We start from the raw sequence: 55876 nt of genomic DNA, 5'->3' as shown, positions 1-55876 counted from the left end.
GGCTCGCTCGTCGACGACTTCCGCATCGGGCGCGTCGGCCCGGTCGTGACGGTCCGCAACGCCCCGTCCCCGGCGGCGACGTCCTCCCTCGCCATCGCCGAGCACGTGGTCGAGCGGCTCTAGTCCCAGAGCTTGCGGACGTCGCCGCGCGGGTCGGCGGCGGTCGCGTCGCCGGGCCCGTCGAACGTCCGCACCGGCCGCGCGGACGGGTCGAAGCGCTCCCAGCCGGGGTCGCCGGTGGCCGCGAAGTCCACCCAGTGGCGGTGCATCCGGTCGGCGAGGGCCTGCGGCGGGTTCGGCCCGGCGAGCCCCTCCGCCTCGGCGGTCAGGTTGTCGAACACGAAGCCCAGTTCGAGGGCGTGGCAGGCGCCGAGGCCGTGGTTCGGCGACCGCCACGCGAACTCGTACATCCAGGTGCGGCCGCCGGAGGCGGCGTGCCCGGCGGCGGCGCGGTTGGCCGGGATCCGGAACAGGTGGTCGGTGATGATCGTCGCCATCAGCTCACCGGCGGTCATCTCCGGGTACCGGTCCCGGTAGGCGCCGGGCAGCCCGGCCGGGACGCCCATCCCGGCGGTGACGAGGCCCACGACGTCGTCGGTGAGCTGGTCCGCGAGGCCGGTCGGCATCAGGAAGAAGCGGAACTCCTCGGAGGTGTAGCCGATGAGGAGGTCGACGTCGCGGCCGGCGCCGGCGGCGATGGCGTCCTCGGGCCGCCGGGCGAGCAGCGCGCCGTCCAGCACCGGGGTGAGGGACATGCCGCCCGCCGCCGTGGTGGCGCCCCACCGGCCGGGGTCGGGCACCATCGACACCTCGGCGGCGACGGACGACTGCGCGGGCAGGATCGCGGCCGGGTCGAGCGCGGCGAACGCCTCCGCGGTCGGCTCGATGCCGAGCCGGGCGGCCATCTCCTTCGTGACGAGCAGGGCGTCGTCCGGGTCCTGCGCGATGCTGCCGGCGCCGCTCTGCGCGATCGCGCGCCGGAACAGCCCGAGGTCGAGGGACAGCAGCGTGGTGACGCTCATCCCGCCCGCCGACTCGCCGAACACGGTGACGTTGCCCGGGTCGCCGCCGAAGGCCGCGATGTTGTCGCGGACCCACTCCAGCGCGGCGATCTGGTCGAGCAGCCCCCGGTTGAGCGGGGCGCCCGGCAGGTTCGCGAAGCCCTCGACGCCGAGCCGGTAGTTGACGGTCACGCAGACGACGCCGTCGCGGGCGAAGTTGCGCCCGTTGTAGACGGACACGGCGCCGGACCCGTTGCGGAACGCGCCGCCGTGGATCCACACCATGACGGGCAGCCGGGAGCCCCCCGGCTCGGGCGTCGTGTCATTCAGGGGGGTCGACCCCCTGTACCCCCCGAAGTACGGCGTCCAGACGTTCAGGTTGAGGCAGTCCTCCCCTGGGATGTCGGGGTCGGGCAGCAGCGCGTCGTACGGCTTGGGGTAGCCGGGCTTGGGCGCGGTCGGCCCGTACTCGAAGGCGTCGCGGACGCCGTCCCACGGCTCCGGCGGGCGCGGCTCCCGGAAGCGGTTCGGCCCGAACGGGGGCGCGGCGTAGGGGATGCCGAGGAAGGCGGTGACGCCGTCGCGCGTCCTGCCGCGCACCTTCCCGTGGGACGTCTGGACGACCGCCTCCATGCCGCGCCTCCGGTTCTAGAACGCAATTCGACAACCAGAGCGTACGGGACGGGCGGCGGCGGCGGAACGCCCCCTCGTCACCCGTTCCGGGGCGCGGGGCGGAGCATCCGGGTGAGGTAGTCGCGGGCGAACGCGCGGGTGGCGTCCTCGTCGTCCAGCCGCAGCCCGCCGCCCGGCACGAGCAGCAGCGACACCGCGAGCCGCAGCAGCACCTCGGCGACGGTGTCGTGGTCCTGCCCGTCGCCGGGGCGGGCGCGGCGCAGCCGGTCGGCGAGGATGTCGCGGGCGGCGAGCATGACCGCGCCGCCGTTCATGCTGAGCTGCGGCAGGAACGCCTCCGGCTCGCTCTCCAGGACCCGCCTCGTCAGCGGATGGGTGCGGGCGCTGCGCAGCCCGACCACGAACCCCTCCACCACGGCCTCCTCGGCGGACGCGAGGTCCTCGGTGGCCTCGGCGATCGCGGTGAGGAACCGGTGGCACTCGCGCAAGATCACCGCCTGAAGCAGTTGCTCCTTGTTGCTGAAGCGCCGGTAGATGGTGGTGCGCGCGACCCCGGCCCGCTTGGCGACGTCCTCCACGCTGACCCTGCGCAGCCCGTAGGTCTCGAACTCCGCGAGCGCGGCGTCCAGGATGCGGGTGTCGAGGTCGTCGGCCCCGGTGTCGGGCTCGGCCAGCCGCGCGAGCAGCGCGTCCGAGGTCGTCGCGTCCGTCGTCATAGCCGCACCCTAGCCGGATCGGGCACCCGGCCCGTGCCCGCCGGATGCTACACAGATACAATAATCGTCGTTCTGTACTTCTGTCTCCCACGCGCGGCGGTGCACATGACGGACCAGGCCGAGACGCAGCCCCCGGCCCCGCTCGGACCGGGCTCGCTGACCTGGCGCTACTTCGGCGACACCCGGATGGCCCTCGTCGGGCCCCGGGCGGCCGTCCTGCAGAACATGCTCCCTGCGCTGGGCCAGGGCGTCCTCGACCACTCGGTGTTCTTCAAGGAGACGTTCGCTCGGGTCAAACGGTCCGCCGGGCCGATCCTGGACACCGTGTACGGCGCGGAGCGGTCCGCCGAGACGGGCCGCAAGGTCCGCGACTACCACCGCGACATCAAGGGCACGATGCCGGACGGCGCCCGCTACCACGCCCTGGACCCCGAGACCTACTACTGGGCGCACGCGACCTTCCTCGACAACATGCTGTACGGGATCGAGACGTTCATCCGCCCCCTCACCGACGCCGAGAAGCGCCGCGTCTACGAGGAGTCGAAGACCTGGTTCCGGATGTACGGGGTCAGCGACCGGGCCATGCCGGCGGACTGGGAGGCGTTCCAGGCGTACTGGAAGCGGATGCTGGACGAGGAGATCGTCCCGCACAAGACCGCCCGGTACGGCGTCGGCTACGTCACCAAGGGCCTGCCGCGCCCGAAGCGGGTGCCCGCGCCGCTGTGGCGCGCGGTGTCGCCGCCGCTGAACTCCGTCGCCCGGTTCATCACGGTCGGCGGCCTGCACCCCCGCATGCGCGAACTGCTCGACCTGCCGTGGAGCGCCGCCGACGAGCGCCGCCACCGCCGCTTCGCGGCGGCCGTCCGCGCCGGTAACCGGCTGTGGCCGCTGCTGCCCGAGTCCGTCCGCTACCTCCCGCAGGCCCGCCGCGCCTTCCGGAAGGCACGGAAGACACGACGGGCCTGAGCGAGAAGAGGATCAGGAGTTCGACCGGATGCGCGCGTCGTACTCCTTGCGGGCGTCGGGATCGTACTCAAGGAAGATCTTGTCGAGGCCGAGCCGGCGGGAGGTCGCCTGGCGGAGCCGCTCGGGGAACAGCGCGCCGAGCCGGACCTGCGTGCCGAGCTTCTTCGGCACCGCCACCTGCGGGCGTGGCCTGCCGATCAGCTCGACGACGGCCGCGGCGATGTCCTCCGGCTCGCAGTTGCGCTGCCCCTTCGGGCTGCGCGTCCCGGCGACCAGTTCGGTGTTGGTGAACGTCGGCAGGACGGCGCTGACGTGCACGCCCCGGTCCCGCACCTCCAGCCGGGTCGCCTCGGTGAAGCCGACGACGGCGGCCTTGCTGGCGTTGTAGAGGGCGAGGCCGGGGGTGAACATCACGCCGGCGAGCGAGGCGATGTTGATGATGTGCCCGGACCCGCGCGGCAGCATCCGGCCGAGGGCGAGCTTGGTGCCGAGCATCACGCCGTGGACGTTGATGTCGATGCAGCGGCGGGCGTCGGCGTCGCTCTCGTCGGCGACCGGCCCGATCGGCATGATCCCGGCGTTGTTGATGAGGACGTCGAGGGTCCCCGCGGCCTCCTCCGCCGCGTCCAGGAACGCGGTGAACGACGCGCGGGACGTGACGTCCACGGTGAGGCCGGTGACGCCGAGCGACGCGGCGGCCTCCTGGACGGCGGACTCGTCGATGTCGCCGATGACGACGGTGGCGCCCTTGGCCTTGAGGGCGCGGGCGGTGGCGAGCCCGATCCCCCGCGCGGCCCCGGTGATGGCGATGACCTTGCTCATGCTTGCTCCAAGCGGTCGAGCCGGACGGGTAGCCCGTCCTTCGGCGAAGGGAGGGACGTGGTGTCCAGGGGCCATTCGTACCGCGCGGGGACGCTCCAGCGGTAGCGCTGGAGGACCTGGTGCAGGATCGTCTTGACCTGCATCCCGGCGAAGTACAGCCCGATGCACTTGTGCGCGCCGCCGCCGAACGGGGCCCAGGCGTACTTGTGGGCCTTGTCCTCGCGCCGCTCCGGCGCGAAGCGCTCGGGGTCGAACCGCTCCGGGTCCGGCCACCACTGCGGCATGTGGTGGTTGCTGAGCATCGGCACCACGACCATCGTCCCGGCGGGGACGTGGTAGCCGAGGATCGAGGTGTCCTTGACGACCTTGCGGGGCAGCGCCGGGACGGGCGGCAGCAGCCGCAGCGACTCCTTCATCACCATGTCGATGCCGGTGAGGGCGTCCAGGTCGGCGTAGGCCGGCTGCGCCTTGCCGAGGCCGAGCGACTCCTCGCGCAGCCGCTCCTGCCATTCGGGGAACTTGGCCAGGTAGTAGGACATCGTCGTCAGCGTGATGGTGGTGGTGTCGTGCGCCGCCATCAGCGCGAAGATCATGTGGTTGACGACGTCCTCGTCGGTGAACCGCTGCCCGTCGTCGGTCTCGGCCTGGCACAGCGCGGCGAACAGGTCGTCGCCGCCGTCGCGGCGCTTGGCGGGCAGGTGCCGGTAGAAGAACTCCTCCAGCACCTTGCGGGCCTGCAGCCCGCGGTGCCAGCGCAGCCCGGGGACGGGGAACCGGACGTAGGCCGTCCCCGCGCGGACGGCGTCGATGAACGCGCCGTTGACCCGCGCGCGCTCGGCGTCGTCCAGGTCGACGCCCATGAACACGTCCACGGCGAGGTCGAGCGTGAGCTTCTTGATGTGGTCGTACACCTTGAAGCCGGGTCCGGGCTCCCACGCCTCGACGCCCTTGACGATGCCGGGCGCCATCGCGTCCATGTAGGCGCGCAGCCGGGCGGGCGTGAACGCCTGCTGCATGATGCGGCGGTGGTGCAGGTGCTCCTCGAAGTCGAGGAGCATGATGCCGCGTTTGAAGAACGGCCCGATGTAGTAGCTCCACGCGGGCCCGCTCGCGAACGCCTTGTCCCGGTTGACCAGGACGACCTCGGCGGCCTCGGGCCCCTGGACAGTGCAGGTGCGCTGCCCGAGCAGCCAGCCCCACGCGACGGGCCCGTACTGGTCGTAGCGCTTGCGGGCCATCCCGATCGGGTCGCGCATCACGGCGAGCGTGCTGCCGATGTAGGGGACGCCGGGCACGCCCGGGACCGGTTTCAGGCCGCTGCCCTGCGGCGGCGGCGCGAGGACGCTCGTCATGGACCCTCCGGGACGCGTGCAACAAAAGACCGGATTCTGTTGCTTTGTTCTAACGTAGCGGACGCCCGTAAGTCCAGACTTATCACCCGTGACTTGCGCGCCGGCGCGCCTCGCGGGCCGTCAGCGCGCCTCGCGGGCCGTCAGCGCGCCTCGCGGGCCGTCAGCGCGCCTCCCGGGCCGACGGTGCCCGGAGCAGCCGCCGCCGCGCCGCGTCCGTCAGCGGCCGGTACGCGCCCGCCTTGTCCCGGTAGTAGGCGCGGCCGTCGCCGGCGGCGGGAACGCCCTCGTCCCGCAGCGGCGCCGTCCGCAGCCGCCGTCCCGCCGTGACGGGCACCTCGTCCACGACCCGCACCAGCGCGGGCCGCAGCCCCGGCTCGACCCGCAGCAGCGCCTCCGACAGATCGATCGCCTTCAGCTCACCGCCGCCCCGCAGGCTCACCGCCGCCGCGGCCAGCTCCGTGCCTCCCACGGGGATGCCGTAGACCGCGACGCTGTCGACGTACGGCAGGTCGCCGAGCGCGTCGCGGATGGGGCCGGGCGGGACGATGCCGTCGACGGTGCGGATCAGCTCGGTCTCCCGCCCGACGAGCCAGTAGTCGCCGTCGGCGTCCCGGCGGAACAGGTCGCCGGTGATCGTCCACGCGTCCTCGGGCCAGAACACGCCCCGCACCGGGCGGGCCGCGGCGCCGATCGCCGACAGCCGGACCCGGGCGAGCAGCATGCCGATCTCGCCGGGCTCGCTCTTGACCGCGAACCCGTCCGGCCCCTCGGCGAGCCGCCCCTTCTCCAGGTCGTACCGCGCGAGCCGGACCCGCGCGCTGCCCGGCAGCGGCCGGCCGAGCGAGCCGGGCTTCTTGCCGCTCATGTTGACCAGCACCGCCTCGCCCTCCGTCGAGGCGTAGAACTCCAGGACGCGCGCGGGCGCGAACCGGTCCTCGACCCGGCGCCACAGCCCGCGCGGCATCCCGGACCCGATGAACAGCCGGACGGCGTGGTGCCGCTCCGCCGGGTTCGGCGGCGCGTTCACCAACTCGCGCAGCATGGTCCACGTGTAGGACGCGACGGTCACCCCGTAACGGCGCGCCTCGTCCCAGAAGGTCTCCGGATCGAAGGAACTGGCCAGGGCAAGCCGCGCGCCCCCGGCCACCGCACCGCCCAAGCTCATCAGCAAAGCGGACGGATGCTGCAGCGGAGTGATGCTGTACACGGTGTCGGACGACGACAGCGCGGCCGACGAGGCCGTCCCGAACGCCGACAGGGCCCACCGCCGGTTCGTGATGCGGCTGGCCCGCAGTTGCTCCCCGTCGCCCCGGAACACCACGAACGCGAGGTCCCCGGCCCGCCCCGGGTTCGCCCGGTACCACCCCGGCAGCTCCACCTTCGCGGGGTCGATGGTCTCCATGTCGATCAGCGCCCCGCGGTCGCCGCGCCCGACGCCGCCGAGCAGGTAGCCCTGGACGTCCTCCAGCCGCGCGGCCATCGCCGCGTGCTCCGGGTCGGCGATGACGCGCGCCACCCGGCCGAGCCGCGCCTCCGCGGCCGGGTCGCCGTCCGGGCGCAGCAGCACCGCGACGGCGCCGAGCCGGCTCAGCGCCGCGACGAGCGCCAGCGCGGTCGGCCGCGTCTCCATCAGCACGCCCACGGCCTCGCCGCGCCGCACCCCGATGTGGATCAGCCCGCGCACCACCGCGTCGACGCGCCGCTTGGCCGCGTCATGGGTGTGCGCGCGCCCCTGGTACAGGAAGAAGACCTCGCCGGGCCGGTCCCGGGCCTGCTCGTCCAGCAGCAGCCCCATCGACATGCGCGTGTCGGACTGGATGCGCTCCAGCCGCGCGAGCCGGGGCAGGTTCTGCGCGGCCTCCCCGCTGAGCTGCCGGGTGCCGTGGACGACCTGCGAGGCCGTCCGGAGCGCCGACCGCGCGGCGCTGGTCCCGATGCCCACCGCCAGCTGGAGCCCGTAGCCGGCGGAGCCGCCGGGCAGGCCGGCGGGTTCGGCCTCCTCGTCCCCCGCGACCGGCGCGACGATCTCCGGAAGCTCGTCCTTGCCCTCCCGCCACAGCGCCCACGACGCGACCGCGGGCCACGTCCGCGCGATCGCGAGGCTGCCGACGACGAGCCCGAAGTGCCCGGCGCGCAGCGACGCCTCGTACACCTGCGCGCGCGGCGCGGCCCGGCGGATGCCGCGCACCATCGGCGGCGAGGCGATCTCGTCGACCTCCCCGACGAACGTCAGCACGGGGCAGGTGATGTCGGCGAGCGTCACCAGCCGGTCGCCGACGACGAACCCGCCGGTGAGCATCCGGTTGTGCTGGATGAACTGGCGGAGGAACTCGGCGAGCGCGGGCCCCGGCCACGACACCCACCCGTCCCGCTCCAGGAACCGCCGCTGGCGCTCCCTGGGCGCGAGCCGCTCCCGGTCGTGCAGTTGCAGGATGAAGTCGACGCGCGACCGCACCGACTTGACCGGGCTCAGGACCTGGAACCCGAGCCGCGTCACCCACCCCGGCACCGCGAACCCGCCGAGGACCCAGTCGGGAATCCGCTCGACGCCCTCGGACGCGAGCCGGCTCGGCAGTCCGAAGGGAAGCCCCTGGCTGGTGTCGGACGGGCTGCCGAACGTCACGACGGACTCGATGCCGTCGCTGCGCCGGTAGGCGGCGGCCTGGTAGACGAACATGCCGCCCTGCGAGTACCCGGCGAGGTGCACGTCCCGCCCGGTCGCCTCGCGGATCCGGTCGACGGCGTCGCTGACCGCCAGCACGTGGTCGCTGACGGTCCGCTCCAGCCCGCCGGGCTCCCGCTCGGGCGCGCCGAAGTCGACCACCCACGGGTCGACGCCGAGGTCGTGCAGCACGCGCACGGCGCTGACCCGCGAGGAGATGTCGTACACCTCCGCGGTAATCATCAGCGGCGGGACGAGCAGTACCGCGGGCCCGTCCGCCGCCTCCGGGAAGTAGTGCCGCAGCCGGTACACCCGCTGCTCGGTCACCACCTCGCACGGAGAGGCGTCCTCATCGGTGTCGAACCCGCCGAAGCGGGCGACCTCGAGAGCGTTCTGGGCGGTGGAGCCCAGGCGGGCGCCCAGGCGGAACAGCGTTCTGGCAACAGCCGGCATCGTCGACCTCTCACAGCGTCACCGCCATGTTGTCGTGTTATCACCGGCTTTAGCAATCAGCGGACGACCCGTGCGCCGTCCATCTGCCCGCCCTGCAGCCGCTCCCACATGTACCGCCGCCGGGGCTTGCCGCTGGAGGTGCGCTGGATCAGCCCGGTCCCCACCACGATCGTCAGCTCGACGTCGTCGCCGACCCGGCGGCGCAGCGTCTCCCGCACGGACGGGACCCACTCCTCGCCCTGCGTCTCGGCGAACAGCGCGAGCCCCTTCCGCCCGGCGCCCGGCACGCCGACCACCACGATGCGGCCCTTCCCGAGCCCGCTCACCTCGGCGATCTTGGATTCGAGGTCCTCGACGTACACCGACCGGCCGCGCACCTTGATGCTGTCGCCCATCCGCCCGAGGACGAACAGCTGCCCCTCGTGGAAGAACCCGGCGTCCCCGGTGTAGACCTTCCCGTCCATGAACCGCGTCGACTTGGCCTCGGCCCCCGCGAAGTACCCCGGGCAGGCCGAGGCGCCCCCCACGACGATCTCCCCGAGAAGCCCGTCCTCCAAAGGGCGCCCGGAATCATCGACGATCACGACCGACACATCGCTCTCAGGCGTCCCGCACCCGACGACCCACCCGGCCTTGGCACCGAGCGACTGGGCTCCGAGCCGGTGCTGGTCGAGGATCCGCACGGGCTCCCCGAACGTCAGCGCCTCCGGGTCGGGCCGGACGGCGAGCGGGTCGCGCGGCGCGTTGTCCATGGTGACCAGCAGCGTCGTCTCGGCCATCCCGTACGCGGGCTTGAACATCGACCGCGAGAACCCGTACGGCTCCACGAGCTGGGCGAAGATCTCCAGCGCGTGCGGGTCGATCGGCTCGGCCCCGATCAGCGCCATCTTCCATCCCGACAGGTCGAGCCCTTCCAGCTGCTCGGGCTTGACCCGCCGCGCGCAGTACGCGTAGGCGAACGGCGGCGCGGCCGTGTGCTGCGCCTCCGCGAAGCAGCGGATCCACCGTGCGGGGTCGCGGATGAAGTGGTCGGGCCGCATCAGCCGCAGCGTCCCCTGCCGCGCGATGGGCGTGATGAACGTCCCGATGAGCCCCATGTCGTGGTAGAGCGGCAGCCACGACGCGACGATGTCGCCGTCCTCGTAACCCGCCATCCGCGCGATGAGGTCGCTGTTGGCCTCCAGGTTCTCCCAGGTGACCATGACGCCGCGCGGGGCGCCGCTGGACCCGGAGGTGAACTGCAGCAGCGCCAGCTCCCCCGCGGGCTGGACGTCGGCCTCGACGCCCTGCCGGGGCTGCCACGGCTCGCCGCTCATCCCGGCCTGCTCCATGGCGCGCCCGGCGTACTCGGCCAGGTCCTTGGACGCGATCACGAGCGCCGGCGACGCCTGCCGCAGGATGGCCGCGACGTGGGCGACGTAGTCGTCCCCGTCCTGGAAGAGCGGCGGCGTGATCAGGCAGACGGTGGCCCCCGCCGCCCACACCCCGAAGTAGGTCTCGATGCAGGTGAAGTCCGTGGGGAGGACGAGGCAGACGACGTCGCCCGGCCGGACGCCCTCCTCGATCAGCGCCCCGGCGGTGCGCCGCGCGGCGGACGCCAGCCGGCCGTAGTCGCGGTACTCCCAGCCGCCGTCGTCGGCCGCGAGGTGCACGCCACGTCCGGTGTTCGGCCGGTCCAGCCATTCGCGCAGCGCAGATGCCATCGTGTTCCCTTCACCCTGATCCGCCACCCACGTGACTCGCGGGTAACTTCACCAGGACGGGGCGCCTCCGTCAACCGGTGCGACCACCCAAAGAGACCGGGCGGTCATTTGGAGGTCCCCGACAAGCGCGTCACCCGGCGGAGGCGGACGTCCGGCGCCCTGCCACGACCCGCGCGGCGAGCCGCCACCCGAGCAGCGCGGCCCCGAGGAACAGGGTCGCCACGATGACGAACGCGAGCGCCGTCCCCTGCCCCGAGACGGCCCGCAGCACCATGCCGACGGCGACGGCGGACACCCACACGCCGACTCCGGTCGGCACCAGCGCGTCGGCCCGCCGCCAGGCCCGGGTCAGGCCCCAGCCGACCCCGGCCCCGACGAGGAACGGCCAGGCGGTCGTGGCGAACCCCGTCAGGCTCGCGGCCTCCTCATGCGAGGCCCGCCCGATCGCCACGAAGACGAGCACGGAGCAGACGTCCGCGAGTCCCGCCAGATAGTTGCGCATATCTCCAGGCTAGAGCCAGGGACCGGTGCCCTGACACGGGGTCGGCACGTGCATTCTCACGGCATGAGGGGGGTATCAGCACCCAGCCAACGACACCTGGAGGCACGATGCCCGAGCGAGGCGAGGACGGGAACTGGCCGCGGCTGCGGCTGGCGGACTGGACCGACACCCGCGAGACGCTGCACATGTGGACGCAGATCGTCGGAAAGATCCGCATGGCGCACGCGCCCCTGCTGAACCACTGGTGGCAGGTCACCCTGTACGTCAGCCCGAGGGGCCTGACCACGTCGTCGGTCCCGTACGGGAACGGCGCCTTCGACATCGAGTTCGACTTCGTAGACCACGCACTCCGCATAAGACGAAGCACAGGCGAGACACGCGCTCTAGCCCTAACCGCAAAACCAGTAGCGGACTTCTACACCAACGTCATGAACACCCTGAACGACATGGGCATCCAGACCCAAATAAGCGCGACCCCGAACGAGGTAGACCCGGCGATCCCGTTCGCCGAGGACAACCAGAACGCGTCCTACGACCCGGACGCGGCACACCTCTTCTGGCGCCAGCTGATCCAGGCCGACCGAGTCCTGAGCGCGTTCCGCGCCCACTTCACCGGCAAGGTGAGCCCGGTGCACTTCTTCTGGGGCGCGATGGACATGGCCTGCACCCGCTTCTCCGGCCGCGAGGCCCCCGTCCACCCCGGCGGCGCCCCGAACTGCCCCGACTGGGTCATGACGGAGGGCTACTCAGGCGAACTGTCCAGCGCCGGCTTCTGGCCGGGCGGAGGCGAGGAGGGCGCCTTCTACTCCTACGCCTACCCAGAACCGAAGGGCTTCGCCGACCACCAGGTCCCCCAAGGCGCCCACTACGACAAGACCCTAGGCGAGTACGTCTTCCCCTACGAGGCAGTAGCGGCTTCAAAGAACCCAGACGCAACAGCAGCAGCCTTCCTACAAGCCACCTACGAGGCAGCAGCAGAAAACGCAAACTGGGACAGACAGTCACTAGAACAATCCCCAACCCGCCTAAACCACCACAAAGCAGGCTAAGCGGGGGTCTAGGGGCGAAGCCCCAGGGGCGGGCGGGTGGGGGAGGTGGAGGAACGGGGGGCTCCGGGGGGTCGTCCCCCCGGGCGAAATGCGAAGGGCCCCCTCGGGAAGCGAGCGAAGCTCGCGACCAAGGGGGCCCCAGGACCAGTAGCGGGGGCAGGATTTGAACCTGCGACCTCTGGGTTATGAGCCCAGCGAGCTACCGAACTGCTCCACCCCGCGGTGATGTCTTAACTGTATTGGGTGGGGGGTGCTTAGGCAAACGGGTGGGGGCGGGTGCGGGTGTGCGGAGGGCGGCGGTGAGCATGGCGGTGAGGTCGGCGGTGTAGACGTCGTGGGCGAGCGCGGGGGGTGCGGGGTCGGGGAGGCGGGCGGCGCGGTCGGCGAGGGCGGCGGTGAGGAAGGCTATGAAGTGCGAGACACGCTCAAGCGCGATGGCTTCGACATGAACGGCACGGCAGGCGTCTTGAAGTAGTTCAAGCTGCCCCTGAAGGGCGGTGCCGCGCAGAAGAGGCGGGAGGTGCCGGTCGCGGATTCCGGCGCGTCCGGCGAGTTGGGCGGTGATGCGGAGGAAGTCGCGGCCGTGTTCGGTGCGGAGTTCGTCGGCGGTGGGCTCGACGATGGCGGCGGTGATGGCGGGGAGGTCGCCGGGGCGCAGGCCGGGGAGGGCGGCGGCGCGGGCGGGTTCCATGCGGGTGATGCCGGCGCGGAGGACGGCGTCGAGGAGGCCGGCGCGGGAGCCGAAGTGGTAGGTGACGGCGGAGTCGTTGCCCTGTCCGGCGAGGGTGACGATGTCGCGGGTGCGGGCGGCGTCGATGCCGTGGGCGGCGAAGAGGTGGGCGCCGGCGTGCAGGAGGGCGTCGCGGGTGGCGCTTGCGTCTTTCGGCACGCCGATGATACTAACAGGGGGCGTTAATAACGACGCCTGTTACAACGGGAGGCCGCGCGCATGGCGGACGTCTACGACCCGTTCGACCCCGGTTTCCAGGCCGACCCCTACCCCGCCTACGCACGGCTGCGGGACGCGGACCCCGTCCACCGCCACGACGATCCGCCGTTCTGGGCGCTGTCCCGGTTCGACGACATCTGGGCGGCGACGCGGGACGCGGGGACGTTCTCGTCCGCGCAGGGCCTGACGTTCTATCCGGACGAGATCGGCACGCTGGGCCTGGCGCCGACGATCGTGATGCTGGATCCGCCGCGCCACACCGTCCTGCGGCGCCTGATCAGCCACGGCTTCACGCCCCGCCGCACGGCGGCCCTGGAGGATCTCCTCCGCGAGTTCGTCCGCTCCCGGATCGCCCTCATGGAGCGCAGGGCGGCCGACGGCGAGGTCCCGGACCTGCACCGCGACTTCTCCTCGCCCCTGCCCACCTACGCGCTCGCGCACCTGCTGGGCGTCCCGGAGTCCGACCGGGCCCGCTTCGACCCGTGGGTGTCGGCGCTGACGACCCTCCAGGACGACGGCTTCGACCTGAAGGCGCTGAAGGACGACGCGGTCGCCGCCGTAGCGGAGATGTTCGAGTACTTCACGAACGTGATCGCCGCGCGCCGCGCCGACCCGTCCGACGACCTGATAAGCGCGCTGACGGCCGCCGAGGCGGACGGAGAGCGCCTCACCGACTGGGACATCCTCGGCTTCTGCTTCGTCATGGTGGCGGGCGGCAACGACACCACCGGCAACCTGATCTCGCACGGGGTCGCGCTGCTGGACGGCGACCACGCGCAGCGCGAGCGCCTCGCCGCCGACCCGTCCCTGATCCCGAACGCGCTGATGGAGTTCCTGCGCCTGGAGAGCTCGGTGCAGGCCCTCGCGCGGACGACGACGCGCCCGGTCGTCCTCCACGGGACGGAGATCCCGGAGGGCGAGAAGGTGATGATGCTGTTCGGGTCGGCGAACCGGGACGAGCGCGAGTTCGGCCCGTCCGCGCACGAGCTGGACGTCACCCGGGAGATCCCGCGCCATCTGGGCTTCTCCAGCGGCGTCCACTTCTGCATCGGCTCGCACCTGGCGAAGCTCCAGGCCCGTATCGCCCTGGAAGAGCTCCTCCAGGCCCACCCCCACACAGGCGTGGACCTGGAGAACGCTCAACGGATCGCGTCCCCGTTCACCCGAGGCTGGGTCTCACTCCCGGCCACGGGCATCGGCCCGACCTAGCCCATGTGCGGGTACCGGTAGTCGGTCGGCGGAACGAACGTCTCCTTGATGGACCGAGGCGACGTCCACCGCAGCAGGTTGAAAACAGACCCGGCCTTGTCGTTGGTCCCGGACGCCCGCGCGCCGCCGAACGGCTGCTGCCCGACGACGGCGCCGGTGGGCTTGTCGTTGATGTAGAAGTTGCCGGCGGCGTACCGCAGCACCTCTGCGGTGTGCGCGGCGGCGGCCCGGTCGTTCGCGATGACGGCGCCGGTGAGGGCGTAGTCGGCGACCGACTCCATCTGGGCGAGCATCTCGTCGTACCGCTCGTCCTCGTAGACGTGGACACCGAGAACAGGCCCGAAGTACTCGGTCCGGAAGATCTCGTTCTCAGCATCACCGGAGACGAGCACGGTGGGCCGCACGAAGTACCCGACACTGTCGTCGTAGGTCCCACCGGCGACGACCTCGACACCCGGGTCACCGTGCGCCCGGTCGATGGCCGCCTTGCTCTTGGCGAAGGCCCGCTCGTCGATCACGGCGCTCATGAAGTTGGACAGGTCGGCGACGTCCCCCATGGCGAGCCCGTCGACCTCGGCGGCCAGCTCCTCCTTGAACCCGCCGTCCCAGATCGACCGCGGGATGTAGGCCCGCGACGCCGCCGAGCACTTCTGCCCCTGGTACTCGAAGGCCCCCCGCACGAGCGCGGTCTTCAGCACCGCCGGGTCGGCGGACGGGTGGGCGACGACGAAGTCCTTCCCGCCGGTCTCCCCCACGATCCGCGGGTAGCTCCGGAACTTCTCGATGTTGGTCCCGACGGTCTTCCACAGGTGCCGGAACGTCGCGGTCGACCCGGTGAAGTGGATCCCGGCCAGCTCGGGGTGCTGGAGCGCGACGTCCGACACCGCGAGCCCGTCCCCGGTCACGAGGTTGATGACGCCGTCCGGCAGCCCGGCCTCCTCCAGCAGCCGCATCAGCAGCACGGCCGAGTACGTCTGCGTCGGCGACGGCTTCCACACGACCACGTTGCCCATGAGCGCGGGCGCGGTCGGCAGGTTCGCGGCGATCGCGGTGAAGTTGAACGGGGTGATCGCGTAGACGAACCCCTCCAGCGGCCGGTGGTCGGACCGGTTCCACACCCCGGCGCCGCTGATCGGCTGCTCGGCGAGGATCCGCCGCGCGAAGTGCACGTTGAACCGCCAGAAGTCGACCAGCTCGCACGGGCTGTCGATCTCCGCCTGCTGGACGGTCTTGGACTGGCCGAGCATCGTCGCGGCCAGCAGCGTCTCCCGCCACGGCCCGGCGAGCAGGTCCGCGGCGCGCAGGAAGATCGCGGCGCGGTCGTCGAACGCCATGTCCCGCCACGCCGGCGCGGCCTTCAGCGCGGCGTCGATCGCGTCCCGCGCGTCCTCCCGCGTCGCGGTGCCGAACGTGCCGAGCACCGACGCGTGCCGGTGCGGCTGCACGACGGCGACCTTGGCGCCGGCCCCGAGCCGCCGCTCGCCGCCGATCGTCATCGGCAGGTCGACCGGCGCCTCGGCGGTCAGCTCGGCGAGCCGCGCCTCCAGCCGGGCCCGTTCGGCGCTGCCCGGCGCATACCCGCGCACCGGCTCGTTGACCGGCATCGGAACGTTGGTCACGGCGTCCATCAGGGGGCCCTCCTTAACGGGAGACGAACGAACGGAGAAAGAAGACGAGGTTGGCGGGCCTTTCGGCGAGCCGCCGCATGAAGTACCCGTACCAATCGGCGCCGTAAGGGACGTAGACGCGCATCCGATGGGCCTCAGCAAGCCGCCGCTGCTCACCGGCCCGAATGCCGTAGAGCATCTGGAACTCATAAGACTCAGCCGACCGCCCCGCCCCGAGCGCCTGCGCAATTTCAATGATCCGCGGATCATGGCTGGCGACCATCGGGTACCCGTCACCCTCCATCAGCAGCCGCAGCCCCCGCACGTAAGCACGGTCGACCTCACGCCGCCCCTGGAAGGCCACGGACGCAGGCTCGGCATAAGCGCCCTTGACCCACCGGACCCGCGAGCCCTCCCCCACCAGATCCCGCAGATCGCCCTCACTGCGTCGCAGCATCGCCTGGACGGCGACACCCACCCACGGGAAGTCGCTCCGCAGCTTGCCCAGGACCTCCAGCGTGGAGTCGACGGTCGTGTGGTCCTCCATGTCGAGGGTGACGGTCATGCCGATCCGCCCGGCGGCGGCGCAGATCTCCCGCGCGTTGTCGAGCGCCAGCTCCCCCGGCAGCGCCTGCCCGAGCGCGGAAAGCTTCACCGAGGCGTCAGCACCTCCCGCGAGGCCCTCTTCCTCAAAGGAGGAGAACATCCGCAGATAGGCGTCCCGGGCGGCCTCGGCCTGCGAACGCTCCCGGGTGTCCTCCCCCAGATGGTCAAGGGTCACGGAAAGCCCGGACTCCCGCAGCTCCCGCACCGCCCGGACCGCGTCGCCGAGCTCATCCCCGGCGACGAACCGGTCGACGACACCCCTGGTGAGGGGCATGGACGTGACGAGACCGCGCATCCGCTCGCTGCGCGCGGCAGCGAGGAGGGCGGAAGCGAGCATCGGAGCCTCCAACGTCGAGGAACACCTCGAACGGTAGAAGCATCACGCCCCTCCCCCTATAGCCAAACGCCACTTCCACCCGAGCTAGACTTCATACAAATGCACAAAGGAGCGAGATGCCTCCAGACCTCCAGGAAATCGCGGAACTAGCAGCCGACCTCCTGCGAGCTCCCGCCACGCTCGAAGACCGCGACTTCCACCTGGTCGCCTACGCGGCCCACGGCGACACCATCGACCCCGTCCGGCTGGACTCGATCCTGCACCGCCGCTCGTCCGAGGACGTCCGGGCCCGCTTCGAGCGGCACGGCATCGCCCGCGCGACGGGCCCGGTCCGCATCCCGGCGGACGCGTCCCTCGGCCAGCTCGCCCGGCTCTGCCTGCCCGTCCGCTGGCACAACGTGACCTACGGCTACCTGTGGCTCCTGGACGACCAGGAGCGCATCACGAGCGCCCAGGCCGCCAAGGCGATGCCCCTCTGCGAACGGGCCGCCCTCCTCATGGCCCGCCAGGCCCGCGAGCGCGACGACCTCGGCTGGAAGGTCGCCGACCTGCTCTCCACCCACCCGGACACCCGCATCCAGGCGGCGGACGACCTGACCGAGGCCGCCTCCCCGGAACCGCCCTTCGCCGTGGCGGTGCTGCGCACCCCGAGCCCGGAACCACTCAACCCGTGGCAACTCCCCCACTCCGTCCTGATGACGGTGTGGCAGCGCGACCACATCCTCGTCATCCCGAACTCGACCCCGACACCGCCGACGGTCGACCGGGCCCGCCGCCTCCTGGAGGAACGCAACGCCCCCGTCCAGGCCGGCGTCTACGCCCCTTGCGCCACTCTTGAGGACGTCCACGAGGGCTGGCTCCGCGCCCGCGTGGCAGCACGCACCGCCGCCCCCGGCGAGACCCGCGACTGGACGACCCTTGGCGTCCTACGCCTCCTCCGCACCGCAGGCGACGAGGCCCTGACCCAAACCACCCAAACCCCAGGCACCGACCACCTACTGCAACACCCAGAGCTAACGCAAACAGCCCGCATCTACCTGGACCTGGCGGGCAACGTCCAGCAAACAGCGAAGACCCTCAACATCCACCGCCAGACCCTCTACCACCGCCTGCGCCGCATAGAAGAGCTGACGGCCCTGACCCTCACCAACGGCCAGGACCGCCTAACCCTCCACCTGGCCCTAACGCTCGCGCCCCACCTGACTCCCCCGACCTGAGAGATCAGGCCTGCCCCAGACCGGCATGCCGGTCACGCAGCTCCCGCTTCAGGATCTTGCCACTGGGGTTCTTGGGCAGAGCATCGGCCAGCACGACGTACTTGGGCCGCTTGTACGGAGCGAGCCGCTCCCGAGCATGAGCATTGACGTCCTCAACGCTGAGCTCAGCCCCCGCCTTGGGAACCACAACGGCGGTGACGGCCTCGATCCAGTGCGGGTGGCTGATGCCGAAGACGGCGACCTCGGCCACGCCGTCCAGTTCGTAGATGGCCTCCTCGACCTCCCGGCTGGCGACGTTCTCCCCACCCGTCTTGATCATGTCCTTCTTGCGATCGACGACGGACAGGTACCCGTCCGCCGTCATCACTCCGAGATCACCCGAATGGAACCACCCGTTCCGGAACGCCTCGGCGGTCTTCTCCTCGTCCCGGTAGTACCCGAGGGCCGCGTGCGGGCTCCGGTGGACGATCTCGCCGACCTCTCCCGCCCCGACGGGATTCCCGTCGTCGTCGACGACCGCGGTCTCGACATTGATCGCCGCGCGCCCCGCGCTCCCGGCCCGCTCAAGCTGCTCCTCGGGCCGCAGAATGGTCGCCAGCGGCGCCATCTCGGTCTGCCCGTAGAAGTTCCACAGCCGCACCTCCGGCAGCCGCCGCAACAGCTCCCGCAGCACCTCGACCGGCATCGGCGAGGCCCCGTAGTACCCCTTCCGCAGGCTCGACAGGTCGCGCCGGTCGAAGTCGGGATGACGCAGCAGCGAGATCCACACGGTAGGCGGGCAGAACAGCTTGGTGACCTTCTCCCGCTCGATCGTCTCCAGCAGCGCACCGGGCTCGGGCGACGGCAGGATGATGCTCGTCGCCCCCAGGTAGACGTCGACCGAGAAGAAGCAGTCGAGCTGCGCGCAGTGGTACATCGGCAGCGTGTGCACCTCGACGTCGTCCGGGCTCATCTCGCCGTCGACGACGCAGCTGACGTACTGGGAGATCAGCGAGCGGCTGGACAGCATCACGCCCTTGGGCCGCGACTCGGTCCCGGACGTGTACATGAGCCGCAGCGGATCGTCGTCCTCCACGAGCACGTCCGGCGCCACTTCGGACCCGGCCGACCACCACCCGTCGACGTCCTCCCACCCATCCTCCACCGAGGCACCGGAGAGCGAAATCCACCCCCGCACACCGCCCTCGACGCCGGCGAGAGCGAGCGCCTTCTCCGCCGTAGGGGCGAGCGCGTCCTCCGCGATGATCCCGGACGCCCCCGAATGCCCGACGATGTAGGCGACCTCGTCGGCGTTGAGCATGAAGTTGACGGGCACGAGCACCACGCCGAGCTTGGCCGTGGCGAACGCGATCACCGCGTACTGCCAGCAGTTATGGCTGAGCAGCGCGACCCGGTCCCCCTTACCGACCCCCCGCGCCGCGAGCGCGTGCGCCGCCCGATTGACCGCGACGTCGAACTCCGCGAACGTGACCCGAAGCTCCCCGCTGACCACGGCGACCTTCTCCGGATACCGCCGAGCCGTCCGATGCAGCAGATCCCCCACCGAGTGCTGCCGAGCACGAGCCACAGAGTCGGACATGAGCCAGCCCCTCCCGCAAAGTCCCAGGTGGCGCGATAGAACCACACCCACCCACAGACCCACCACCCCCAAAAGGGGGTAAAAACCCGGCCCGAAACCCACCACACCAGCCGGGGAGGGGGTCGAGGGGCGAAGCCCCAGGGGCGGGCGGGCGGGGAAGGTGGCGGTCCGGGGGGCTCCGGGGGGTCGTCCCCCCGGACGAAATGCGAAAGGGCCCCCTCGGAAAGCCGCAAAGCGGCGACCAAGGGGACCCCAGGACCAGTAGCGGGGGCAGGATTTGAACCTGCGACCTCTGGGTTATGAGCCCAGCGAGCTACCGAACTGCTCCACCCCGCGGTGATGTCTTAAGTCTATGGCATGGGAGGGAGTGGTCGGGTCGGTCGGCGGTCATTTGCAGGCGGGGATGTCGCCCTTGCCGGTGTTGAGGGCGTTGACGGCCTGGATGGTGCCGTGGAGGGTGTCGGCGCGGACGAGGCGGAGGCCGTCGGGGCGGGCGGCGGCTGCGTCGGCGCAGTTGTCCTTGGGGGTGAGGAAGACGGTGGCGCCGGCGTCGCGGGCGGCGATCATCTTCTGCTGGATGCCGCCGATGGGGCCGACCCGGCCTTCGGGGGTGATGGTGCCGGTGCCGGCGATGAACTTGCCCTGGGTGAGGGGGCCGGGGGTGAGCTTGTCGTAGATGGCGAGGGAGAACATGAGGCCGGCGGAGGGGCCGCCGATGTCGCCGATGCTGATGTCGATCTTGAAGGGGAACTTGTACTGGTCGGACAGGACGATGCCGACGACGGCGCGCTTGCCGGTGGGGTCGGCGACGGTCTTGACGGTGGCCTTGTGCTCGGTGCCGCCGCGCCGGTAGGTCAGCGCGACGGTGTCGCCGATCTTGTGCTTGGCCATGGCGCCGGTGATCTGGGAGACGCTGGTGACCTTGGCGCCGTCGAGTGCGGTGATCTCGTCGCCGGGCCGCAGCACGCCGTCGGCGGGGCGGCCCTTCTGGACGCCGTCGACGACGACGCGGGTGGTGAGGGGGATGCCGAGTTCGTGGAGGGCGGCGGCTTCGGCGTTCTGCTGGGAGTCCTGCATCGCCCGGGTGTTCTCCTGGTCGACCTCTTTCGGCGACTCGTTCTTGGGGAAGATCGTCTCTTCGGGGACGATGGCGGTGTCGCGGTCGAGCCAGCCGCGCAGGGCGGTGAACAGGTCGATGCGGCCGCCGGGACCGCCGCGGTAGGTGACGGTGGTGAAGTTGAGGTGCCCCTCGTCGGGGTAGGTCTTGCGGCCTTCGATGCGGATGAGGGGCTGGCCCTTGTCGTTCGTGCCGAGCGTGTTGCTCGTGGGTCCCGGCATGAGCGCGACGTAGGGGACGCGCATGAAGGAGCCGATGACGGCGAGCAGGAGGACGAGCACGCTCGCGACGGAGAGCGTGGCGGCACGACGAGACATGCCGGAAACTCTATGCGGTCAGGGGGCTCAGCAGGCTCCGACCCACTCGTCGTCGCCGTCGGCGAAGGTCTGGTGCTTCCAGATGGGGACCCCGGCCTTGAGGTCGTCGATGAGGCGGCGGCAGGCGTCGAACGCTTCGGCGCGGTGCGCGCTGGAGGCGGCGACGATGACGGCGATGTCGCCGATGCGCAGGTCGCCGACGCGGTGGACGGCGGCGAGGCGGAGGACGGGGTGGTCGGCGGCGACCTTCTCCATGACGGCGCGCAGTTCCCGTTCGACGGTGGGGTGGGCGCTGTAGGACAGGCCGCTGACGGCGCGGGCGTGGTCGTGGTCGCGGACGGTCCCGGCGAACAGGGCGATGCCGCCGGCGCCCGGGGCGCCGACGGCGCGGTAGACCTCGTCGACGGACAGGGGCGTCTCGCGGACGCCGGCCAGCCGGATGACGTCGCCGGCTTCAACGCTGTGGGTCACGTTCCGCAGGCTACCTCCCGGCGCCCGCCCTACTCGCGGCGGGACGCGCCGGGGTCGTCGGGGTCGAAGGTGGCGGCGAGCGCGTCGGGCAGGCCGGGCACGAGGTCGGGCCCGAGCAGGACGGCGTCGTCGCTGTCGTGGCTGCGCATGCGGACGGCGGCGTGGCGGGCGCCGTCGCGCAGGACGCCGACGACCATGCGGACCTCTTCGCGGGCGGGGTGGTTCCCGACGAAGGCGGCGGCCTCGGCGGCGTCGTCCGGGATGTCGTCCTCGACGTCCGGGGGCAGGACGACCCGTTCGATGACGAGGACGCAGCCGTCGACGGTGTCGGGCCAGACGATGCCCGCGAGGGCGTCCTCGACGCTGCTCCCCTCGGGGAGCCCTTCCTGCTCGATGGGGACGAGGGCGTCGGCGTCGGCGGGCAGCTGGTCGGCGAGGCCGGGCTCGGCGCGGCGGAGTTCGGCGCTGCGGACGAGCGCGTACAGGCTGGGGGCACTGTCCCAGCCCTTCTCCGCCGAGTGACGTTCAAGATCGAGCACGGCTGTTTCCAAGAGACTCACGGGACCATCTTTCCCCTTCCCGCGGCGGTGAGTGCCGGAACCCTCGCGCCAGTCGGTAAGTTGCATCTACAGCACCGGCGGGCGGCCGGTGAGCGAGTTTCTCGATCGGAGGGGCCGACTTGACCTTCCGGACTCCCGCTTTCGGGCGCCGGCTCGGTACCGGACGGACGCGGATCGTCTTGCCCGCTCTGGTGGCGCTGGCCGTGCTGCTGGTCGCGTTCATGATCTTCACGGCCATGTACACGGACCTGCTGTGGTACCGCTCGATCGGTTTCTCCGAGGTCTACACGACGCAGCTGCGGGCGAAGATCGTGCTGTTCTTCGGCGCGGGGCTGCTGATGGCGCTGGTGGTGGGCGCCAACGTGATGGTGGCCTACCGGCTGCGTCCGGCGTACCGGCCGCTGTCGGTGGAGCAGCAGGGCCTGGAGCGGTACCGCTCGGTGATCGATCCGCGGCGCCGGCTGATCGCGGTGTCGCTGCTGGGGCTGCTGGGCGTGCTGACGGGTTCGTCGGTGGCGGGCCAGTGGCCGGTGTGGCTGGCGTTCCTGAACCGCACGCCGTTCGGCGTGGAGGACCCGCAGTTCCACATGGACGTGTCGTTCTACGTCTTCACGTACCCGTTCATACGGCTCGTGCTGGGTGTGGTCTTCGCGACGGTGATCCTGTCGATCCTGGCCGCGGTGATGGTGCACTACCTGTACGGGGGGCTGCGGCTGCAGGGGCCGGGCGACAAGGCGAGCCCGCCTGCGCGCGCGCACCTGTCGGTGCTGTTCGGGCTGTTCATCCTGCTGAAGGCGGTGGCGTACTGGTTCGACCGGTACGGCCTGGTGCATTCCGAGCGCGGGGTGGCGACGGGCGCGTCCTACACCGATGTCAACGCGCTGCTGCCCGCGAAGACGATCCTCGCCGTGATCGCGCTGCTGTGCGCGGCGATGTTCTTCAGCAACCTGCTGCGGCGCGGCATGATGCTGCCGGGCGTGGGCTTCACGCTGCTGGTGCTGTCGGCGATCCTGCTGGGCGGGGTGTACCCGCTGCTGATCCAGCAGTTCCAGGTGAAGCCGGACGAGCTGGCCAAGGAGCGGCAGTTCATCCAGCGCAACATCAAGTTCACCCGCGCCGCCTACGGGGTGGACGGTGCGAAGGTCGTCCCGTACGGCACGCAGCCCGTGACGGACAAGAAGCAGCTCCAGGAGGACGCCGAGAAGCTCGGCGGCGTGCGCGTCCTCGACCCGAACGTGGTGGGCGAGACGTTCCAGCAGCTGCAGCGGATCCGCCCGTTCTACCAGTTCCCCGACACGCTGGACGTGGACCGCTACAAGGTGGACGGCAAGCTCGTCGACACGGTCGTCGCGCTCCGCGAGCTGTCGGGGGCGCCGGCCGGGCAGCGCAGCTGGGTCAAGGACCACATGGTCTACACGCACGGCTACGGCTTCGTGTCGGCCTACGGCGACCGGTTCGACTCCCGGGAGCCGGCGTTCATCACCCGCGACATGCCGGCCTCCCCGGACCAGCGGATCCAGGTGACGAAGCCGGAGATCTACTTCGGGGAGCGCTCGCCGAAGTACTCGGTGGTCGGCGGGCAGGGCCAGCAGGAGCTGAACTACCCCGACAACAGCGCCACCGGGCAGCAGAGCAGCACCTACACCGGGCAGGGCGGGGTCCGCATCGACTCGTTCCTGCACAAGCTGCTGTACTCGGCGAAGTTCCAGGACAAGAACCTGCTGCTGTCGGGCGCGATCAACAAGGACGCCAAGATCCTCTACGACCGGACGCCGCGCCAGATGGTGCAGAAGGCGGCGCCGTGGCTGACGCTGGACGGCGACCCGTACCCGGCGGTGGTGAACGGCCGCATCCTGTGGATCGTGGACGGCTACACGACGTCCAGCAGCTACCCGTACTCGGAGGAGATGAGCCTCGGGGAGGCGACCCGCGACACCATCACCGACACGCGGTCGGCGGTGGCGCGGCAGGCGAACGACCACATCAACTACATGCGCAACTCGGTGAAGGCCACGGTGGACGCCTACGACGGCACCGTGCACCTCTACCAGTGGGACGAGAACGACCCGGTGACGAAGACGTGGATGAAGGTGTTCGACAACACCGTCCAGCCGCGCTCGTCGATCCCGCCGGAGCTGGAGGCCCACTTCCGCTACCCGCAGGACCTGTTCAAGGTGCAGCGCAAGGTTCTGACCAAGTACCACGTGACGGACCCGTCGGCGTTCTACAACGGCGAGGGCTTCTGGGAGGTCCCGCAGGACCCGACGGTGAAGGGCAAGCGGCAGCCGCCGTACTACCAGAGCCTGCGGATGCCCGGCCAGGACGCCGAGTCGTTCTCGCTGACGACGGTCTTCAACCCGCGCAACAACCCGCAGCTGGCGGCGTTCATGGCGGTCGGGTCGACGCCGGGGCGCGACTACGGGCAGATCCAGATCCTGCAGATGCCGCGGAACGCGCAGCCGCCGGGGCCCGGCCAGGTGCAGAACTCGTTCGAGACCGACTCGAAGGTCAAGAGCGACCTGTTCGCGCTGCGGCAGGGCGGGACGAAGACCGTGGCGGGCAACCTGCTGACGATCCCGTTCGGCGGTGACCTGCTGTACGTGGAGCCGATGTACACGAAGGCGGCGGGCGGCGCGGAGCAGCAGCCCTACCCGATCATGGGCAAGATCCTGGTCCGGTACGGGGAGAGCATCGCCGCCGCGGACACGCTGCAGGACGCGCTGAAACAGGTCCTCGGCGCGGCGGGCGCGCCCGTCCAGTCCGGGGCGCCGCCGGGCTCGCCGGGCGGGCAGCAGCTGAGCGCGGCGGCGCAGAAGGCGATCGGCGACCTGAACAAGGCCGTGACCGACTACGAGAACGCGCAGAAGAAGGGCGACTACCCGGGCATGGGCGACGCCTGGAAGCGGATCAAGGACGCGCAGGCCGCGCTGGCGGCGGCGGGCAAGACCGCGCCGCAGGCGTCGCCGAGCCCGTCACCGTCCGGGTCGCCGTCCCCGTCGAGTTCGCCGTCGGGCTCGCCGTCACCGTCGCCGAGCGCCACCCCGCCCGCGAGCTGACGGGGTCGCCGCTGACCCCGGCCGGGGGTCAGCGGCGGCGCTTGCGGGCGCGGCGGATCGCGGCGGCGGCGCCGATCGCGGCGACGGTGGCGCCCGCGGCGGTCGCCATCGTGGCCTCCTTGCCGCCGACGCGGCGGCCGACGACGGCGTGCCGCCCGGCGGTCTCCTCCATCACGGCGCGCAGCGCGGCGGCGTTGTCGTGCAGCGGCTTCCACCCGGCGGCCCGCAGCCGGGCGCAGTCGACGACCCACGGGTAGGCGACGTAGTGCAGGTCGGTGGCGGGCGCCGGGGTCATCCCGAGCCGGTGCAGCCGCTGCGCCATGCCGAAGGTGAGGGCGGCGGGCAGCTCGAAGGTGCGCTTGCCGGTGATCTCGGCCACCTCGTCGGGGCCGAGCCAGCCCTCGGAGCCGACGGCGACGGGCCCGCGCACGTCCTCGACGACGACGGTCTCCAGCGCGGACGCGAGGTCCTCGACGTGGCAGAACTGCCAGCCGGGCGTGCTGCCCTTGACCGACAGCAGCCGGGGCGCCTCGAAGTGGCGGGTGATCACGGTGTCGACGCCGGGGCCGGCGAGCGCGGCGGGGCGGACGACGGTGACGTCCAGGCCGGGATGGGTGACGGGCGCGGTCGCGGCCAGCTCCTCGATCTCCAGGAAGTCCCCGGCGATGCTGGTGCTGGCCTCGGCGAGCAGCGGCGCGTCCTCGGCCAGCGGCACCTCGTTGCCGGGCTCGGCCCCGTAGACCATCGCGGACGTGACGAGGACCACCCGGCGGACGCGGGCGGCAGCGGCGGCGGTGACGACCGTCTGGGCGCCGCGGACGTTGTGGGTGCGGCGCTCGCGCGGGTCGGCGTCCGGGGACCGCTCGATGTCCAGGTTGACGAGCACGTCGACGTCGGAGAGCCGTCCCGACAGCAGCGGGTCGCGGATGTCGGTGACGCGCCAGGTGACGCCGGGCACGTCGCCGCGCTGCCCGTCGACGGCGACGACCTTGCGGATCTCTTCCCGTTCGGCGAGCCGGGCGGCCAGCAGCCGTCCCGCCCCGGTGGCGGCGCCGGTGACGGCGACGACCGGGCCCTTGCTACGCCGAGGGCGAACCTTGCCCGTTGCCACGGGGCTGCCCCCTTCCTTGAGTACGCGACCTTGCCGGGACCGGCTAACGTTGCGGATATGAGCCCATCATGCATCCCAGGGGCGAACCGATGAGTGACACTCCCTTCGGCTTCAACCGTCCCGGCAACGGCGACGACGACCGGCCCCAGGATCCATTCAAGGGCATGGGCGGCGACATGGCGCAGTTCGCCGACATGCTGCACCGGTTCGCCGACATGATCGGCGCACAGGGTGCGGGCGGCGGGGGCGGCGGCCCGCTGAACTGGGACCTGGCCAAGAACATAGCGCGCCACTCGGTGGTGGAGCAGGGCGACCCGTCGGTGGTGGACGCCGAGCGCCGCCAGGTCGTGGAGGCGCTGCGCCTGGCCGACCTGTGGCTGGACGAGCGGACGACGCTGCCGGCCGGCATCCGGACGCCGCAGGCGTGGAGCCGGTCCGAATGGATCGAGCAGACGATCCCCGTGTGGGCGAAGGTCTGCGACCCGATCGCGACCCGCATGGTCGAGTCCATGGGCGGGGCGCTCGGCGGCGGCGAGATCCCCGCCGACGTGCAGGCGATGGCCGGGCCGCTGATCGGCATGGTCAAGCAGATGGCGGGCGCGATGGTCGGCGGCCAGGCCGGGCAGGCGCTCGGCGCGCTGGCCCGCGAGGTCACCGGCTCGGCCGACGTGGGCCTGCCGCTCGCGCCGGACGGCGTGGGCGCGCTGCTGCCCGCCGGGGTCGAGGCGTTCGGCCAGGGCCTGGAGGTCTCGGGCGACGAGGTCCGGCTCTACCTGGCGCTGCGCGAGGCCGCCCACCAGCGGCTGTTCACGCACGTCCCGTGGCTGCGCTCGCACCTGCTGGGCGCGGTCGAGGAGTACGCGCGCGGCATCACCGTCGACCTGTCCGGGATCGAGCAGGCGGTGCAGGGCCTCGACCTGAGCAACCCGGAGGCGATCCAGGAGGCGCTGGGCGGCGAGATCCAGCTGCAGCCGGAGGAGACGCCCCGGCAGAAGGCGGCGCTGGCCCGGCTGGAGACGGCGCTCGCGCTGGTCGAGGGCTGGGTCGACACGGTCGTGAACGAGGCCGCGGAGGGGCGGCTGCCCGGCTCGGTGAAGCTGGCCGAGGCGGTGCGGCGGCGCCGCGCGACCGGCGGCCCGGCGGAGCGCACGTTCGCGACGCTGGTCGGCCTGGAGCTGCGGCCCCGCCGCCTGCGGGAGGCCGCCGCGCTATGGCGGTCGCTGACGCAGGCGCGCGGCACGCAGGGCCGGGACGCGGTCTGGGACCACCCCGACCTGCTCCCGACGGCCGACGACCTCGACGACCCGGACGGCTTCGTGCACGGCCGCGACGAGATCGAGGGCCTGTCCGACCTCGACTGGTCCGACCTGACGAAGGCGCCCGAGGAGGGCGAGAAGCCCGACGACAAGGGCCCCGACGAGAAGGGCTCGGACGAGAAGGGCCCGGACGAGGGCGGGCCCGGCGGCGGAGCCCGCCCGGACGACGGCGGGCCGCGCGCATGAGCCGCGCACGCCCGTCCCGGGTGCCCGGCTGCCGGTACGAGCCCGGATCGTCCACGAACGCGGTCCGCCGCCGGGTGGCGCGCGCCAGCCTGTGCTGGCAGCGCCCGATCGACCAGGAGCGGCGCCGCCGCCGCCCCGACAACTCCCGCTACCCGCGGGTGGGGCGGGCCTGACGGCGCCCGGTGACGCATGCGGCCGCCCGGGCAGCCGGGCGGCCGCGCCTTTCCGCCGTCCGCGCCGCCCGCTCCGGCCGCGCCGCCCGAAAGCGAACCGCGGGCTGCGGAAAATGACTCATTGAGCGGATAAGCGCGCCCACGTACGCTGATCCCCGTCATATCCGGCGGCACATGCGCATCGAGGGCAGGCTTCGGTTGGACAGGTTCCGTTCCTTCGTCAGGTTCGCCTTCGGTGTCGCCCTGGTCGGCGTGCTGATCAACCTGGCCTCCAGCTATATCGACGACCGCTATCCGGCGGCTCGGGAACTGCTGCTCGGCGTCGCGCTGGGCGCCCTGGTCCTGTGGCTGCTGGTGCTGCTCACCCAGTACGTCTTCTCCTATCTGGTGGGCGGCCGGTACGCCGTCGAGGCGCTGATCCTGAACTCCCGGAACGAACTGCTGGTGTACCGGCATCCGCACCACAAGGTGATGCTGCCGCCGGGCGGCCGCGTCAAGCGCTCGGAATTCCCGAACTTCGCGCTGCAACTGCGCCTGGAAGAGCGGCTCGGGCTCAATCCGCGCGATTACCGGTTCGACGAGAGCTTCCATCACGGCATCGACGGGAACACCGGGCACCTCGGCGAGATCCAGCGCTTCGCGGCGCCCTTTCTGGTGCAGCGCGAGATCCACCGGCAGCGCGGGTTCGTGCAGTTCCACTACGACCTGATCTACGTCCTGCGGCTGCTGGACGACCAGACGGCGCTCGATTCGCCGAAGTACAACCCCGTGCACTTCGTCGACCTCGCGGCGCTGCAGGAGATGGTGGCGCAGCAGCGGTCGTTCCCGGACGTCCTGGACGCCTACCGGCGGGTGCTCGCGACGCTCGACGGCGCGCAGCCGTGATCAGGATCAGGTTCCCGCGCGGCGTCGCCGCGCCCGCCTGGCTGGCCGACGGCGGCGAGGACGTCCAGGTCACCGATGATCCGGCCGTGATCGCGCTGGAGGAGGAGAAGAACACCGAGGAGCGGCGCGCGGCCGTGGACCGGGTCCTGCGCCCGCGCTTCGAGCGGGACTGGTCGGCCGGCGACCCCCTGTTCCACCTGGTCTCGGTGGAGACGCGTGCGGGCTGCAACCACACCTGCTCGTTCTGCCCGGTGTCGCGGTCGGTCGACCCGCGGCCGCCGGGGGAACTGGACCTGGCCGTGATCGGGCTGATCGCCCGTCAGCTGGGCGAGCTGGGCTACGACCGGCGGGTCGCGCTGTTCGGCAACAACGAGCCGCTGCTGGACGCCCGGCTCCCGGAGATCGTGGGCGTCTTCCGCCGCGCCTGCCCGGCGGCGGACCTGCGCGTCCTCAGCAACGGGATCCTGGCGCGGACGGAGCTGGTGGCGGAGCTGTTCGAGGCCGGGCTGTCGACGCTGACCATCAACAACTACACCGACGGCAGCCGCGTCATCGCGCCCGTCCGCGAGTTGGTGGCCGAAGCCCGGCGCCTGCGGCATCATGACATACGGATCAGCGTGCGGCGCCGGACCGAGGTCCTCACCACGCGGGCGGGCCTGGCACCGAACAAGCCGCGGCCCGCCGCCGGGCCTCACGGCTTCTGCGCGCTTCCGTTCACCGACCTGCACATCTCGTACACCGGAGAGGTGAACCTGTGCTGCTTTGACGCGTACGGCAAGGTCCGCATGGGAGACGTGGCCGAGACGCCCCTGGTGGAGATCTGGCGGTCGGCGCTCTTCGCGCACCACCGCTCCGCCCTGCTGCGCTCCGGCCGCGCCGGCCTGGACCCGTGCCGGCACTGCGACTTCGACGGTTTCCGAGACCCCGCCCCCACCGCGTCCCGGCCGCTGACCCGCGACGACATCCTGCTATCCGGGAGCATCGACCCATGAACAAGACCGACGTCATCGAGCGCACGGCCGAGTACGCCAGGAAGACACTGGAGGCCGACTCCTCGGGGCACGACTGGTGGCACGTGGCGAGGGTCCGCCGGCTGGCGCTGGAGCTGGCCCGCGAGGAGCGGGCCGACCTGTACGTGGTCGAACTGGCCGCGCTGCTCCACGACATCTCCGACTACAAGCTGAACGGCGGCGACCTGACCAAGGGGCCGCGCCGGGCGTTCGAATGGCTGGTCGGCCTGGGCGAGCCGGAGGGCGTCGCGCAGGACGTGGCGGACATCATCGCCGCGATGTCCTTCAAGGGCGCGGGGACGGCGTCGGAGATGGCGACCATCGAGGGCAAGGTCGTGCAGGACGCCGACCGGCTCGACGCGCTCGGCGCCATCGGCGCGGCGCGCGCGTTCGCCTACGGCGGCTACAAGGGCGAGCCCATGCACGTGCCGGGCCTGTCCCCGCACCTGCACACGTCGCTGGACGACTACCTGAACCGCGAGGGCAGCACGATCAACCACTTCTACGAGAAGCTCCTGCTGCTGAAGGACCGGATGAACACCGAGGGCGGGCGCCGGCTGGCCGAGCGCAGGCACCGCGTCCTGGAGCGGTTCCTCGACGACTTCCTCACCGAGTGGGACGCCAAGGACATCGGGTGAGCGAGGGGTCCGCGGGCGAGCGGGCCGGCGCGGGGCGGCACACCGGCGCGGGGCGGCACGCCGACGCGGTCTCGCTGCTGCGGCGGTGGCACGCGCCCGACCCTGGGCAGGGCCGTCTCCGCGAGGCGTTCCTGGAGCACCTGCTCGCCCATCCCGACGGCACCGACCGGGGCTGCGACCCGGGTCACATCACGGTCGGTGTCGCCGTCCTCGACCGGGCGCGCACGAGCGTGCTGCTCACCCACCACCGCCGGATGGGCAGGTGGGCGCAGCTCGGCGGCCACTGCGAGCCCGACGACCCGGCCCTGCTCGCCGCCGCGCGGCGGGAGGCCGCCGAGGAGTCCGGCATTCCGGACCTGGAGATCGCGGGCACTCCCCTGCGCCTCGATCGTTATCAGGCCCGGTGCGGCGGCCGCGACCTGCTGCATCTGGACGTGCAGTTCACGGCCACGGCCCCGCCCGGGGCCGTGCCGGAACCGGTGCCCGGCGGTGACGAGGCGCGGTGGTTCCCGGTGGGGACGCTGCCCGCGTCGGCGGACGAGGGCACGCGCGCCCTGGTCCGCGCCGCCCTCGCGGCCGGGACGCCGGGCTGAACCGCCGGGTCGCCGGGCCGCCGAACCGGGCGGCTCAGCGGCCGAGCGGGTGGCCTTCCAGCAGGGCGCGGGTGTTCTCCCAGCCCTCCAGGCCCGGGTCGAGGAAGCGCAGGTCGGCGGGGGTGCGGACGCGGTGCCAGCCGGGGCCCTGCGGCACCAGGCCGGGGCGGGGCGCGGCGGCGCGCAGCCGGGCCAGGGCGTCCGGGGTGTCGAGGCCGACGTCGTGCAGGGCGGCGGCGAGCCAGCCCGGCAGGGGGAGGCGCGCGGCGAGCGCGACGAGGCCCTGGCCGGTGCCTTCGGCCTGGCAGGCGGCGGCCGGGGCGCCGCCGAGGGCGCGGAACAGCTTGCCGAGCAGCAGCGGCGGCAGGTCGGGGGCATCGGGGGCGACCAGCGCCGCGGACCCGGCGCCCAGCGCGTGCAGGGCGGCGAACGCGCCGGCGAGCGTGCCCTCCCGGACGATCGGCGTGCCCGGCCAGGTGACCGCCTCGGCGTCCGGCTGGTGGGGCGGGTCCAGGACGAGCGCGGGCGTGACCAGTTCGAGCCCGGCGACGACCTCGTAGGCGTCCTCCAGCAGCGCGAGGCGGAACTCGTCGGGATCGACGCCGGCGGGCGGCGCGGCCCCGTTCCGGGCAGGGAACGAGAGCACCGCGGCGAAACGGGCGTCCTGCGGGGGACGCGGCGCGGCGGGACCGTCGGTCACCCGGCGGCCTCGCGCGGGAACTCGTCGCCGGTGTGCAGCCCGTCGCCGTGGTGGATGCCGCCGACCTCGTCGTCGGGCGCGTCCGCCTCCAGCGGCAGGTGCGCGGCGGCGGCGACGCCCTCCAGGTAGCCGCGGGCGCGGTCGGCCTTCGGGTAGTTGGCGACCAGGTCCCAGAAGTCGGCGCCGTGCCCGGGGATGAGCAGGTGCGCCAGCTCGTGGACGAGGACGTAGTCGACCACCCAGCCGGGCATGCCGCGCAGCCGGGTCGACAGCCGGATCGTGCCGTCGTCGGGGGTGCAGGACCCCCAGCGGGCGCGCTGGTTGGCGACCCAGCGGACGCTGATGGGGTCGGCGCGGCCGTCCAGGTAGCGGCGGGACAGGTCGCGGGCGCGCGACTGGAGGTCGGCGTCGGTGGGCCGCCTGCGGCGCTCCCGCTCCTCGAGCCGTTCCAAGATGGTCGCGATCCACTGTTCCTCTTCGGCCTTGCTCAGCCTCGACGGAACCATCACCACCACCTTGTCGCCGTCACGGTAGGCGGACACGGTTCGCCTGCGTCTGGCGCTGCGGCGGACCTCAACGTTTGGGGGCACGCCTGAACGTTACTCGAAGATTTGCCCGCGCCAAAGGGGGTGTTTGACGTTGCCGCAGGTCAACGCCTATCTTTTGACCATCCCTCGGGGCTTTGTGTAAATCCCCTCCGGAGGTGTCGGCGGCTTTACTCGCCGGTGAATTCCGGGCTGCGCTTCTCCCGCTGGGCGGCCAGTCCCTCGCGCATGTCGCGGGAGGACATCGTGACCGGCTGCGCGAGCGACTCCCAGCGCAGTGCCGCCTCCATGTCGGCGTGCCCGCCGCCGGCGAGCGCGACCTTGGTGAGCCGGGTCGCGATCGGCGCCTGCGCGGCGATCCGGGCGGCGGTGCCGAGCGCCTTGTCCAGCAGTTCCGCGCGCGGGAACGCCTGGTTGGCCAGCCCGTGCGCGGCCGCTTCGGCGCCGGTGAGGACGCGTCCGGCCAGCAGCATCTCGCGGGCCAGCGGCAGCCCGGCCACCTCGGGGAACAGCCAGGTCGCGGCCATTCCGGGGTGCAGACCGAGGGCGGTGAACGGGGCGAGGAGCTTGGCGTCGTCGGCCGCGTAGCGCAGGTCGCAGGCGAGGGCGAGGCACAGCCCGGCGCCGACGGCGTGCCCGTTGACCGCGGCGATCGTCGGCACCTCCAGGCCGCGGATCGTCAGCCACGTCCGGTAGAACTCCAGCATCCGGTCGCGCAGCGGCGGGACGGCGACGGAGTTCGTGTCGGCGAGCCACGACAGGTTCCCGCCGGAGCTGAAGGCGCTGCCGGCGCCGGTGACCACGACGCAGCGCAGCCCGGCGTCGCCGCGCAGCCCGGCGATCGCGTCCTTCCACGCGGCGGTCATCTCGTCCGACATCGCGTTGCGGCGGCCGGGGTCGTTCAGGGTGAGGACGGCGACCCCGTCGGGGCGGCGGTCGACCAGCAGCGGGTCGGCGGAGTCTCCGGGCATGCCCGGCACGGTACCGAATCCGGCTCGGCCGCATCGCGCCGGGGCCGTGAGAAAGCGCACACTTACCACATCGGGGCAGGTCAGCGAGGTGGGCCGAGGCGGGGCCAAGGTTTACTCGGCGGTGGTTGTGGCGTGAACGACATCCGATCACCGACAATGTACGACGTGAGCGATCTTCCCCGCCGCGCGGTGACGCGGTCAGCAAAGCTGGCGTCCCTCCCCATCGGCTTCGCGGGCCGCACCGCGCTCGGCGTCGGGAAGCGGACCTTCGGCAAGCCGGCCGAGGCCGTCGCGATGGAGATCCAGACCCGCACCGCCGAGCAGCTGTTCAAGGTCCTCGGCGAGCTCAAGGGCGGGGCGATGAAGCTCGGCCAGATGCTGTCGATCTTCGAGGCGGCGCTGCCGCCGGAGATCGCCGGGCCGTACCGGGCCACGCTCACCAAGCTGCAGGAGGCCGCTCCCCCGCTGCCGGTGTCGACCGTCCACGGGGTGCTGGAGGAGTTCCTCGGCGCGGACTGGCGCGACTACTTCGAGTCGTTCGACGACAGGCCGGCCGCCGCCGCGTCCATCGGGCAGGTGCACCGCGCCGTCTGGCACGACGGCCGCGCCGTCGCGGTGAAGGTGCAGTACCCGGGCGCCGGGAAGGCGCTGATCAGCGACTTCAACCAGCTCGCCCGCCTCGGCCGGCTGTTCGGCGTGCTGATGCCGGGGCTGGACGTCAAGTCGATGCTCGCCGAGCTCAAGGAGCGGGTGGTCGAGGAGCTCGACTACACGATCGAGGCCGAGTCGCAGTCGCTGTTCCGCGAGGCCTACCTGGACGACCCCGACTTCTACGTCCCGGAGGTCATCGCCCAGTCCGGGAACATCCTGATCACCGAGTGGATGGACGGCACCCTCCTCTCGAAGATCATCAGCGACGGGGACCAGGAGACCCGCGACCACGCGGCCCTGCTGTACTGCCGGTTCCTGCTGTCCGGGCCGAAGCGGTGCGGGATGCTGCACGGCGACCCGCACCCCGGCAACTTCCGGCTGCTGGCCGACGGCCGGCTCGGCGTCCTGGACTTCGGCGCCGTCGACCGCATCCCCGGCGGCTTCCAGCGCCGGCTCGGCCTGCTGCTGCGCATCGGCACGATGGCCGACATCGACGAAGTCGAGGACGCGCTGCGCCGCGAGGACTTCATCCGCGAGGGCGTCGAGATCGACGCCGAGTCGCTGCAGGCGTTCCTCGCCCCGATCACCGAGCCGTTCGTCACCGAGACGTTCAAGTTCAGCCGGGAGTGGCTGCGCGACATGGCCGCGCAGGTCACCGACCTGCGTCCGTCCAACGTCGTCCGGCAGCTGAACCTGCCGCCCGAGTACGTGATCATCCACCGGGTGCTGTCGGCCGGCACCGGCGTGCTGTGCCAGCTCGAATGCGAGATCCCGGCCCGCGCCGAGTCCCTGAAGTGGGTGCCGGGCTTCGCCGACGACGAGGACGGCGAGCTGGTCTCCGGCTGACCGGTCCCGGCCGCGCCAGATGGACATGGCGGAGCCCCGCGCACTGATGGGGTGCGCGGGGCTCCGCTCTTCGCGCGTCCGGTGGAGTGGGGCCATCGGACGCGCTCCACATGCCCGCCGGGAGGCGCTCCCGTCCGCCAAACCATCCAAGAAGGACGGGCGGGGCCTCGACCGGGCGGGCACTCCTTCGCCTGGGGCGCAGAGGCCGGCCCCCGGTGAGCGGCCTCTGCGCGGTCAGTCCTGGTAGTGGGACCGCGGGACGTGCGTGTACGACTCGCCCCGAGCGGTCGGGGCGAGCAGGACGCGCCGGACGCGGGACGCCCTGGTCCGGGCCTCCCGGCGCGCCCGCCGCAGCGCGCGCACACGGGCGGCCATCTCGTCCGGCACGGTCGCCGGTATTCGTTCTCTGGACAGGTCCTGGCTGAGCAATGTCATCTCGTTCTCCCCGGCCGCCCGGAGGCGCGGTCCCCGCGTGGGGGCCACGCCTCCGGGGTCGATTCGGTCGAGCGTCGCGGGCATCACTGCCTCACACCGCCACTTCGTCAGGGCGCGGGTGCTTGCGCGGGCGGCCGCGCGGCCGCTTGCGCGGCACGATCACACCGCGGACGAAGAGCTCGCCGCCCCAGACGCCCCAGGGCTCCCTGCGCTCGAGAGCGCCGGCGAGGCACTCCTTGCGGAGCGGGCACTCCAGGCACAGCGCCTTGGCGAGCTCGACGTCGGCGGGAGCCTCGGCGAAGAACAGCTCCGGGTCGGTCCGGCACGGAAGCGTGAGGTCCTCCTCGCTGATCGCGAGGGCCCCCTGCATCACAGTCACCCTTGTTCCTCTCGTTGGATCTCAACGGTGTTTCGGTGGGTCTGGACAAAGAGAAAAGCCGCGGATCCGGTGTCTGGATCCGCGGCCTGGGGGCTTGCCGGTTGTCTTGCTAGACCGGTCGCCTCCAGGGGTACGGACCCGACACGCCACCCTTGGTGGCGCCCATGTGGGCCGTGGCCGGAGCCGGGGCGTCGATGCCGTCGACGAGGAGTTCGAAGACACTCCGCCCCTGGTCGTCCTGGATCAGCTGCTCGAATCGCAGGTCGCGCAGATTCGCCCGCTGCTCGTCGCGCAGCCACACGCGCTCATACGCGCCGGGCATGGCGAGGCGGGACGAGGAGGTGCCGCGCACCGAGACACTGGGCATCGAGACACAGGGCATCGAGGCGCCTAGGCGTGCGTCGGTCCAGGACGACGTGAATTTGGTCGACGTGTTGCTCACCGGACTGCACACCACCTCTCTGGCTCCTCGGGCCGGCCGGCGGATCAAGATCCACACCGGATGGCCGGCTGATTGCTCGCGACGAGCGTACGGGGATCTCGCCGAATCAAGCAAGATATTTTTGACCTGCGGTTTTGTGGGTGAGTTCACCCTTTTCCCGGGAAACCCGCGCCAGCGCACCGGCGTCGAACCTCACGGGAGTCCCGTGAGGAACGATCTTCCCAGAAGATGGCCGAGCGCGCCCCGCCGCCACCGTCCGGGCACGGTGGCGGCCGGGCCGAAGATCAGCCCGCGGGCTGGTCGCGCAGCTCGCGGAAGAACTCGCGGACGTCCTCCAGGAGCAGGTCGGGGGCGTCGTGGGCGGCCCAGTGGCCGCCGCGGTCGTACTCGCGCCAGTGGACGATGTTCCGGTGGTCCCGCTCGGCGAAGCGGCGCAGCGGGCGGAAGTCGTAGGCGAACGACGCCAGCCCGATCGGGAACGTGGTCGGCTCGGCGGCCTGCGGCTCGTGGCCGTTCTCGTAGTAGAAGCGCGCCGAGGACGCCGAGGTGTTCGTCAGCCAGTAGATCGTGGCGATGGTCAGGATCGTGTCCGGGTCGGGCAGGGCGGCCAGGAGCTGGCCGACCCAGGCCAGCTGCCCGGCGGGGGAGTCCGACAGGGCGTGCGCGAGGGTCTGCGGCTGGGCCTCCTGTGCGCGGTCGTGGATCGCGTGCCCGACGAACCCCTCCAGGAACCGCAGGTACTCCTCCTCCGCCGGGGTGACGCCCGCGAGCTCTGCCGGGTCGCCCGAGGGGAAGGAGAAGATCTGGTTGACGTGGACGCCGATCACCCGCTCCGGGTGGCGGCGCCCGAGCCAGGGGCTGACGATCGCGCCGGCGTCGTTGCCGTGCGCGCCGAAGCGGTCGTAGCCGAGCCGCGCCATCAGCTCGGCCCAGGCGTCGGCGGTGCGGGCCGAGCCCCAGCCCTTGGTGCGGGTGGGCCCCGAGAACCCGAAGCCGGGCAGCGACGGGACGACGACGTGGAACGCGTCCGCCGGGTCGCCGCCGTGCGCCGCCGGGTCGGTGAGCGGGCCGATCAGGTCCAGGTACTCGGTGAACGTGTTCGGCCAGCCGTGGGTGAGGATCAGCGGGGTGGCGCCCGGCTCCGGCGACCGGACGTGCACGAAGTGGATCAGCTGGCCGTCGATCTCGGTGGTGAACTGCGGGAACTCGTTCATCCGCGCCTCCTGGGCGCGCCAGTCGAAGCGCATCCAGCGGGCCACCAGGTCGCGGACGAAGGAGACGGGCACGCCGTACTCCCAGCCCGGCTGGACCGGGCCCTTCTGGACGCCGTCGGTCACCTCGGACTCGGGCAGCTCGTCGGCGAACCGGGTGCGGGCCAGGCGGTCGCGCAGGTCGTCCAGGTCGGCCTGCGGCACCTCGATGCGGAACGGTGTGATCTCAAAGCTCATCGGAGCCCCTCCTCGTTCGGTACTCCGAGTCTGCTGAGCGGCGGCGCGCGGGAGTAGTGCCTGGTGCACGGGTCGGGCTGCGGTCCGCAGGCCGCTGACGTGCAGATTGCATAATTGCCGCCATGCGCGACAGCCGCCTGCCCCTCTTCGCCGGGATCGTCCTGTTCTGGACGTACCGGATCCTGGTGATGTGGGTGTTTCCCGGCCCCGGCGGCCCGCCCGGAACGGCGGCGCTGCTCGCCGGGACGGGCGCGGCGGTCGCCCTCGGCGTCCTGCAGGCGCGGGCGCTGGCCTGGCGCGGCTCGCTCGGCAACCTCACGGCGCAGGCGGTGCTGGCGTACGCGCCGCTGCTCGTCCTCGGCGGCGCCTGGCGGCCGGCGTCGCCGCTGCTCATGGCGTCGGTGCTGCTGCTCGCCGCGCCGGCCCGCGCGCGCCGGCCGGCCGCCGCCTCCATCGTGGCCGCCGAGTTCGCGATCAGGGCGGTGTGGCTGCCCGGCGCCGACGCGGGATACGCCGCGTGGGCCGCCGTGGTGACGCTCACCGGCGGGCTCCAGTTCCTCGCCCTGGCACGGCTCGGGCATCTGGTCCGCGCGCTGGAGGCCACCCGCGCCGAACTGGCCGCCCGGCGTGCCGCCGGGGAGCGGCTGCGGATCGCGCGCGGCCTGCGCGCCGAGCTGGGGCGGCGGCTGTCGGCCGCTGCGGCGTCCGCCGACCCGGCCGAGATCACGGCGGCGGCGCGGGCGGCGCTGGCCCGCGCCCGGTCGGTCGCCGACGACTACCGGGACCGGTCCCTCACCGCCGAGATCGAGGCGGCGCGGACGGTACTCGCGGCGTCCGGCGTGCCGGTGCGCGTCGAGGCGGACGCCGCCGCGCCGTCCGCGCCCCGGGCCGACGCGGCGCTGGCCGGGGTGCTGCGCCGCACCGTGGTGGCGGCGCTGCGGGACGGCCGCCCCGACGGGTGCGTGATCGAGTGCCGTACGGGCCCCGGCGGGCCCGAGCGGCTGCGGGTGGCCTTCTCCGGTCCCGTGCCGCCGTTCGCGGAGCCGCTGGCGGCCTCGGCCGCCGAGATCGCCGGGCTCGGCGGGCGGCTCGCCACCGGACCCGCCGTGGAGGCGGAGATCCCGCGGGCGCGGGCCTGGGCGGGCGGCCCGGTCAGCGCGGCGCCGTGGCTGGCCTTCGCCGTCCTGCTGGTCCTGGAGCTGGACCATCTCGGCACGGTCGCGGCCAGCGTGGTGATGGCGCGGGACGCGGGCGTCACCGTGGACCCGGCGCGGCTGGCGGTGGCCGCGGTCGCGCTGCCGCTGGTCGCGGCGCTGCAGCTGTACCACGTGCTGCCGCGCGGCGAGGCCCGGCCGCGGCGCTGGGCGCTCCCGGCCCAGATCGTGCTGGTCCTGGCCGCGTTCGCCGTCGCGGGGCCGCTCGTCCCGGCGGACTACGGCGGGCTGCCCGCGACGTACGGCGGGCTGGTCGCGGGCGTGGTGCTGCTGAACGTGCGGCCGCCCTGGTCGTGGGCGGCGGCCGCCGCGCTGCTGCTGATGCCGTTCCCGCTGCTGTACGGCGCGCGTCCGCCGGCGGTGGTGCTGCTGAGCCTGCTCGCCTCGGCGGGCTTCATGATCTCGGTCCACGCGCTGGGCCGGCTGCCGGTCGCGGCGGCCCGGCTGGACCGGGCGCGCCGCGAGCTGGTCCGCACGTCCGTGCTCCGCGAGCGGCTGCGGATCGCGCGGGACGTCCACGACCTGCTCGGCTCGCAGCTGTCGGCGATCATCATCCGGGGCGCGATCGCGGCGGGCCCGGCGGACGGCGCGCGGCTGGCCGAGCTGGCGGGCGCGGCGCTGGCGACGGTCCGCTCCATCGGCGCGGACCCCGCCCCGCTGCGGCTCGCCGCCGAGGTCGAGAGCGCGCGGGACCTGCTGGACGCGGCCGGGGCACGGGTCGGCGTCACGGTCGCGGAGCCGCCGGCGGAGATCGCGGCCCTGTTCGCCGTCGTGCTGCGGGAGTCGGTGACGAACGTGGTCCGGCACGCGCGGGCGCGGCGCTGCGAGATCGCGATCACGCCCGCCCGGCTCCGCGTCTCCAACGACGGCGCTCCCCGTCCCGGCACGGGTCCGGCCGGGACGGGGCTGGCCAACCTCCGCTCGCGCGCCGCCGAGGCGGGCGGCGCGCTGACCGTCGTGCACGCGGACGGCCGGTTCACCCTCACCGTCGAGATGCCGGCCGGCCCGTCAGATCCAGCCCGCCTCGGTGGCGATGCGGATGGCGTCGACCCGGTTGCGGGCGCCCAGCTTGGTCACCGCTGACGCGAGGTAGTTGCGGACGGTGCCGTAGGACAGCCCGATCCGGGCGGCGATCTGCGGCGGCTCCGCACCGGACGCGGTCAGCCGCAGCACCTCCACCTCGCGGTCGGTGAGCGGGCAGTCCGGGGCGTCGAGCGCGGCGAACGCCAGCTGCGGGTCGACGACGCGGCCGCCGGCGGCGACGGTGCGGACGGCGGCCACCAGCTCGCCGGGCGCGCTGTCCTTCACCATGAACCCGGCGACCCCGGCCGCCATCGCGCGCCGCAGCGTCCCCGGCCGGCCGATCCCGGTCAGGATCAGCACGCGGCAGCCGGGCAGCTGCCGGGCCAGTTCCGCCGCCGCGCTGACGCCGTCCAGGCCGGGCAGCTCGATGTCGAGCACGGCGACGTCCGGCGCGGTGCGCAGGGCGGCGGCGACGATCGCGTCCCCGGCCGCCACCTGCGCGACGACCTCGACGTCGTCCTCCCGGTCGAGGAGGTCGGCCAGCGCCTCACGCAGGATCCGCACGTCCTCCGCCAGCAGCACCCTGATCAACGGTGTGGCCCCGCCGCGGTCAGCGCTTGCGCTCGCCGTCGGAGACGCGGACGAGGCCCTCCTGCATGACGGAGACGACCAGCTCGCCCTCCCGGGTGAACACCTGGCCGCGGGCGAGGCCGCGGGCGCCGCCGGCGAACGGCGTGTCCTGGTAGTACAGCAGCCAGTCGTCGGCGCGGAACGGCCGGTGGAACCACATCGCGTGGTCGAGGCTGGCGCCCATCGTCCGCTTGTCGCCCCAGGCAAGGCCGTGATTGAGCAGGACGGTGTCGAGCAGCGTCATGTCCGAGGCGTAGGTCATGAGGCAGACGTGCAGCAGCGGGTCGTCCGGCAGGTCGCCGTCCACCTTCAGCCACACCTTCGACTCGGGGGTGGCGAGTGCCGGGTCCTTCGCCGCCTCCCAGGTCAGCGGCGTCGCGTGCCGGATGTCGAAGGGGCGCCGGGAGACGAACTCGCGCGCGCCGACCTCGCCGAACACCGGCGTCAGCCGCTCCAGGCCGTCCGGCAGCGTCTCGGGGGAGGGCGCGTCGGGCATGGGGGCCTGGTGGAACGGCCCGTCCTCGGCGATCTGGAACGACGCCGACAGCGTGAAGATCGCTTGGCCGTGCTGGACGGCCATGACCCGGCGCGTCGTGAACGACCGCCCGTCCCGCACCCGGTCGACGGTGTAGACGATCGGGACGAGCGGGTCGCCGGGCCGGATGAAGTAGGCGTGCAGCGAGTGCACGGGCCGGTTCGCGGGCACGGTGCGCCCGGCGGCGACGAGCGCCTGCCCGGCCACCTGGCCACCGAAGACGCGCTGCCGCCGCTCCTCGGGGCTGCGGCCGCGGAAGATGTCGTTCTCGATCTGTTCGAGGTCGAGCAGGTCCAGCAGGGCCTTCAGCGATTCCTTCACGGCGGCCAGTCTTCCGTATCCGCCCCAGTGACCGGGATCTCACCCCCGAGGCACCGGCTCGTCCGCTATACACCCGTGACCCGAATCTCACCGGCCGGGTGCCGCGCTTCGGGGGTCAGTGGCCGCAGAGGGTGAGGACGGTGTCGCCGTAGCGGTCGAGTTTGACCTTGCCGACGCCCGGGATGCGGGCCAGGTCCTCCAGGGAGTCGGGGGCGTGCTCGGCGATCGCCTGGAGGGTGGCGTCGGTGAACACGACGTAGGCGGGGATCTTCTGCTCGGCGGCGACCTCGGCGCGCCAGTCCTTCAGGGCGAGGAGGACCTCCTCGTTCAGCTCGGACGGGCAGTCCTCGCAGCGGCCGAGCTTGCGCTCGACGGCGGCGGTCAGCGGGCGGCCGCAGACGCGGCACGGCTGCGGGCCCTTGGCGGGGCGGCGCTTGGAGCGGTCGGCGCGGGGCGGCGTGTGCGTGGTGGTCTTGCCGGTCAGGCCGTCCAGGAAGCGGGACGGGCGGCGCGTCTGCGATCCGCCGGGCGAGCGCGACAGCGCCCACGACAGCGCCAGGTGGACGCGGGCGCGCGTCACCCCGACGTAGAGGAGGCGGCGCTCCTCCTCGATCTGGGCGGGCGTCTTGGCGTAGATGATGGGGAGCGTGCCCTCGGCCAGGCCGACGAGGAAGACCGCGTCCCACTCCAGGCCCTTGGCGGCGTGCAGCGACGCGAGCGTGACGCCCTCCAGCGGCGGCGCGTGCTGCGCGGCGGCGCGCTCCTCCAGTTCGGCGACGAAGTCGGCGAGCGCGGCCTTGGGGTTGTCGGCGGCCATGTCCTCGGCGAGCTGGGCGAGCGCGGCGAGCGACTCCCAGCGCGCGCGGGCCGCGCCCGCGCCCTCGGGCGGCTGGTCGGTGAACCCGGCCCCCGACAGGACGTGCCGGACGGTCTGGATCAGCCCCATCCCGTCGGTCTCGGGGTCGGCGCCCGCCCGCGCCGCGCCGCGCAGCCGGACCACCGCCTCGCGCACCTCGGGCCGCTCGAAGAACCGCTCCGCGCCGCGCAGCACGTACGGGACGCCCGCCGCCGCGAGCGCCGACTCGTAGGTCTCGGACTGCGCGTTGATGCGGAACAGGATCGCGATCTCCCGCGCGGGGACGCCCTCGTCGATCAGCTTGCGGGCCTGCCGGGCGGCGTCGTCGGCCTCGGCGACCTCGTCGTCGTACTCGTTGAACACCGGGTCGGGGCCGTCCGCGCGCTGGGCCAGCAGCTCCAGCTTGTGCCGGGCGCCGCGGGCCTGCCCGATCACGCCGTTGGCCAGCCGGACGACCTGCGGCGTCGACCGGTAGTCGCGGACGAGCTTGACGACCTTCGCGCCGGGGTGCTCGCGGGTGAAGTCGAGCAGGTGGGACGGGGACGCGCCGGTGAAGGAGTAGATCGTCTGGTTGGGGTCGCCGACGACGCACAGGTCGTCGCGGTCGCCGAGCCAGGTGTCGAGCAGCATCTTCTGCAGCGGGTTGACGTCCTGGAACTCGTCCACCACGAAGTACCGGTACTGCTCGCGGACCTGGTTCGCGACCTCCCGGTGCTCGGTGAGGACGGCGGCGGTCAGCTCCAGCATCCCCTCGAAGTCGAGCAGGTTGCGCTCCCGCCTGAGCTGCTCGTACATCGCGTAGACGCGGGCCACGTCCACGACGTCGGCGGGCGGCTTGCGGTCGGCCTTGGCCACGGCGGCGGGGTAGTCCTCGGGGCGGTGCTGGGTGACCTTCGCCCATTCGATCTCGCCCGCGAGGTCGCGCAGCTCGGTGCGCGCGAACGACAGCCGGCACGCGCGCGCCGCGTCCGCGACCAGCGCGATCTTCGAGTCGACGATCTTGGGCGCCTCGCCGCCGATGACCCGCGGCCAGAAGTAGCTCAGCTGCCGCAGCGCCGCTGCGTGGAACGTGCGGGCCTGCACGCCGGGCGCGCCGAGCTGCCGGAGCCGGCTGCGCAGCTCCCCCGCCGCGCGCGTGGTGAACGTCACGGCGAGCACCCGCTGCGGCGTGACGACACCGGTCAGCGTCGCGTAGGCGATCCGGTGCGTGATGGCCCTGGTCTTGCCCGTCCCGGCGCCCGCGAGAACGCACACCGGCCCCTGCACCGCCTCGGCGACCGCCCGCTGTTCGGGGTCGAGTCCCTCCAGCACCGACTCAGCCAACATGCCCCCATACTCGCAGCCCGTCCCACGTGCATCAGCCGATACGCCGCCTGTGGACAACCAGGAATGCCGGAGGGCTGTCTACTGTTCTGCGGTAGGCACGGACTGTCCGAACGAACGAGGAGACCACGAAGCGATGGCGACGCCGACGACCGGCCAGCTCACCATGTACACGACGTCCTGGTGCGGGTTCTGCCGCCGGCTGAAGAGCCAGCTCGCGCGGGACGGCATCGAGATGGTCGAGGTCGACATCGAGCGCGACCCCGAGGCCGCCGACTTCGTCATGAGCGTCAACGGCGGAAACCAGACCGTCCCCACCATCGTCTACCCCGACGGCACGGCCGCGACCAACCCGAGCGCCAAGGAGGTCAAGCGCCGCCTGGCGGAGATCGCGAAGACCGCCTAGACCGTCGCGGAGCGGGCCCGCCGACCGCGGTCGGCGGGCCTCGGCATGTCAGAAGGCGGGCATCTTGGGGAGTTCGCCGCCGTACCAGCGCATGATGAGCTGCGCGGCGATGGACAGCGGGCCCGGTGCGACGATCTCGCCCGCGTCGATGGCGGCGCGCAGCTCGTCGCGGGTGTACCAGGCGGCGTCCAGGATCTCCTCCGGGTCGGGGTTCAGCGGGACGCCGGCGTCCGTGCGCGCGGTGAAGCCGAGCATGAGGCTCTGCGGCAGCGGCCACGGCTGGCTGCCCAGGTAGTGGACGTCCCGGACGGGCAGCCCGACCTCCTCCTTGACCTCCCGCGCGACGGCCTGCTCCAGCGACTCGCCCGGCTCGACGAACCCGGCGAGGATCGAGCGGCGGTCGGCGGGCCACTGCGGGCCGCGGGCCAGCAGGATGCGGTCGTCCTCGTCCGTCACCAGCATGATCACGGCGGGGTCGACGCGCGGGAAGTGCTGCGAGCCGTCCTGCGGGCAGACGCGCACGTGGCCGGCGGACGCCACCCGGGTCCGGGTGCCGCAGCGCGGGCAGAACCCGTTGGTGCCGTGCCAGTGCTCCAGCGCGACGGCGTGGGTGAGCAGGCCGGAGTCGCGGTCGCCGAGGAGCGCGCCGACGCGGCGCAGCCCGGCCGGTTCGGCCCCCTCGATGGCGGGCAGCGGCCCGGAGACGCCGAAGTACACGGTGCCGTCGTCGTCCGCGCCGAGGAGCCAGCGCTCGCCGTCCGGCGCCTGGGCGGGCGGGACGAGGACGAGCGCCGGGCTGGGCTCGTAGACCACGAGGGACCGCCCGTCCCGGATGACCAGGACGCGGGTGCGCGGATCGTTCCAAGCGGCGTCCAGCCAGGCGTCGTCGCGGCGGTTCAACGCGACCCGGTCGAGCGTTCCGCGCGCGAGCGCGAGCCACTCCAGTGGGGCTTCGGTCACAACTGCTCCTCTCCCGGGTATGTCAGCGCAGCGCGGTGGCGAGTTCTTCCCACAGGTGCGCGGCGGCCTCGGCGCCCTTGAGCAGCAGCGGGATCTCGACCTTCTCGTTGGGGGCGTGGATGCGGTCGCCGTTCAGCCCGACCGCGACGAAGACGAGCGGGGCGTCCAGGATGTCGGCGAGGTCGGCCTCGGGGCCGCTGCCGCCCTCGCGGGTGAACAGCACCTCGGTGCCGAACGCCCGCTCCATCGCGCGGCGCGCGGCGGCGACGACGGGCGAGTCGATCGGCGAGAAGCACGGGCGGACGCCGCCGCCCGGGCAGCGCACCTCGGCGTCCACGCCGGGCGGGGCGTGCTCGGCGACCCACGCCTTGAACGACTCCTGGACCTTGCGGGGGTCCTGGCCGGCGACGAGCCGGAAGGAGATCTTGGCGTGCGCGTCGCGCGGGACGATCGTCTTGCCGCCCGGCCCGGTGTGCCCGCCCCACATGCCGTTGATCTCGGCGGTGGGGCGCGCCCAGATGCGCTCCAGGGTGGTGTAGCCCTCCTCGCCCTGCGCGGCGCGGCTGTCGCCGGCGGTGCGGAGCCACTCGGCCTCGTCGAACGGCAGGCGCGCGAACGACGCGCGCTCCTCGTCGGTCAGCGGGACGACGTCGTCGTAGAAGCCGGGGAGGGTGACGCGGCCGTCGGCGTCGTGCAGGGCGGCGAGCAGTGCCGCCATGGCGTGCAGCGGGTTCGGGACGGCGCCGCCGAACGAGCCGGAGTGCAGGTCGGTGGACGGGCCGCGCAGCGTGACCTCGGCTTCGGTGAGCCCGCGCATCCCGGTGCACATGGACGGGACGTCCGCCGCCCACATCGTGGTGTCGCTGATGACGACGGCGTCGCAGGCGAGCCGGTCGCGGTGGGCGCGGAGCAGGTCGGCGAAGTGCACCGAGCCCGACTCCTCCTCGCCCTCGACGAGCAGTTTCACGGTCACGGGCGGGGCCTGCCGGCCGGTCGCGGCGAGCAGCGCGCGCAGGCCGAGCGTGTGGAAGAAGACCTGGCCCTTGTCGTCGGACGCGCCGCGCCCGATGAGCCGGTCGCCCTTCTCGACGGGCGTGAACGGGTCGGTCTCCCATTCGGCGAGCGGCTCGACCGGCTGGACGTCGTGGTGGCCGTACACGACGACGGCCGGGGCGTCGGGGTCGTCGGCGGGCCATTCGGCGAAGACGGCGGGCAGGCCGCCCGTCTCCCACGTCTCGACGGTCGGGAAGCCCTGCTTCCGCAGGTAGGCGGCGAGCCAGGCGGCCGAGTCGCGCACGTCGGCGGCGTGCGCCGGGTTCCCGGAGATGGACGGGATCGCCAGCCACTCCTTGAGATCGGCGACGAACTTGTCCCGTTCGGCCTGGATGTACCCGACCACGTCGTTCACCCGCATGCCCCTTCGCATGTGTGTTCTGTCGTACCGTTGCTGCGGCACCGGCCGGCACCGCCGCGAGCTTACATCGACGTCAACGCACTGTTAGGGGAAGCAGCTTGATCCTCATCGATCCGCCGCTGTGGCCCGCGCGCGGCCGTGTGTGGTCGCACATGGTGAGCGACGTCTCGTACGAGGAGCTGCACGCGTTCGCGGCGGAACTGGGGATGCCGCCCAGGGCTTTCGAGCGCGACCACTACGACGTCCCGTCCGAGCTGTACCACGCCGCGGTGCTGCAGGGAGCGCAGGCGGTCGGCTGCCAGGAGTTGCTGTTGCGGCTCACCAAGGCGGGTCTGCGCCGCCGCAAGGCCTACCGCCCCCGCGTCACCCACTGAGCAGCCTTGCGTGTTGAGCAGCCTTACGCAGTGAGCGGCCTCACGCGTTGAGGAGCATCAGTTCTGTCTGGATGTTGGTGCGCGCGCGTTCCTCGAAGCGTTCGCGTGCGGGCGGCGTGTGGAAGAGCTCGGGGAGGGCCAGTAGGCCGTTGAGCACTTCGGCGCGCCCGGCCGCGAAGAACTCGTCGGGCACGAACGCGTACTCCTCGCGGACGGCGGCGGTGTAGGCGGCGTACTTGTCGGGGTCCGCGCCGAGGATGGCGAGGTCGGCGTCGCACAGGACCCGGCCGTTGCGGTCGTCGTCGCCGGGGGCGTGCGTGGCCGTCAGCTCGACCAGCCGGGCCACCTCCTGGACGGCGGCGGGCGCGAGGTCGGTGTCGGCCAGCATGCGGGCGGCGAGGCGGGCGCTGCGCTCCTCGTTGTCGGCGCGCTCGGGGTCGTAGACGGCGTCGTGGAACCAGGCGGCGAGGCGGACGAGGTCGGGATCGGCGGCATGCCCGGCCAGCTCGTCCACGAGGTCGAGGACGGCGGTCAGGTGCGCGCGGGTGTGGTAGCGGCGGTGCGGCTCGCCGTAGCGCTCGTCCAGCTCCGTCCCGATATGCCGGGTGTGCGGCCCTGCCAGCGCGACCCACCGGTCGACAAGATCCATGGCCCCATCCTGGCGGACGCCCCGCACCGCCACTATGATCACTGCGAGTTAGGCAAGGCTTACCTCACCCACGAACCCGAACTGGAAAGGCCGATCGTGGCCGCCTCGCTCTACCTGGTCGCCGGGAAGGCGACCGACGCGGTGACGCACGGGTTCGTGCCCGCCGCCGCGCGCCTCGGGCTCGACGCGGTGCTGCTCACCGACCGTCCGGCAGCCTACCGGTCCGGCGCCCACGCGTTCGACGGGCCGGTCGTCGAGTGCGACGTCACCGACTTCCGCGACATCGTCCACCGCGTCGCCGGCGCGCACGCGGGCGGTGAGCCCGCCGCCGTCTTCTCCAACAGCGACTTCCTGCAGGCGCCCGCCGCGCTGGCGGCCGCGTACTTCGGCCTTCCGGCCAAGGACTGGCGGGCGGCGACCCGCGCGAAGAACAAGGCCCTCATGCGCCGCCATCTCGCGGGCATCGACCCGGTGTTCTCCGCCGAAGCGCGCGAGGTGCCGCCGGACGCGCCTTATCCGCTCGTTCTGAAGCCGCGCGAGGGCGTCGCCAGCGAAGACGTGTTCCTGGTGGAGGACGCGGCGGAACTGGCCGCACGCACCGGCGAGATCGCCGCCCGGCGCCGCGACCCGCTCGTGGCCGAGGAGTACCTGCCGGGGCGCCTCCACACGCTGGAGACGCTCGGCGATGGGCGGGAACTGCGCGTCCTCGGTTCGTTCCGTACGACGGTCTCGCCGCCGCCGTTCTTCGTTGAGGAGCGCCTTGAGTGGGCGGCACCGCCCCCGGAGACGCCCCAGGTGCTGCGCCAGCTGGAGGCGCTGGGAGTCGGGTTCGGCGCGTGCCACACCGAGTTCGTCGTCCACGAGGGCCGTGCCCGCATCATCGAGGTCAACTACCGGCTCATCGGCGACCACTGCGATTTCCTCTTGGCCGACCTGCTGGGCATACCGCTCTTCGAGCAGATCCTCCAGGTCCACTTGGGCGAGCCTGTGCCGGCCGTGCACGTTCCACGTCCGCGGCACGCCGTGGCGGAGCCGGTGATCGCCGACCGCTCCGGCACCCTCACCGCCGCCCCCGGCCCGGTGCGGGTGGACGATGGTGAGGTACGACTCTCCTACCGTCCGCAGCGCGCGGTGGGCGACTCGGTCGCGGTGACGCGCACCAACCGCGACTACCTGGGCACCGTGCGTGCGATCGGTCCCGGTCCGGACGAGGTCGAGGCGGCGCTCGCGCGCTTCCGCGCGGACCACAGCTGGACGATCACGTGACCGACCGCGCCGAGGCGGCCCCGCCGCCGGATCGCGGCGAGGGCCCGCTGGCGGCCCGCGTGCTGGACGCGCTGCTCCGCGAGGACTACGCCGGCATGCGGCGGTTCGTCCGGGACGGGAGATTAGAACTGCCCGGCCGTTCCGTGCGGCTGCTGCGCGCGCGCCCGGCCTTCCTTTCCGAACTCGTCGTGGCCCCCGGGCAGGGCCTGAAGCTGAGCGACGTGTTCCAGGCCGTCCGCTCGGTGGCCGACCCGCGCGACGACACGGCGGCCTTCGAGCGCGAATGCCTGGCGGCGCTGGCGGCCAGCAAACTTCACGACGACGCGCGTCCCGCCGTGCACCGGCGGCTGGCGCGCCTCCCGGACGCGCTCAGGACCGGCCCCGGGACGTTCTACGAGACGCTGGCGGCCTACAACGACCACCCGGTGCATCCGGCGGGGCGGAGCCGCGCGGGGCTCTCCATGGCCGATCTGAGCCGCTACGCGCCCGAGTTCGCGCCGTCGTTCCCCCTGCGGTGGGCGCCGGTGCGGAATCCGGTGCTCGCCGGGCGGCTGCCGGAGTGGTGGCCCGCGCCGTCCGACGTGGGCCTGGGCTCCGAGGAGGCGGCGGGCGCCCTGTTCCCCGTCCATCCGCTGGCGGTGCGGCAGGTGCGCGAGGAGGCCGGGACGGCTTCGGCGCCCGAGCCGTTCCTGCGGGTCGGGCCGACGCTGTCGATGCGGACCGTGGCCGTGCTCAGCGGCGCCGCGCCGCTCGTCCATGTGAAGGTGCCGCTGCCGACCAGCACGCTCGGCCTGCGCAACCGGCGCACCATCATGCCCGGCACGCTGCACGACGGAGCGCTGGTCGAACGCATCCTGCGCCGGGTACTCCAGCGCGAACCGGCGCTCCCAGTGCTTCTCGCCGATGAGCAGACCTACGGCCACGCCAACGACCCGCTCCTGGCCTACCTCGTGCGGCGATTCCCGCCTGAGACGGCGCGCGCGCACATCGTCCCGGTGGCGGCCTTGCTCGCCGAGGCCCCAGACGGCGGTTATGTCATCGAACGCTGGGACGTCGAAGAAGTCTTCGGCACGTACCTGTCGGCGCTGTTCGACTGGAACGTCACGCTGTTCCGCTACGGGATCGCGCTGGAGGCGCATCAGCAGAACGTCGCGCTCGTCCTGGACGACGTCTCTCCGCTGCGTCTCCTCATCAAGGACAACGACGGCGCGCTGATCGACCCGTCGCGGCTCAGGGAGCGCCTCGCCCCGTCCCCCGGCACGGACCCGCGCGACCTCATCGACCGCCGGATGGCGACCACCGCCCCCGACGCGCTCGCGCGCGTGTTCGTCACGATCACGCTGCACCTGTGCGCCGCCGCCGTCGCGGTCGGCCTGGCCGACCGGGGCCTGCTCCCCTGGCGCACCGGGCTCGCGATGGTCCGCGACCGGCTCGACGCCGCGCTCGGCCCGGCGGACGCGTTCCTGCGCTCCCGCACGCTCGACGCCGGCTCCCTGCCGGGCAAGGCCATGCTCACCGCCGGAACCCTCGTCGACAAGGCCAGGACCGGCGCGGCCGACATCAACAAGCACTACGGCCCACCGGGGCCCAACTACCTACTGGACGCGACGTGCCGCTGACTGGGCTCACAGAACTGACCGGACCGGCCGTCACGGCCGGCGACGCCACCGCGACCGCGCTGCTCAACTGCCTGCTCCGGGAGGTCTGCGCGCCCGAGCAGCAGCTGTGGCCGGACGGCGACCGCGTCGTCGCCCGCCTGCCCCGCGCGGGCGTCGTCCTGCGCGCGCGCCTGACCCGTCCCCCCGTCGGCCCCACCTACCGCCTGGCGCCGCCCTACGAGGAGCAGCGGGAGGACGAGTGGATCCCCGCGTCCTGGGACAGGCTGGCGAACCTCGTCGCGGGAGAACTGGAACTGGCGACCGGCCGTCCCAACCCCGAGTTCCTCACCCAGGTGGACGACAGCCGAACGGCACTGGCCGCGATCCTCGCCGCCAGGGGCGAGGCGGCCGGCGACCGGTACATCGCCTCAGAACAGGCTCTTGTCGCGGGGCATCGATTCCACCCGTCCCCTAAGGCCCGCCAGGGCGCGCCCGGTGACTGGCTCCAGTACGCGCCGGAGACCCGGGCCCGTTTCCGTCCGCACTGGCTGGCCGTCCCGGACGACCTCGTCGCCGATGAAGGGGACCCGGACGCCTTCACGGCCCTGGCGTCCTACGGGCCTCCCGCTCCGCCCGGCCGGACGCTGCTCCCCGTCCACCCGTGGCAGTTCTCGCTACTCGCGGACAACCCCGTCCTGCAGAAGGCTCTGGCGCAGGACCTCGTGGTCGACCTCGGCCCGTCCGACACCGAGGCGGTCCCCACCTCGTCCGTCCGCACGGCCTACCTGCCGGACGCCGACGTCTTCTGCAAGTTCAGCCTGGACGTCCGCATCACCAACTGCGTGCGCAAGAACGCCTGGTACGAGCTGAGCGGTGCCATCGCCCTCAACGAACTGCTGCCGCCCATCTTCGACAAGCTCGGCTCGACGCTCCTCGCAGAGCCCGCCTACCGCAGCGTCACACTCCCCGACCGCCGCCTGTACGAGGGCTTGGGGGTGATCCTGCGCCAGGGCGTCCGCTCCCTGCCCGGTACACCGCTGCTGGCCGGTGCCTTGACCGATCCCTACAGCACGCTCCTCGCCGACCTGCCCGCCCTGGAGACGCCAGAGCAAGCCCGCGCATGGTGGGACGCCTACGTGGCGCAGGTAGCGCCACCCGTGCTTCGCGCCTACCTGGACCACGGCATCGTCCTGGAGCCGCACCTTCAGAACGTCCTCGTCTGCGTCGACCCGACGGGCATGCCCGTCCACGCCGCGTTCCGCGATCTGGAGGGCACCAAGCTGACCGCCGGCCGCTGGGACCTCTCGCACCTGCCGCCCCGCGTCGCCGAAAGCCTCACCTACGCGCCCGACCGGGGCTGGAACCGCGTCGTCTACTGCCTTCTCATCAACCACCTCACCGAAGTCGCCGCCGCGGTCGCCGACCTGCACCCGCACCTGGAACGCACCCTCTGGCAGGACGCGCGAAAGCACTTCGCCGCCCACGACCACCATCCGCAAGTCAGGGCGCTCCTGGCGGGAGTCCCAGTGCCGGCGAAAGCGAACCTCCGCACCCGCTGGTCCCGCGTGGCCGACCGAGGCGCCACCTACATCCCGACCACCAACCCGCTCACCGCACCCCGCCCGCTATGAATGAAGTCGCCGCATTCGCGCTCAGCCTCGACAGCTACCCGGCCTACGTCTACGACTTGCCGGGTCTACGAGAACACGTCGAAGCCATCCGTACGGCCCTCGGCTCCACAGAGCTGTTCTACGCCGCCAAGGCCAACCCTGACGCCGAGATACTTCGCACCCTGGCGCCCCATGTGGACGGCATAGAGGTGGCCTCAGGCGGCGAACTGGCCCACGTCCGGGCGACCCTGCCCGGCACACCGCTGGCCTTCGGCGGCCCAGGGAAGACGTATGAAGAACTGCGCTTGGCGCTCACCGCCGACCGCGTTCACGTGGAAAGCCCGAACGAACTCAGGAAACTGGCTGCGCTGGGCCCCGCCGACATCCTTCTCCGCGCGAACCTCCCCCTTCACACGCCGGACGCCGCGCTCACCATGAGCGGCCCCTTCGGCATGGACGAGGACGCCCTCAGCGAATGCGCCCACCTCTTGGCCACCAATCCCCACCTCACGCTGCACGGCGTCCATGCCCACCTGGCCTCCGGCCTGGACGCACCCACCATGCTCGACCTCGCGCACCACATAGCCGAATGGGCGCTCCCCTGGCTGAAGACCCAAGGCGTGGACGACCCGGAGCTGAACGTGGGCGGCGGCATGGCGGTGGACTACACGTCCCCCGGAACTCTCTTCGACTGGCGCACCTACGCCTCCGGGCTGGCCTCCATCCCGGCCAGGCTCCGCATAGAGCCCGGCCGGGCCATCACCGCCTACCACGGCTGGTACGTCACCGACGTCCTCGATGTGAAGACGACCAGGGGCGAGACCTACGTGATCCTCCGGGGCGGTACGCATCACCTCAGAACCCCCGTGACGAAGGGCCATGACCAGCCCTTCCAGGTCCTGACCGTCACGGGCCCGGAATCTCCCGCCACGCTCGTCGGCCAGTTGTGCACACCGAAGGACGTCTTCGCCCGCGATGTCCCCGTCCCGCCCCTGTCCCCCGGCGACGTGGTCGCCTTCGGCATGGCCGGCGCCTACGCGTGGAACATCTCCCACCACGACTTCCTGATGCACCCCAAGCCGGGCTTCCACTACCTGCGCTGAGCTCCCATTCGTCCAAGACCCGGCGGCGGCCGCGGGTGACGATGGGGGTTTCCACATCGCGACCACGTTCTGCTGGGAGATATCGATGACCATTCGCCGCGTCGTGCCCAACATCGAGTCCGGGGCCATGGAGGAGAGCCGGGAGTTCTACCGGCGGCTGGGCTTCGAGGAGGTCATGAACCAGGGGTGGATCGTGACGCTCGCCTCCCCGTCCGTGCCGACGGCGCAGGTCAGCCTCATGACCCGCGACAAGACCGGGCCCGTCGTCCCGGACGTCAGCGTCGAGGTGGACGACGTGGACGCCGCCTACGAGGTCATGCGGCAGCGCGGCACGGAGATCGTCCATCCCCTCCAGGACGAGGAGTGGGGCGTGCGCCGGTTCTTCGTCCGCGACCCCGACGGGCGGGTCGTGAACGTGCTGGGCCACCGCTGAGGGGCGTCAGGGACGCGGGGTGCCGTCCGAGCGCCATGAGGTGAGGCGCGGGCGGCCCGGGAGCTCCGCGCGTCCCGTCGCCCACAGCAGCGTCTGCCACGGGTCGGTGTCGCGCGGCGCGTCGGGGAACAGGCGGCCGAGCGCGCGCGAGCACAGGTCGGCGGGCGGCTCCCAGGGGAGGCCGAGCCCTGCGGCGAGGTCATGGGTGTGGACGAGCGTCTCCACGATCCCCATGGCGGCGAAGCCCTCGGCGTCCGACGTGCCGTAGACGTGGTGGGCGCGGACGTCCGGGGAGGCGGTGCGCACCATGGCGACCAGCAGGCCGCCGCAGGCGTCGAGCACCTGCAGCAGCCCGTCCGGCCCGGCCTCGCGGTTCGCGTGGACCGCGTTCGCCGGGCCGCCCGGGCGGCGGGCCTCCCAGACGAACGGAACGTGGCCCTCCATCGGCGGTGCCTGCGGAGCGAGCTGGACGGCGTAGGCGAACAGGTCGTCGCTCAGGTGCTCGACGGTCTCCCAGCAGGTCCATTCGAGCGTGCCCGCCTTGGCGTTCCAGGCGTCCGGCGGCGCCTTCCGCAGGACGGAGACCGCGAGCCGGACGGCTCGCCGCACGTCATCGGCGGTCACGGCATCGTCGGAGATCGTCATGCCTCGACGTTAACCCACGGCACGGAGCGCTCAATATCTGCGGAAAGGGCGGGTATGGGCGGGACGGAGGACGAGGGGAAGGAACGACGTTGCCACTGCTCGACCAGCTGCGGTCAGGGGTGCGGGCCGTCCGCGCCGTGCGGGACACGGGGGTCGTGCGGCCGATCCGGCCGGACCGGGCCGCGCGGCTGCTGTTCCCGTACGTCCGGTTCGGGCCCGTGCCGGCGACGATCGGCGCGATGGCGGCGCTGCGGTTCCCGGGGCGGACCGCGCTGATCGACGAGCGCGGCGCGCTCTCCTACGCCGAACTGGAACGGCGCGCCGCGTCGCTGGCCACCGCCCTCGGCAGCCGCATCGGGGACGGCCGGGCCGGCGTCCTGTGCCGCAACCACCGCGGGTTCGTGGAGACGCTGCTCGCCGTGTCGCGGCTCGGCAACGACGTCGTCCTGCTCAACACCGACTTCTCCGGCGCGCAGCTCGGGCAGGTCGCGGAGCGCGAGGGGATCGAACTGCTCGTCCACGACGAGGAGTTCGCCGACGCCGTCGAGGAGTCCGGGTTCGCCGGGCGGCGGCTGCTCGCCTGGACCGGCGGCGACGCGCCCCCGGAGACCGAGACGGTCGACGCGCTCATCGGCTGCACCGAGCCCGAACCGCTCCTGCCCGACCGCACCGGCAGCGTGATCGTGATGACGTCGGGCACCACCGGCACGCCGAAGGGCGCCCGGCACGACATGTCCCTCGGGGCGCTGCTCCCGGCCGCGCTGACCCACGCCATGCGCGTCCCCGTCCGGGCCGGGGCGCCGATCGTCATCGCGCCGCCGCTGTTCCACATCCTCGGCTTCGCCTACACGGCGGTCGGCCTCGGCATGGGCATGCCGCTCGTCCTGTCACGCCGGTTCGACCCGCGCGCGGCCCTGCAGGCCATCGCCGACAACGAGGCCGAGGCGCTGGTCGCGGTGCCGCTGATGCTCCAGCGCATCCTGGACGTGCCCGGCAGGCCGGAGACGCCCACCCTCCGCGCGGTCGTGTCGGGCGGCTCGATGCTCCACCCGCACCTGTCGGAGGCGTTCATGGACGCGTTCGGCGACGTCCTCGTCAACGTCTACGGCGCGACGGAGACGGGCTGGGCCACCATCGCCACCCCGGCCGACCTGCGCGCCGCGCCGGGCACCGCCGGGCGGCCGTCGCTGCGGCTGACCGTCCGGATCCTCGACGAGGACGGCCGGGACGTCCCGCCCGGCGGGACCGGCGAGGTCTACACCGGCGGCGGCCTGCGGTTCGCCGGCTACACCGGCGGCGGTGGCAAGCCGATGCTGGACGGCCTGACGAGCACCGGCGACCTCGGCCACCTCGACGCGGCCGGGCGGCTGTTCATCGACGGCCGCGCCGACGACATGATCGTGTCCGGCGGCGAGAACGTGTTCCCCGGCGAGGTCGAGGACCTGCTCGGCGGCCGTCCGGACGTCGCGGACGTCGCCGTCACCGGCGTGGACGACGAGGCGTTCGGCCAGCGCCTCGCCGCGTACGTGGTGCGCGCCCCCGGCTCGTCGGTCACCGCGGACGAGCTCAAGGAGCACGTGCGCACGCACCTGGCCAGGTACAAGGTGCCGCGCGACATCCGGTTCGTCCGGGAACTGCCCCGGACCAGCACGGGCAAGGTCAGAACCGGGGCGCTGGGCGGTTGAGGACGGCCCCCGGCCCCAGGCTGAGGGCGGTGCTCAGGGTGGGGGCGGCGCCCGGGTCCAGGGCCGCGCGGTCCCGGACGCGCCCGGTCACCGGGTCATGCGGCGCCGCGGTTCTTGGCCGCCATGCAGATGCGGGCGAGGTCGTTGAGCGCGTCGGCGCGGCGCTCGTCCAGGGACCGGCGGTCGCCCGGGCCGGCCTCGGCGAGGGTGTCGATGACCAGCGAGAACACCGGCCATTCGGCGGGGCCGATGGCGCCCTGGAAGTCGACGCCGTCGGCCAGGTCGTCGAGGTCGAGGTTGCGGGCGAAGGTGGCGAGGGCCGCCTCGGCCGCGACGACGCCGATGCGCATCGCCAGCGCGGCGGGCTCGCGGTCGAGGGACCGCACGGTGGTGGAACCCATGCCCGCCAACCTAGAACATATGAGCGATCCGCGTCGAACATTCGCTCGAATCGTTACCCGGCGATCGCCTGCTGGAACAGGTACGAGTGCGTGAAGTGCAGGACGCCGTCCACCATGCTCGGGCGCATGCCGGTCGCGGGGCCGTCCGCCAGCTCCTCCTCCAGCTCCCGCCTGATCTGGGCGGCGGTCTCGGCGGGGGTCTGGCTGAACTCCAGCC

Annotated in this window: 53 protein-coding genes and 2 tRNA genes (2 of these 55 running past the window's edge); 22 read left to right on the top strand and 33 right to left on the bottom strand. The window is 72.5% G+C overall.

Features of this window, described 5'->3' with window-relative positions; genetic code table 11:
- Nucleotides 1–123, top strand: the end of a protein-coding gene (lhgO, locus tag HUT06_RS10590) for an L-2-hydroxyglutarate oxidase (protein WP_176195561.1). The gene continues 1065 nt to the left of window position 1, outside the view; 123 of the gene's 1188 nt are visible here — the last part of the coding sequence; its start codon lies beyond the left edge, outside the window; its stop codon occupies nt 121–123.
- On the opposite strand, the gene HUT06_RS10585 is transcribed toward lhgO, so the two are convergent.
- Nucleotides 120–1634, bottom strand: a complete 1515-nt coding sequence (locus HUT06_RS10585; RefSeq protein WP_176195560.1) for a carboxylesterase/lipase family protein — start codon at nt 1632–1634, stop codon at nt 120–122. The genes lhgO and HUT06_RS10585 overlap by 4 nt on opposite strands.
- A 77-nt stretch (nt 1635–1711) precedes the next feature.
- A complete protein-coding gene (locus HUT06_RS10580) occupies nt 1712–2350 on the bottom strand; it encodes a TetR/AcrR family transcriptional regulator (RefSeq protein ID WP_176195559.1) in 639 nt (212 codons plus the stop codon).
- A gap of 105 nt (nt 2351–2455) precedes the next feature.
- On the opposite strand from HUT06_RS10580, the gene HUT06_RS10575 reads away from it, so the two are divergent.
- Nucleotides 2456–3316: an oxygenase MpaB family protein gene (locus tag HUT06_RS10575; protein ID WP_176195558.1), complete on the top strand. Its 861-nt coding sequence runs from the start codon at nt 2456–2458 to the stop codon at nt 3314–3316.
- A gap of 12 nt (nt 3317–3328) precedes the next feature.
- Here HUT06_RS10575 and HUT06_RS10570 read toward each other — a convergent pair whose 3' ends face one another.
- From HUT06_RS10570 to HUT06_RS10550, 5 genes are all read right to left on the bottom strand, one after another.
- The gene (locus tag HUT06_RS10570; protein WP_176195557.1) at nt 3329–4138 is read right to left on the bottom strand and encodes an SDR family oxidoreductase; all 810 of its coding nucleotides are present in this window, start codon (nt 4136–4138) and stop codon (nt 3329–3331) included.
- Entirely contained in the window at nt 4135–5490 is a 1356-nt protein-coding gene (locus HUT06_RS10565; RefSeq protein WP_176195556.1) for a cytochrome P450, read from the bottom strand. The genes HUT06_RS10570 and HUT06_RS10565 overlap by 4 nt, the downstream gene beginning before the upstream one ends.
- Nucleotides 5491–5650: 160 nt before the next feature.
- The gene (locus HUT06_RS10560; RefSeq protein ID WP_176195555.1) at nt 5651–8605 is read right to left on the bottom strand and encodes an AMP-binding protein; all 2955 of its coding nucleotides are present in this window, start codon (nt 8603–8605) and stop codon (nt 5651–5653) included.
- A gap of 56 nt (nt 8606–8661) precedes the next feature.
- Nucleotides 8662–10308: an AMP-binding protein gene (locus tag HUT06_RS10555; protein ID WP_176195554.1), complete on the bottom strand. Its 1647-nt coding sequence runs from the start codon at nt 10306–10308 to the stop codon at nt 8662–8664.
- Between the two features lie 130 nt (nt 10309–10438).
- Nucleotides 10439–10810: a DUF3054 domain-containing protein gene (locus HUT06_RS10550; RefSeq protein ID WP_176195553.1), complete on the bottom strand. Its 372-nt coding sequence runs from the start codon at nt 10808–10810 to the stop codon at nt 10439–10441.
- A gap of 107 nt (nt 10811–10917) precedes the next feature.
- Between HUT06_RS10550 and HUT06_RS10545 the strand changes: the two genes are divergently transcribed.
- Entirely contained in the window at nt 10918–11859 is a 942-nt protein-coding gene (locus tag HUT06_RS10545; protein ID WP_176195552.1) for a DUF5996 family protein, read from the top strand.
- Between the two features lie 148 nt (nt 11860–12007).
- Here HUT06_RS10545 and HUT06_RS10540 read toward each other — a convergent pair.
- Nucleotides 12008–12081 (bottom strand) — tRNA-Met (locus HUT06_RS10540).
- Nucleotides 12059–12748: a TetR/AcrR family transcriptional regulator gene (locus tag HUT06_RS45180; RefSeq protein ID WP_176195551.1), complete on the bottom strand. Its 690-nt coding sequence runs from the start codon at nt 12746–12748 to the stop codon at nt 12059–12061. Before HUT06_RS45180 ends, HUT06_RS10540 begins: the two co-directional genes overlap by 23 nt.
- 60 nt (nt 12749–12808) lie before the next feature.
- Between HUT06_RS45180 and HUT06_RS10530 the strand changes: the two genes are divergently transcribed.
- Entirely contained in the window at nt 12809–14017 is a 1209-nt protein-coding gene (locus HUT06_RS10530) for a cytochrome P450 (RefSeq protein WP_176195550.1), read from the top strand.
- On the opposite strand, the gene pruA is transcribed toward HUT06_RS10530, so the two are convergent.
- Together pruA and HUT06_RS10520 are read right to left on the bottom strand one after the other, a co-directional pair.
- Nucleotides 14014–15645 carry an L-glutamate gamma-semialdehyde dehydrogenase gene (gene pruA / locus HUT06_RS10525; RefSeq protein WP_176195549.1) on the bottom strand — a complete coding sequence of 544 codons (1632 nt, stop codon included), beginning with the start codon at nt 15643–15645 and terminating at the stop codon, nt 14014–14016. The genes HUT06_RS10530 and pruA overlap by 4 nt on opposite strands.
- Before the next feature lie 13 nt (nt 15646–15658).
- A complete protein-coding gene (locus HUT06_RS10520; RefSeq protein ID WP_176195548.1) occupies nt 15659–16567 on the bottom strand; it encodes a proline dehydrogenase family protein in 909 nt (302 codons plus the stop codon).
- A 116-nt stretch (nt 16568–16683) separates the two neighbouring features.
- Here HUT06_RS10520 and HUT06_RS10515 point away from each other — a divergent pair, with 116 nt between their 5' ends.
- Nucleotides 16684–17784, top strand: coding sequence for a CdaR family transcriptional regulator (locus HUT06_RS10515; protein ID WP_176195547.1), 1101 nt, complete (start codon nt 16684–16686; stop codon nt 17782–17784).
- Between the two features lie 4 nt (nt 17785–17788).
- Here the strand turns inward: HUT06_RS10515 and HUT06_RS10510 are convergent, their stop codons facing one another.
- From HUT06_RS10510 to HUT06_RS10490, 5 genes are all read right to left on the bottom strand, one after another.
- On the bottom strand, nt 17789–19363 hold the full coding sequence (locus tag HUT06_RS10510) for an acyl-CoA synthetase (protein WP_176195546.1): 1575 nt from the start codon (nt 19361–19363) through the stop codon (nt 17789–17791).
- A gap of 262 nt (nt 19364–19625) precedes the next feature.
- Nucleotides 19626–19699 (bottom strand) — tRNA-Met (locus HUT06_RS10505).
- Between the two features lie 51 nt (nt 19700–19750).
- Nucleotides 19751–20797 carry a PDZ domain-containing protein gene (locus HUT06_RS10500; protein ID WP_176195545.1) on the bottom strand — a complete coding sequence of 349 codons (1047 nt, stop codon included), beginning with the start codon at nt 20795–20797 and terminating at the stop codon, nt 19751–19753.
- 27 nt (nt 20798–20824) lie between these two features.
- The gene (locus tag HUT06_RS10495; protein ID WP_217711271.1) at nt 20825–21268 is read right to left on the bottom strand and encodes a molybdenum cofactor biosynthesis protein MoaE; all 444 of its coding nucleotides are present in this window, start codon (nt 21266–21268) and stop codon (nt 20825–20827) included.
- A gap of 29 nt (nt 21269–21297) precedes the next feature.
- Nucleotides 21298–21828 (bottom strand): PPA1309 family protein, encoded by a 531-nt coding sequence (locus HUT06_RS10490; protein WP_176195544.1) that lies wholly within the window; start codon nt 21826–21828, stop codon nt 21298–21300.
- A gap of 179 nt (nt 21829–22007) precedes the next feature.
- Between HUT06_RS10490 and HUT06_RS10485 the strand changes: the two genes are divergently transcribed.
- Nucleotides 22008–24884: a UPF0182 family protein gene (locus tag HUT06_RS10485; RefSeq protein WP_254715099.1), complete on the top strand. Its 2877-nt coding sequence runs from the start codon at nt 22008–22010 to the stop codon at nt 24882–24884.
- 28 nt (nt 24885–24912) lie between these two features.
- Here HUT06_RS10485 and HUT06_RS10480 read toward each other — a convergent pair whose 3' ends face one another.
- Complete coding sequence (locus HUT06_RS10480) at nt 24913–25995, bottom strand: NAD-dependent epimerase/dehydratase family protein (protein WP_176195542.1); 1083 nt, start codon at nt 25993–25995, stop codon at nt 24913–24915.
- A gap of 89 nt (nt 25996–26084) precedes the next feature.
- Between HUT06_RS10480 and HUT06_RS10475 the strand changes: the two genes are divergently transcribed.
- The 6 genes from HUT06_RS10475 to HUT06_RS10450 all read left to right on the top strand — a co-directional run bounded on the left by HUT06_RS10475 (nt 26085) and on the right by HUT06_RS10450 (nt 30796).
- Complete coding sequence (locus HUT06_RS10475) at nt 26085–27497, top strand: zinc-dependent metalloprotease (RefSeq protein WP_176195541.1); 1413 nt, start codon at nt 26085–26087, stop codon at nt 27495–27497.
- On the top strand, nt 27494–27670 hold the full coding sequence (locus HUT06_RS10470) for a hypothetical protein (protein WP_171068930.1): 177 nt from the start codon (nt 27494–27496) through the stop codon (nt 27668–27670). Before HUT06_RS10475 ends, HUT06_RS10470 begins: the two co-directional genes overlap by 4 nt.
- A gap of 198 nt (nt 27671–27868) precedes the next feature.
- The gene (locus HUT06_RS10465) at nt 27869–28555 is read left to right on the top strand and encodes a hypothetical protein (RefSeq protein WP_176195540.1); all 687 of its coding nucleotides are present in this window, start codon (nt 27869–27871) and stop codon (nt 28553–28555) included.
- The gene (locus HUT06_RS10460) at nt 28552–29547 is read left to right on the top strand and encodes a radical SAM/SPASM domain-containing protein (RefSeq protein WP_176195539.1); all 996 of its coding nucleotides are present in this window, start codon (nt 28552–28554) and stop codon (nt 29545–29547) included. The genes HUT06_RS10465 and HUT06_RS10460 overlap by 4 nt, the downstream gene beginning before the upstream one ends.
- The gene (locus HUT06_RS10455) at nt 29544–30203 is read left to right on the top strand and encodes an HD domain-containing protein (protein ID WP_176195538.1); all 660 of its coding nucleotides are present in this window, start codon (nt 29544–29546) and stop codon (nt 30201–30203) included. The genes HUT06_RS10460 and HUT06_RS10455 overlap by 4 nt, the downstream gene beginning before the upstream one ends.
- A complete protein-coding gene (locus HUT06_RS10450; protein WP_176195537.1) occupies nt 30200–30796 on the top strand; it encodes an NUDIX domain-containing protein in 597 nt (198 codons plus the stop codon). Before HUT06_RS10455 ends, HUT06_RS10450 begins: the two co-directional genes overlap by 4 nt.
- Nucleotides 30797–30830: 34 nt before the next feature.
- Here HUT06_RS10450 and HUT06_RS10445 read toward each other — a convergent pair whose 3' ends face one another.
- The 3 genes from HUT06_RS10445 to HUT06_RS10435 all read right to left on the bottom strand — a co-directional run bounded on the left by HUT06_RS10445 (nt 30831) and on the right by HUT06_RS10435 (nt 33012).
- A complete protein-coding gene (locus tag HUT06_RS10445; protein WP_254715098.1) occupies nt 30831–31496 on the bottom strand; it encodes a nucleotidyltransferase family protein in 666 nt (221 codons plus the stop codon).
- Nucleotides 31493–32038 carry a M48 family metallopeptidase gene (locus HUT06_RS10440; protein WP_176195536.1) on the bottom strand — a complete coding sequence of 182 codons (546 nt, stop codon included), beginning with the start codon at nt 32036–32038 and terminating at the stop codon, nt 31493–31495. Before HUT06_RS10440 ends, HUT06_RS10445 begins: the two co-directional genes overlap by 4 nt.
- Before the next feature lie 173 nt (nt 32039–32211).
- On the bottom strand, nt 32212–33012 hold the full coding sequence (locus HUT06_RS10435) for an enoyl-CoA hydratase/isomerase family protein (protein ID WP_176195535.1): 801 nt from the start codon (nt 33010–33012) through the stop codon (nt 32212–32214).
- Nucleotides 33013–33177: 165 nt separating this feature from the next.
- On the opposite strand from HUT06_RS10435, the gene HUT06_RS10430 reads away from it, so the two are divergent.
- Complete coding sequence (locus HUT06_RS10430; RefSeq protein ID WP_254715096.1) at nt 33178–34509, top strand: AarF/ABC1/UbiB kinase family protein; 1332 nt, start codon at nt 33178–33180, stop codon at nt 34507–34509.
- A gap of 234 nt (nt 34510–34743) precedes the next feature.
- On the opposite strand, the gene HUT06_RS10425 is transcribed toward HUT06_RS10430, so the two are convergent.
- The 4 genes from HUT06_RS10425 to HUT06_RS10410 form a co-directional block, all read right to left on the bottom strand.
- Complete coding sequence (locus HUT06_RS10425; RefSeq protein WP_176195533.1) at nt 34744–34944, bottom strand: hypothetical protein; 201 nt, start codon at nt 34942–34944, stop codon at nt 34744–34746.
- Nucleotides 34945–35035: 91 nt separating this feature from the next.
- Nucleotides 35036–35314 carry a WhiB family transcriptional regulator gene (locus HUT06_RS10420; RefSeq protein WP_176201277.1) on the bottom strand — a complete coding sequence of 93 codons (279 nt, stop codon included), beginning with the start codon at nt 35312–35314 and terminating at the stop codon, nt 35036–35038.
- Nucleotides 35315–35432: 118 nt separating this feature from the next.
- Nucleotides 35433–35690 (bottom strand): hypothetical protein, encoded by a 258-nt coding sequence (locus HUT06_RS10415; RefSeq protein ID WP_176195532.1) that lies wholly within the window; start codon nt 35688–35690, stop codon nt 35433–35435.
- A 359-nt stretch (nt 35691–36049) separates the two neighbouring features.
- Nucleotides 36050–37213, bottom strand: a complete 1164-nt coding sequence (locus HUT06_RS10410) for an epoxide hydrolase family protein (protein WP_176195531.1) — start codon at nt 37211–37213, stop codon at nt 36050–36052.
- A 122-nt stretch (nt 37214–37335) separates the two neighbouring features.
- Between HUT06_RS10410 and HUT06_RS10405 the strand changes: the two genes are divergently transcribed.
- On the top strand, nt 37336–39510 hold the full coding sequence (locus tag HUT06_RS10405) for a histidine kinase (protein ID WP_176195530.1): 2175 nt from the start codon (nt 37336–37338) through the stop codon (nt 39508–39510).
- On the opposite strand, the gene HUT06_RS10400 is transcribed toward HUT06_RS10405, so the two are convergent.
- The 3 genes from HUT06_RS10400 to HUT06_RS10390 form a co-directional block, all read right to left on the bottom strand.
- Nucleotides 39436–40041, bottom strand: coding sequence for a DNA-binding response regulator (locus tag HUT06_RS10400; RefSeq protein WP_176195529.1), 606 nt, complete (start codon nt 40039–40041; stop codon nt 39436–39438). The genes HUT06_RS10405 and HUT06_RS10400 overlap by 75 nt on opposite strands.
- 19 nt (nt 40042–40060) lie before the next feature.
- On the bottom strand, nt 40061–40936 hold the full coding sequence (tesB, locus tag HUT06_RS10395) for an acyl-CoA thioesterase II (RefSeq protein WP_176195528.1): 876 nt from the start codon (nt 40934–40936) through the stop codon (nt 40061–40063).
- A 115-nt stretch (nt 40937–41051) separates the two neighbouring features.
- The gene (locus HUT06_RS10390; protein ID WP_176195527.1) at nt 41052–43118 is read right to left on the bottom strand and encodes an ATP-dependent DNA helicase UvrD2; all 2067 of its coding nucleotides are present in this window, start codon (nt 43116–43118) and stop codon (nt 41052–41054) included.
- A 133-nt stretch (nt 43119–43251) separates the two neighbouring features.
- Between HUT06_RS10390 and HUT06_RS10385 the strand changes: the two genes are divergently transcribed.
- Nucleotides 43252–43521 (top strand): mycoredoxin, encoded by a 270-nt coding sequence (locus HUT06_RS10385; RefSeq protein WP_176195526.1) that lies wholly within the window; start codon nt 43252–43254, stop codon nt 43519–43521.
- Between the two features lie 48 nt (nt 43522–43569).
- Here HUT06_RS10385 and nudC read toward each other — a convergent pair whose 3' ends face one another.
- Nucleotides 43570–44481 (bottom strand): NAD(+) diphosphatase, encoded by a 912-nt coding sequence (gene nudC, locus HUT06_RS10380; protein ID WP_176195525.1) that lies wholly within the window; start codon nt 44479–44481, stop codon nt 43570–43572.
- A 22-nt stretch (nt 44482–44503) separates the two neighbouring features.
- Nucleotides 44504–45895, bottom strand: coding sequence for a dipeptidase (locus HUT06_RS10375; protein ID WP_176201276.1), 1392 nt, complete (start codon nt 45893–45895; stop codon nt 44504–44506).
- A gap of 98 nt (nt 45896–45993) precedes the next feature.
- Between HUT06_RS10375 and HUT06_RS10370 the strand changes: the two genes are divergently transcribed.
- Nucleotides 45994–46269, top strand: a complete 276-nt coding sequence (locus HUT06_RS10370; RefSeq protein ID WP_176195524.1) for a DUF4031 domain-containing protein — start codon at nt 45994–45996, stop codon at nt 46267–46269.
- 40 nt (nt 46270–46309) lie between these two features.
- On the opposite strand, the gene HUT06_RS10365 is transcribed toward HUT06_RS10370, so the two are convergent.
- Complete coding sequence (locus tag HUT06_RS10365; protein ID WP_176195523.1) at nt 46310–46918, bottom strand: HD domain-containing protein; 609 nt, start codon at nt 46916–46918, stop codon at nt 46310–46312.
- 96 nt (nt 46919–47014) lie between these two features.
- On the opposite strand from HUT06_RS10365, the gene HUT06_RS10360 reads away from it, so the two are divergent.
- From HUT06_RS10360 to HUT06_RS10340, 5 genes are all read left to right on the top strand, one after another.
- Nucleotides 47015–48184, top strand: coding sequence for an ATP-grasp domain-containing protein (locus HUT06_RS10360; protein ID WP_254715095.1), 1170 nt, complete (start codon nt 47015–47017; stop codon nt 48182–48184).
- Nucleotides 48181–49803, top strand: coding sequence for an IucA/IucC family protein (locus tag HUT06_RS10355; protein WP_254715094.1), 1623 nt, complete (start codon nt 48181–48183; stop codon nt 49801–49803). Before HUT06_RS10360 ends, HUT06_RS10355 begins: the two co-directional genes overlap by 4 nt.
- A complete protein-coding gene (locus HUT06_RS10350) occupies nt 49794–51413 on the top strand; it encodes an IucA/IucC family siderophore biosynthesis protein (protein ID WP_254715093.1) in 1620 nt (539 codons plus the stop codon). The genes HUT06_RS10355 and HUT06_RS10350 overlap by 10 nt, the downstream gene beginning before the upstream one ends.
- Entirely contained in the window at nt 51410–52495 is a 1086-nt protein-coding gene (locus tag HUT06_RS10345) for an alanine racemase (protein WP_176195521.1), read from the top strand. The genes HUT06_RS10350 and HUT06_RS10345 overlap by 4 nt, the downstream gene beginning before the upstream one ends.
- Nucleotides 52496–52580: 85 nt before the next feature.
- A complete protein-coding gene (locus HUT06_RS10340) occupies nt 52581–52928 on the top strand; it encodes a VOC family protein (protein WP_176195520.1) in 348 nt (115 codons plus the stop codon).
- Nucleotides 52929–52934: 6 nt separating this feature from the next.
- Here the strand turns inward: HUT06_RS10340 and HUT06_RS10335 are convergent, their stop codons facing one another.
- The gene (locus HUT06_RS10335; protein WP_176195519.1) at nt 52935–53573 is read right to left on the bottom strand and encodes a maleylpyruvate isomerase N-terminal domain-containing protein; all 639 of its coding nucleotides are present in this window, start codon (nt 53571–53573) and stop codon (nt 52935–52937) included.
- Between the two features lie 89 nt (nt 53574–53662).
- On the opposite strand from HUT06_RS10335, the gene HUT06_RS10330 reads away from it, so the two are divergent.
- Entirely contained in the window at nt 53663–55258 is a 1596-nt protein-coding gene (locus HUT06_RS10330) for an AMP-binding protein (protein ID WP_254715092.1), read from the top strand.
- Nucleotides 55259–55353: 95 nt separating this feature from the next.
- Here the strand turns inward: HUT06_RS10330 and HUT06_RS10325 are convergent, their stop codons facing one another.
- Nucleotides 55354–55659, bottom strand: a complete 306-nt coding sequence (locus HUT06_RS10325; protein ID WP_089326206.1) for a hypothetical protein — start codon at nt 55657–55659, stop codon at nt 55354–55356.
- 53 nt (nt 55660–55712) lie between these two features.
- A protein-coding gene (locus HUT06_RS10320; protein WP_176195518.1) for a class I SAM-dependent methyltransferase crosses the window boundary here: on the bottom strand, nt 55713–55876 show its final stretch. It continues 616 nt past the right edge of the window; 164 of the gene's 780 nt are visible here — the last part of the coding sequence; its start codon lies off the right edge, out of view; it ends in the stop codon at nt 55713–55715.

It is taken from the genome of Actinomadura sp. NAK00032 (assembly GCF_013364275.1).
Lineage (GTDB): Bacteria > Actinomycetota > Actinomycetes > Streptosporangiales > Streptosporangiaceae > Spirillospora.
The sequence above is the reverse complement of the archived record's forward strand: the minus strand, read 5'-3'. Positions and strand labels throughout refer to the sequence as shown.

Excerpts from the sequence above, each read along its gene's own strand:
- HUT06_RS10585 (WP_176195560.1), bottom strand. The coding sequence starts at position 1,634 with ATGGAGGCGGTCGTCCAGACGTCCCACGGGAAGGTGCGCGGCAGGACG.
- HUT06_RS10580 (WP_176195559.1), bottom strand. The coding sequence starts at position 2,350 with ATGACGACGGACGCGACGACCTCGGACGCGCTGCTCGCGCGGCTGGCC.
- HUT06_RS10575 (WP_176195558.1), top strand. The coding sequence starts at position 2,456 with ATGACGGACCAGGCCGAGACGCAGCCCCCGGCCCCGCTCGGACCGGGC.
- HUT06_RS10570 (WP_176195557.1), bottom strand. The coding sequence starts at position 4,138 with ATGAGCAAGGTCATCGCCATCACCGGGGCCGCGCGGGGGATCGGGCTC.
- HUT06_RS10565 (WP_176195556.1), bottom strand. The coding sequence starts at position 5,490 with ATGACGAGCGTCCTCGCGCCGCCGCCGCAGGGCAGCGGCCTGAAACCG.
- HUT06_RS10560 (WP_176195555.1), bottom strand. The coding sequence starts at position 8,605 with ATGCCGGCTGTTGCCAGAACGCTGTTCCGCCTGGGCGCCCGCCTGGGC.
- HUT06_RS10555 (WP_176195554.1), bottom strand. The coding sequence starts at position 10,308 with ATGGCATCTGCGCTGCGCGAATGGCTGGACCGGCCGAACACCGGACGT.
- HUT06_RS10550 (WP_176195553.1), bottom strand. The coding sequence starts at position 10,810 with ATGCGCAACTATCTGGCGGGACTCGCGGACGTCTGCTCCGTGCTCGTC.
- HUT06_RS10545 (WP_176195552.1), top strand. The coding sequence starts at position 10,918 with ATGCCCGAGCGAGGCGAGGACGGGAACTGGCCGCGGCTGCGGCTGGCG.
- HUT06_RS10530 (WP_176195550.1), top strand. The coding sequence starts at position 12,809 with ATGGCGGACGTCTACGACCCGTTCGACCCCGGTTTCCAGGCCGACCCC.
- pruA (WP_176195549.1), bottom strand. The coding sequence starts at position 15,645 with ATGGACGCCGTGACCAACGTTCCGATGCCGGTCAACGAGCCGGTGCGC.
- HUT06_RS10520 (WP_176195548.1), bottom strand. The coding sequence starts at position 16,567 with ATGCTCGCTTCCGCCCTCCTCGCTGCCGCGCGCAGCGAGCGGATGCGC.
- HUT06_RS10515 (WP_176195547.1), top strand. The coding sequence starts at position 16,684 with ATGCCTCCAGACCTCCAGGAAATCGCGGAACTAGCAGCCGACCTCCTG.
- HUT06_RS10510 (WP_176195546.1), bottom strand. The coding sequence starts at position 19,363 with ATGTCCGACTCTGTGGCTCGTGCTCGGCAGCACTCGGTGGGGGATCTG.
- HUT06_RS10500 (WP_176195545.1), bottom strand. The coding sequence starts at position 20,797 with ATGTCTCGTCGTGCCGCCACGCTCTCCGTCGCGAGCGTGCTCGTCCTC.
- HUT06_RS10475 (WP_176195541.1), top strand. The coding sequence starts at position 26,085 with ATGAGTGACACTCCCTTCGGCTTCAACCGTCCCGGCAACGGCGACGAC.
- HUT06_RS10470 (WP_171068930.1), top strand. The coding sequence starts at position 27,494 with ATGAGCCGCGCACGCCCGTCCCGGGTGCCCGGCTGCCGGTACGAGCCC.
- HUT06_RS10455 (WP_176195538.1), top strand. The coding sequence starts at position 29,544 with ATGAACAAGACCGACGTCATCGAGCGCACGGCCGAGTACGCCAGGAAG.
- HUT06_RS10435 (WP_176195535.1), bottom strand. The coding sequence starts at position 33,012 with ATGCCCGGAGACTCCGCCGACCCGCTGCTGGTCGACCGCCGCCCCGAC.
- HUT06_RS10425 (WP_176195533.1), bottom strand. The coding sequence starts at position 34,944 with ATGACATTGCTCAGCCAGGACCTGTCCAGAGAACGAATACCGGCGACC.
- HUT06_RS10420 (WP_176201277.1), bottom strand. The coding sequence starts at position 35,314 with ATGCAGGGGGCCCTCGCGATCAGCGAGGAGGACCTCACGCTTCCGTGC.
- HUT06_RS10415 (WP_176195532.1), bottom strand. The coding sequence starts at position 35,690 with ATGCCCAGTGTCTCGGTGCGCGGCACCTCCTCGTCCCGCCTCGCCATG.
- HUT06_RS10410 (WP_176195531.1), bottom strand. The coding sequence starts at position 37,213 with ATGAGCTTTGAGATCACACCGTTCCGCATCGAGGTGCCGCAGGCCGAC.
- HUT06_RS10405 (WP_176195530.1), top strand. The coding sequence starts at position 37,336 with ATGCGCGACAGCCGCCTGCCCCTCTTCGCCGGGATCGTCCTGTTCTGG.
- HUT06_RS10390 (WP_176195527.1), bottom strand. The coding sequence starts at position 43,118 with ATGTTGGCTGAGTCGGTGCTGGAGGGACTCGACCCCGAACAGCGGGCG.
- HUT06_RS10385 (WP_176195526.1), top strand. The coding sequence starts at position 43,252 with ATGGCGACGCCGACGACCGGCCAGCTCACCATGTACACGACGTCCTGG.
- HUT06_RS10375 (WP_176201276.1), bottom strand. The coding sequence starts at position 45,895 with ATGCGGGTGAACGACGTGGTCGGGTACATCCAGGCCGAACGGGACAAG.
- HUT06_RS10365 (WP_176195523.1), bottom strand. The coding sequence starts at position 46,918 with ATGGATCTTGTCGACCGGTGGGTCGCGCTGGCAGGGCCGCACACCCGG.
- HUT06_RS10345 (WP_176195521.1), top strand. The coding sequence starts at position 51,410 with ATGAATGAAGTCGCCGCATTCGCGCTCAGCCTCGACAGCTACCCGGCC.
- HUT06_RS10340 (WP_176195520.1), top strand. The coding sequence starts at position 52,581 with ATGACCATTCGCCGCGTCGTGCCCAACATCGAGTCCGGGGCCATGGAG.
- HUT06_RS10335 (WP_176195519.1), bottom strand. The coding sequence starts at position 53,573 with ATGACGATCTCCGACGATGCCGTGACCGCCGATGACGTGCGGCGAGCC.
- HUT06_RS10325 (WP_089326206.1), bottom strand. The coding sequence starts at position 55,659 with ATGGGTTCCACCACCGTGCGGTCCCTCGACCGCGAGCCCGCCGCGCTG.